The following is a 57,671-nucleotide window of genomic DNA, read 5'->3' as shown; positions in this document are numbered from 1 at the left end:
GCCATTCTTTTTTTCACCATCAAACCGAGTTTGATAAAAAATCAACTTTTTTCTAAAGCAGCACCTTTTTTCGCTTCCTAAGCTTGATGCTCAAACGCACATCAAAAAAATCAAATAATAAATATAAGGCACAACAATGGCAGATTTATCGCGCGCAACCGCTTTGCTTCAACAATTAGGCCCAGTAATGGAGCCGGACGCTATTCGCCTGCACGGCGAAGACTTGTGGGAAGTAGAAACTTCCGCTTTGACCATTTTTCTGCAATACGTCGAAGCAGAAGACAGGTTTACCCTTTACGCAGAGCTAACCATACCGGCCAGTAGCGACCGCACGGCCGTTTTAGAACTCTTGTTAGCAAATAACAGCCAGTTTATGGCCACAGGTGGCGTAAGAATGGCGCTGTCAGAGCCACAAGGTGACGCCATTATGATGGTGGATTTAGCGTTGGAAAAGCTCGACGTACAACAGCTACAGGCGGTGCTGCAAAACTTCATAGAAAAGCATGCTTACTGGAAACTCGCTATCGGCAGTGTGCAACAAGAAGCTGAAGAAACCATTACTAGCAATGAGCATATCGCGGCCGAAATGTTTCGGGTTTAAGGAGAATAATCATGCCAAGTTCAATTACGCTGACTAATACGACCACGCTAGAAGACATCAAACAGTTTGCCGATAATTTTCAAGATGCCAACCACCAAGCGCGAACCCAAGACAAGGTTACCCAACCAACCATCACGGTATACGAGAAAGTAGGCCAAGAGCCAAAATTTAAATCTCAAGGCACCATCAATCAACGTATTGATAATGGCCGTGATGCCATGCTGAAACTAATTAAAAGTAAATTAGACAATCCAGTACACAGACAGATGATCGAGCAAGTGTTTAATAACGTCAAAGGTGACGGGGTCCCAAAAGGCTCAATGACAGGCAACAACCTATCAATGGTTATTGGTGAAGCCATCATGTTTAAAAATAACGAAGCCATTGAAGATTTTTTACCTGGCAGCAATAACTTCAGCACGCTGAATGGCGCGTATGGCTTAACTGACTCACAGAAAGAGTCGATTCAACAAGACATGTTTAGCATTATTGAACGCTCGCCATATACCCACCAAAATGTACTGGACCAAAACGAGTTAACCCAGTTGGCACAAATGGCCGTCGATAACTTTATTGCCAAACGTGATGCCGCCAATGACACGATTAATAACTTCTTCAGTGGCACCAATGGCGAAGGCATGAGTGGCCTCACGGGCTACGACATGCTGTCTAAAGATGACATCGCCGGCGTTGAAAAAGAAGTCAGAGCTGCGCTAACCAGCGCAGAACGGTTTGGCCTTGATGAGCTGACTCCAGACGAAGTCAAACAAATGGTTAAAGATAAGTTAGACACCCTGAAAGACAACTTACAAACCACTACCACTCACCTTAACAACTATTTTAGTAATACAGGCAGCCCAAACTTTAGTGAGCTAGAAGGAACCGACAACTTTAATTCCGAATTGAAAACTTGGCTTAAAGACAGCGTCATGTCTGACTTTGACATCAAAGCCGGCGCCCTCAGCCAAGAGCAAATTGGCGAACTTATCGAACAAAAGGTGGCTACCTTTAACGGCCACCTTTCAACCAACCTCACTATTTTAGACGCGAATGCGGCAAAGCTGATTGTTGATAATACCAGCATGGTAGAGCATCAAAACTACACGGTGACGCAGCAGGATAAAATTGACAAGCTGTTTCCCCAAGATGTCGATGAAGTGGAGTGTCCAGTGTCAGATATTGACAGTGATGACCTCAACAGCAGCCACCTGACGCCAAAATTTTCAATGACAATGGAAAATGGCAAAACCTTAGCCATGACAGAGCCCTTTGAAATTAAGCCTGGGCGCACCGGTTGTTTGGCCTACATAGAAGGGGAATCAGGCAAATATGAGCTGCACGGCTTCTATTTAAGTAACTCTCGTGGTGAATGGCAAAGCCCGTCGCACTTTGGTGACAGCACTAACCTGACTTTCTTAGGCAAAGGGGTTGGCGGCGGTAAATCTTCTACCGTGCTACCAATGAGCGTGCAAAAAGAAATGCACGCTATTTTAAATAGCATGCCGCCTCGTCAAATTGAGGGTGACTCACAACAAATTAAGTACGGCGGAAAAGATGACATGAACAATGACAAAGAGGTCACCCTTTCCCGCGGTGGTCAAATGTTTTTTGGCTCTTTGCAGTTCTTAGATAACAGCGAGTTTACCAGCCAAGTAGATACCGACCATACTGGCAAGCCCATCATCCCAAATGAAGAAAGTATCCTAGAAAACATCAATAAGTTTGACCGAGGGGACGTGGGCTTAAACCACAATATTGACTCTATCAAAGAGCAACTCGCCCTCGTGAGCGTACCCGATGGTCTAGAGCCTAACTTCCATGATCTGATTGAACGCTACCCTGTTACCTTGTCATCAGAATACCCACAAGGAGGGGAAGCATTTATATTCCAAGGGGACACAGCGACAGTAAACGATCAAGATGTATGCCTGAAATACATGTTTATTCGTGATAACGAGACCGGCGGAGTTTTCTTAGCAGGCATTGAAAATACCTTAGCGGATATCAACTCATTTGGCGTAAGAAACTCGAGCTTCAATATTGGCATACTCGGAACCGGCTTGGTTGAATATGAAACCATGTTGCCAGAGCCGTTCAAAGATAACCCCGACATCGCGCAATCAGGTCGTCGTGGTTTTAGCCCTGAAATGCTGCAATTGATGATGATGGGCGGAGATTTAAACAGCATCGATTCAAATGAGTCCGAGCAAGATTCAAACTCCAGCTCAGACACGTATAAACGTGTTGAACAACTGCATGAAAACATGCCTTTAATTGAACAAGCCAGTATCGCCATTGGCTTGTTTTTCGACGACTAACCTTTAATACACGGCAGCCAAAAATAAGCCCCGACGCTCAGACGTTGTGGCTTATTTTGGCTATGCAAACACCGCAATAATGGCAAGGCTTTATTATTGACGCCATGATTATTACCAGCATACTTGTTCAAACCTTTACTCCCTCCATAAATCAAGCAGTATAAAACTCTAATGGTTTCTGTTTTCCATCCTATTACACCTTCAAAACAGTCAATATCGCTTTGCTCAAAAACATAAAAGTCGGCATTATCACTTATCAATGAAACATCAGAAAAGAGCAAAGTTTGAGTCAGGCGCCCCATTTATTCATCGTTGAAGATGACCCCAAATTAAACCAGATGTTATCGGCGTATTTTGCGCAGCAAGGCTTTAAGGTAAGCCGTTTTGATGACGGCTTACAGGCAGAGCAAGCCATTATTAAGGAGCAACCAAGCGCCGTGCTGCTTGATCTTATGCTGCCAGGACAAGATGGCCTGACACTTTGCAGACAGATACGGCCACATTACTGCGGTAAGGTATTAATGCTCACTGCCAGTGACGATGATTTTGACCACGTGGCCGCCTTAGAGATAGGCGCCGATGATTTTGTCAACAAACCCATCAAGCCACGAGTATTATTAGCCAGAGTCAGAGCATTACTTAGAAGGCAAGACACAGTGGTCACTGAGCAGCTAGAATTTGGCCAGTTAAAACTAATGAAGAATCGCCGTTTATGCCAGCTGGCGGGACAAACCATCAACCTGACAAACAGTGAGTTCAGTTTACTTTGGCTGCTGGCTCATTCCGCTGATACCGTGTTATCAAGGGAGCAGCTAACTCAGCACTTGCGAGGGGTTGAATATGATGGCTTAGATCGCACAATAGACAATAAGATTGTCACCCTGCGAAAGAAGCTGGCAGACAATGCGGCGACTCCCCAAAGAATCATTACAGTGCGTGGACAAGGTTATTTGTTTGTCCCAGACAGCTGGAATTAAATCCTCTTTTGAGGGCAAACAAGGTCATCATGTCACGCTTTTTTATTGAATCTTTTATTGGTTTATTACTGTTTTTTGCAGCTTCAGTAGTAGCGTACGAAAGCCTTATTTTTGGTCATCAGGATAACTACGACCAACAAGTCATTAATGCCGAAACCCAAGCCACGCTGAAATTGTTCAATCATTTAGCAGCGCACCTGCCAACATCGCAAGTTGAGCTTCTGCTGCAAGATTATTGTAAACAAAGAGGCACCCAATTAAGCCGGTTTAGCGCATTGGATTACCCAGATTTCGCGCCTATTACGTACTTCGAATTGCAACAAGCAAAATACTATATTGCTGACCTAGATAATTTTTGGTTTGTATTGGATCACAGCGAGGCTTTTTATTATGTCAGCTTTGATGAGCAAGCATTATTGTACCAGCAGTTACATGACGCAGAAGACTTACTCTGGCTGTTTTGGTTAATGGGTTTCGCCGCTTATTGTTTATTACTCGCCTGGTTTCTAAATCGCCGCTACCGGGCTTTAGCTAAAGCCAGTGCCGCCTTTGGCAACGGCGACTTTAGTGCGCGTGTTTCAGAGTCGAGCCATTTAAGGCTGGGAAGTCTTAATCGCAGTTTTAATGCCATGGCAGACAAGATAAGCGCCCTTATCAACAACAATAAACAGCTCACCCACGCGTTAGCGCACGACCTTCGCACCCCTATTTTTAGGATCCAATGGCAAGCTGATATTTTATCAGTACAGACCCAAAGTGAAATCACCAAGCAAACCTTAAACAGTATCATCGAAGACACCGAAGAGCTCAGCCAAATGGTAGATGAAATGCTCTATTACAGTAAATTAGAACGCGAAGACCTGACATTAACGTATCAAAGTATACTCCTTGAGCCATGGCTGGGCAGCCTGCTAGCAAATTTACAAGCCACAGATGCCGTCACCCTGAAGTATCACTTACCCGACAACCTTAAAGCCGAGTTTGATCCTCGGCTCATCAAACGTGCACTGAACAATTTGCTCAGCAATGCTATTAAGTACTGCCAACATCAAGCGGTCTTAGAAGTAAAAATCATGGCTCAAAATGTCGATTTTTGGGTATATGACGATGGCCCAGGCATTGATGCCGAGCACTTTACGCATCTTTTTAAACCTTTCTATCGTGTAGATTCTGATCGTAACAAAACCACTGGCGGTTACGGCTTAGGCCTAGCAATAGTGAAACAAATAGCCTGCCGTCATCAAGGCAGTGTCGGCGTGCAGCAAGGTCCTCTTGGAGGCGTCAGTTTTTGTTTATCCATTCCGCTAAAAGCAGCCCATTAGTTCCATTACAAACTGCCGACAAAAGCTGACACAGTCACGATATTAAGTTTCTGCCCTGAGTTTCATAATGCCGTCATCTCACATCATGACAGGAACACATAATGAAACTGCCCTATGTTGCCGCTCTCAGCCTACTGACCCTAACCGCATGTAATAGCGGTTCAGATAGTGTCGCAACCAAACCAACGAGCCCGAGCCCAACACCAACACTAGCACCAACCACAGAGCCAACCCCGACAACCGAGCCGGGCCCGCAAATTGTCAGCCGCTATATATCCCAGTGCGATCCAGCATTATTAGAAGCAAATGACATGACAGCACAAGACACCGCTGTATTTAGCGTTTTAGAAGGTGAAACCGTTGCTCAAATTGAAGGGGTGATTTGTGATGGCAGCTTAGAGGCTGGCCAAACCTTGTTCTCTCAGCACAGCCAGTTACAGCGGTTACAATTTTTAGACGTCAGCGGCTCCATTGATGATGAGACCAATCTGAAATTGGCCAAACTGGTCCATACCCAAAAAATACATACTCATGTATCTAACTTACGCAATAAGAAGGACGCGCAAGGCCAAGTATTGCGTGGAGGAGTTGCATCAGGTGGCACAGATTTGTTCCTCGCAGGCCAAAGCCGTAGTGCAGATAAAGACGCTTTTATCGGAGTGCATTCATGGAGTGACGGTGAGCGAGAAGGCAAAGAACTACCAAGAGACCATGAAGCCCACCAGCCTTATATCCAATACTACCAAAAAATAGGCTTAAGTAAGGCCAGTGAGTTTTACTTTTTCACCTTGCATCAGGCCAGCACACAAGAAATGCATTACTTAACTCCCGCAGAGCTAAAGCAGTTTTCATTGCTTACCGAATGATGGTTTTTAATGGCCGCGCAGCAAAAACCATCCGTTATTTGCCACCTCAGCAAACTGCTTAGCGACACAAATTTATGACTTATTTTCAAGAGAACGCCCTTATGAATCGTACCATTCGAACAACCTGCACCAGCTTATTGCTTGTTATCCTTAGCGCTTGCCAAGACTCTGGGGGCAGCAATGCAATCAAACCGAGCAAGCCCACCGCCCCCACTACAAAGCCAACGGGATCATCTTTGGTTACGCCGGCACAGGCGCCCAACACTGAGCTTACTCAGGCGATCGATAAAGACTTTCTAAAGCAGCTTCGACAAGCAAAGGATTTTTTCAAGCAAAGCCAAATTTGGCCAAGTTACCAATACGGCCAAACCTCGCAATTGTATGTCCGTGTTGATGGCAACAATGAGCCACAAACAGCCATCATGCTCAACCCTCAATCGCACCTTAAACAAGGACAGCAAATCGGTGCCAATGAAAATTACGGTTTAACCGCACTGCACTTAGAGCATGAAATGCATCAAGCAAATGACAAACTGCGAGCCAGTAATGGCGGTAACGATACCTTTGAATTTTATTATTCGGTGGATGGCCATAACTATTATTTGCAAAGGTACAAGCCAAGCTCGGTGAATGTCACTCATCCTGATTTTACCGCAGATATTGCTTTAGCTGTTCATGAGATATTTCATAACCATCAAGCCGCTGAATTTAAAACAAGCCCACACACCCAGCAATTACCATTTGAGCAGCTGAACCAATACCCAAACAGCTTGCAATTTCGCACCCTGCAACTAGCTCAATTGGCCATTTTGCAGGGTTTGCCTGATAAAACCATGACAGCCGAAGAAGCTAAAAAGCAGCTGCAAGAATATTGGTTAATGGCTCATGAGCAAATTAAGTTAGAGCAAGCCGCCACAGGTAAAACCAAGCAACAAACCTGGGTTTATCGCCACGGCATGAGTCAAGAGCGCTACGAAGGCAGTGCTCAATACATAGATGTGATGTTGTCTCGCGCCATTTTACCTGTTTATGCCAAGCATAAATTTATTAGCTTTGATCCACTGCAAATGGATAACGAGCAAGGCGGTTATTCAAGGTTCAACAATGCAGAGCAATCAACTCAATACTTTGCTTTTAATATTTTCTACGATACGGGCTCAAGCGCCATCTGGCTGCTCAATCAAGCAGGGTTTGACTTAGCTAATATTGAGCAAGGTGAAACGCCTTATGACATGGTCGGCCGTCTTTTGCCAATGAGCCCAGATGAACAGCAAACACTGTTACAGGAATTACAGTCCAGCACTCATTGGCAAGCAGTCGCGGCAGCAGCGGCAAGGTATCAACAATTATAAGCCCATTCTGGTGCCAGTCATTGCGAAATTAACCACCAATAAGATGAAGGCATTTATCTGCTTAGGGCTGGCAGCCAACAGCTACAGGTAAATGCCTAAGAACTTAGGACAACCCTATATATTACCTATGGTAATAGACCCTATACCAACACAGCATGAGATTAACGCCTATATTGTAGCTATGATGACAGACATAAAAGTCATCTTATAAACAACTTAACGGATAAACACTGCAATGCAAAAAACACTTGCCCCTTGGGCTATATTCGCTAGCCTTATCTCGCTTCCAGCTACTGGCGCGGGTCTATCTTTAAGTCAGATGGGTACCGCCGAAAGCTTAGCCACCGCGGGTGTAACAGGCGTCGTCAACAATCGAGATAGCTCGGCGGTGGTTACCAACCCGGCCGGTTTAACCGGTATCGATGATTACAGCTACCATGTAGGCCTGCAGTACCTTGATTTATCGCAGCACTTCGAAGGCGATCAGCTTTACGCTTCTGCCGACAGCACTTCCAATCAATTGTTGCCTCATCTTTCTTACGCCAAACGTATCAATGACGACTGGGTTGCCGGTATTGCGTTACACGCGCCCGGAGGCCTAGGTTTAGAATACGCCAGTGGCGCGCTAGGCGGCGTGGGTGATTTAACCATTTTAGATGAAAGCGCTATTAGCGCCGTAAACCTTACCGCGTCGGTAGGCTATCAAGTCAATGAGCAACTATCTCTTGGCGCTTCCTTGATTGGCCAATACAGCGACTTTTCTATGACTTTTTTCAAAGGCCACTCCCGAGAACAAGAGGTCAGCGACAGCGATTTTCGATTATCTTTTAGCTTGGGTGCTCAGTATCAAATCGATAAATGGCTATTCGGCTTAACCTATAGTTCGGGTACTGAGCATAAATATGACGACTTAGCGTTCACCACCATTAACGGCGGCGAAATTGTCATTGCAGAAAAAATGCGTACTCCGCGCAGCGTGGTTTTAGGCGCAGAGTATGCGCTTACCCCACAAACTCACCTATCGGCCAAAGTAAACTGGGAACAGTGGAGCCGCTTTGGTGACAGTTTGGACAGAGACTACCAAGATACCTTTGGTATTGGCGCGGCCGTTCGTCACGATTTAGGCAGCTGGACCTTGATGGCAGGCGCTTCTTACGACTCAAGCCCAATCGACAGTGCCAGCCAGCGCACCATCGACTTAGCACTGGATGAAGCGTGGCGCATAGGTGTCGGTGCGGAAACCCAAGTGTGGGGTGACAAAACGCTGGGGATAGCTTACCAATACTCAGACCTAGGCGAAGCTAAAATCGATGGCGTAGCCCAAGGCAGCTTCACGAAAAACCGCCTGCACTTTATTACCGCTTCACTAAAATACTAATAAACACTTTATCTTAAAGCTGTTACCTTAAAGCTGGGGCTCACATTGGGCCCCGTTTTTTTGCGCCGAGATAAGGTAATTGGCAGCGCCGTCTTTGCCCCTTTTAGCCATTACTGGCGCTTCTCTTGCCAACGGCAAAATGCTTTGTTCGTTTTTGCCCTTAAAATGGGCTACGCTAGCCTATATTAGGGATCAACTAGCACCTGATAAGGCTCATTTTCTATGAGAGCGTATGTGCCTGAGTCTAGCTTAAGCGTCTCAAACCTAGGGCTGCCTTTATCATTAATGGAGTTGACCTCAATCCATAATTCACCAAACTCATCTATCTGCCAGATTCTCCAAAGATACTGAGTTTCAATCAACTTAGCATAAAGCTGCGCAGTGCCCCACAGCAAATCTTGGGGGTCATTAAGGGCTTTTTTCAGGTCATCCGGAAGTGTGTGGATATGAAGTAAATAATCTACCGTTTTTAACATTGCTTATTTCGCATATAACATCTCATTCAATCGCGTATAGTGACGAACTAAGCTTAGTGTGGGAAGAGTAAAAGCAAGGTTTTACTCTGATTAAATGACTGAATTAATTGTCAAGTTCAGCAATTTCTTTACATTTACTATTCACTAAATCGAACATTTCTTTCAGCTCTTTAGAATGAGAGTAAGTTATTTCAAAGACATCCCCTAAAGGTGACTTAGGGTGAAAGTACTTCAAATTAATACACGGATAATAAAAACCGGTCGGAGATACACAATCTCGCTTTATATCGGTAATACACTTCTGCAGCGCACTGATAAAAGTAGTAAGCCCGCCCTCCCAGAATGGAATTGTTATATCACTTTTCTCTATTGTAGAAATATATTTTTCTAATAAAAAAACGACTTCTTTCTTTTTGTTAACTAAATCCGACAATGACTACTCCTAACAATAAACGCCCTGCTATTGAGCCCCAAAAATCATCAGTCAATAATACCCTTACTGCGTTAATAGAGAATTGCCGCCAACTCAAGGTTATGAGAAGCATTGGAAAAATTCGTTGTATAAGGCAGTTTGAAATGACAAGAGTATTGAGGTTGTGGGTGTTCGTTTGAGGGGGCGCATGAATTGTCAGGCCACTTTGGAAAGGTGTCATGGCAAGCTTTAAGCTTCTACCAACGGCACTTGCTTTACCACTTTACAAGGGTTGCCCACGGCAACACTGTTGGCGGGAATATCTTTGACCACCACAGCACCCGCGCCAATCACGCAATTATCGCCAATAGAGACGCCCGGTAAAATCGAGACATTACCGCCTATCCAAACATCATTACCTATGTTAATCGGTCGCCCAAATTCGGTTTCTCGCCGAGCCATTGGCTCAATGGGGTGCCCTGCAGTGGCAATCATCACATGTGGGCCAATCAGCACATGGTGGCCAATGTTCACCTCACAGACGTCAATGATGGTCAAATGATGATTGGCATAAAAGTGATCACCAATATGAATGTTGTAGCCATAATCGCAAAAAAAAACTGGCTCAATATGGGCCTGGCCAGAGATGTTTAAAAGCGATGTCAGCAATGCCATACGCGGGTGTAACTGCGTCGGATCGGCTTGATTAAACAGATGGCAAACAGATTTTGCACGCATTCTGTCGGCAACCAAGGTGTCGTCCCAAGCATCGTAGGCCTTACCCGCTAACATTTTTGCTTTTTCACTTGTCATTGCTTATGGCCCTTTGCTTGTTTACCTGTGCTTTTGTGCTGAGCAGAAAAGGAAATTACTTCCAGCCTTGGCGCCACAGCTCACTGTCTTTTAAACTGTGCCAATCAATCGCTATTTCACGCTTGGTCATAATCGCTTCCATTAAGCAATGTACCACAACGCCTTCTTCATCAAACTCAACTTCTGTGATCATGAAATGTTTTTCTTTTCGCTTGGGGTTAGCCGCGGTCCATTTACTGTGGAGCAGTTTTTTAGGGGTTATTTTATTCATTATTTGGGGGCATCTTCTCGTTGCATCAAGGCTTCATATACTACGTGCCTAAGCAAACTTTTAGTCACTGCATTGGCATTAATCACTTAGCCGCCGAGTAATAATCGCATCGCCAACATCACAAAAATCAACGCAGCCAAACGGTCTAGCCACATTTGCCTGTGCGCCGCAGCCCCTAACCAAGGAGCAAGCAAACCGGCCGAGCATGCAATCGATGAAAAAGTCAGTAAAGCGGCCAACATAAATACCCCTCCCAGCAACAGCGTCTGGCCGCCTGCATGGCCAAAATTCGGAGTGATAAACTGCGGTAAATACGCAAGAAAGAAGAGAGCAACCTTAGGGTTAGTCACGTTCATCACTACACCTCGGATGTATAAAGCTCGTGATGACAAAGGCGGTTGCGCCGGTAAACTCGAAGCACTGCTGCGCCACGCCCCCCAAGCCAAGTAAAGCAAGTAACTGGCGCCAATTAGCTTTAAGACGCTAAAAGCAACAGGCGAAGCTTGCAACAAAGCCGCCACCCCAAGCGCTACTAGTGCAGTATGAAAGCATAAGCCGCTACACAGCCCCAACGTGACCATCAAACCGGCTTTGCGGCCATGATGAGCGCCGTGGGTTAAGACAAAGATATTGTCGGGCCCAGGTGAAAGCGCCAGTAGCACAGAGGTTATAAAAAAAAAGCCGAGGCTTTCCACACCTAACACCTTGTCATTACCTCAAGATAATCATCCTCGCGAGTGACAATGCATACATCATGATTCATGGCTGACCTTGTTAATCTCAAAATCACACTGCTCGCACATGCTGGGCTTGTGCTTGCGCCTTACATTAAAAATGCAGTATAACGGCGCGCTTCGTAACCTCATACAAAGATTTTCACGCGCCGATCACACTTCATCTTTTAACATGAAGAGGATCAAAAGGACTTGGCGGAAGCGCAGGCAAAACAATCTGTGGGCGCTCGCCGGTTAATGAATGTAAAAAAGCGACAATGTCTTGGGTTTGCTCTGGCGTGAGCGTTTGCCCTAATTGCACTTGCGCCATAATCTCTACCGCCTGGCTGAGGTCCCATACTGCACCATCATGAAAATAAGGCGCGGTATGTTCAATATTTCTCAGCGTTGGTACTTTAAATACGTGCTTATCTTGCTCTTTACCCGTCACACTATAACGGCCCAGTGAGGGATTTTCAGTTTGATAAGGCTGCACTAACCCCATTTTTTGGTAACTGTTTGCCCCCACCGCTGGGCCATTATGGCAAGCAGTGCAGCCAACTTGCTTAAAAGTTTGGTAACCTTTCAGCTGCTGTGCACTCAGCTGGGATTTATCCCCTTGTAGCCAAAGATCAAACGGTGAGTTAGGGGTTACTAGCGTTTGTTCAAAACTGGCGATAGCATCGGTGATTTTATCCATATTGATTGCACCTTTGCCGTACACTGCCACAAATTCTTGCTGATACTGCGGAATGCTGCTTAGTGTTGCAACCGCCACACTATGGCTAGACGCCATTTCTTTATCAGCCTCAATCGGACCACCGGCTTGAGCTTGCAAATCTTTGGCTCGACCGTCCCAAAACTGCGCTAAATTGTAACTGGCATTGAATACGGTAGGCGAATTAATTGGCCCTTTTTGCCAGTTATGGCCAATAGATGTAGGCAGGTTATCCGTGCCACTGGTTGCAAGATTATGACAAGAATTGCAAGAAATTATGCCTGATTGCGATAGCCTCGGCTCAAAAAACAGTTTCTTACCCAAGGCTACTTTTGCAGGCTCGGTGACAACTGCCGGTGAAATGATACTAATCGGCTCAGTTGCCCAAGCCTGAGCCAAGGGGAATACCCACAAAGCGCCAAGTGCCCAGCCACGATAATGGCCTATGGACGGTTTAAAGCCCTGCAGCGTGTCACTGCAAAATGTATTAAATGGAGACATTTTTAACTTTTCCTCAAGCAAACAATCAAGATTGAGAAACAGTATGGAAATTGAAAATAACGCCAAGATTACCAATTAATAACAAAATTATCACAATAAGTGTTTGGTTCACATAACTGGATTGACGCTCGCGTTGGAATATCAATCAAAACGGAGTTTGCATAAAGCCCCCTTACTCACCGCCCCGCAGCCGGCCGATAGCAACTAATCCCTCTTGTTGATAGGAACAAGAGCGCAAAAGCCTTCACAAGGTCACAAATAATCATGCCAAAACGGCATCACTTTTAGAGTTAAAACGGGTCATGGGTTATGCTCAAACTAATCCTATATTGATGAAGCAGGCCCGCATGCTAGAAGATTTTACGGCAGTGAATAAATTCGCCAAGTTAAGCGCACTCGTGGTTGATGACTACCCCGTGATGAACAAAGCCGTCACTAGCATGCTCACCAGTTTAGGCTTTGCACAGGTATATCGTGCCAGCCACGGCAAAGAAGCACTGTTATTGCTTGAAGAGCACAGCGTTGATTTAATTGTGTCAGACTGGAACATGCCAAAGATGAATGGCTTTGAGTTATTACAACACGTTCGTGAGTCTTCACAGGCGCACCAAAATGTGCCGTTTATTATGCTTACGGGCAACGTTAATCACGACGACGTCAAACAAGCCATTGCCACTGGCGTCAGTGAATATTTGGTTAAGCCCTTTAATCACAATACCCTCAAAGCCAAAGTAGACAATGCTTTTGCCATGCCAGTGAGGGTCCATAAGCCGGCGCAACAAGTGCCACTTACCGATGCGAAAACTACGACGAACAGCCCAGACGAAGACGTGGCAAGTACACCGGCAGTACCTCAATCAAGCAGTAAGCCGAGTATTTTAATCGTTGACGATCAAGCCAATAACATCACGGTATTGACCGAACTACTGAAACAACAGTACCAACTGAAAGCTTGCTTAACCGGTGCCAAGGCGTTAACTATATGCCAATCAGACAACCCACCGGATCTTATCTTGCTTGATATTATGATGCCTGATATGGATGGCTTAGAGGTTTGTCAGCGGCTACAAGGCGACCCGCAAACTCAATATATCCCCATTATATTTATTACCGCGCTCACTCAAACCAAAGACGTGGTCAAAGGCTTGTCCCTTGGCGCCGTTGATTACATCACTAAACCTATCGAGCCAGAAGTAACGTTGGCGCGAATTGCCACGCACATGAAACTGGTACAACACCGGCTCGATATGGCAGCACAACTTGACACCTTACTGGAAAATGCGCGCCTAAAAGATGAAATAGAACGCATAGTACAACACGACGTTAAGAGCCCACTTTCCGCCATTTACGCCGCCACACAAGCCATCGAACAGAAACAATCTGATTGCCAAATAGAAACCGACATCATCAAAAGCTCCGCTAGCACCATAGAACAAATGATTGAAAACCACATGTTATTGCATCAACTTGAGCAAGGCAGTCCGTTTACCCTTGGCCCACTCAACGCAGTGAAGGTGATCCGCACCGCGCTATTTGGGCTCAAGCAGTTTTGTCAGCAACAGCAGTTACGCATCGTCAGCGATATCAAAAGCGACTTAACCTTTAAAGGCGAACAACGGCTCGCACAAAACATGTTTTACAACCTGATTAACAACGCCGTTCAAGCAGCGCCTAAAGGCAGCCAAGTCACCTTAACCGGACAATGGGTTGATAACCAAGTCGAGTTCAGTATTCACAACTTAGGCGCAATCCCGGCCCAAATACGGGGCAACTTTTTTGATAAATTTACCACTCACGGAAAATCCGGAGGCTCGGGGATCGGTACCTACTCAGCTAAACTGGCGGCTCAAGCCCAGCAAGGCAGCATTGATTTCAGCAGCGACGAACAACAAGGCACTCGCCTCACCGTCCGCTTGCTGTGCCCGTAACCCTAGAAGCAAGCGCCCAGCAAAGATGGGCGTAACCACCTTTCGCTGAATAGGCTGTCATGCTCTTTACCTTTGTTGCAATTGCACCTTTAGTGCCACCATCTTATGTTTGCTTATTTTCACCTTGACCTGTCTACTGCTTTATAGTTTACATTAAGTATCACAATGAAAAATACGGAGCTATGTGTGTATCGTATTTCAGAGCTCGCTGCATTAGTGGGGTTATCAAGAACGGCTTTGCTGTATTACGAAAAGCTGAATTTGATTTCTGGCGACAGGATGGCCAATGGTTACCGAGTCTATACTGACAAAGACCTGCAGCAAGTTCGCCTGATCCAACAGTTGCAAAGTGGTGGACTCACGTTAGCCCAGTGTAAATCTTGCCTCGACAGCAAACTGGATAAATCGGTACTCCAAAGCCGCTATACAGCGCTGGAAAATGAAATTCAGCAAAAGCAGCAGTCGCTGGCGTTATTAGCTTCTCTGCTCGGCAAAAAAAGCAGTAAACCCTGGCATGAAAGCCTGTCGGAAATCGCGCCTGATGCACATCTAGACTGGTTAAAAGTTCAAGGGTATGACGAAAAGCAAGCCCTCAGAATTAAATGGTTATCAAAAGATATGAATGAACATGACAAATATATGCAAGATTTTATGGCTGTTTTCGAAACGCTGGAATCTTGGGGCCCTAACAGTGAACAAGATACGACCAAAGCGTTTAATCTGCTGCCCCACTCTCCGCAACATATTTTGGAAATAGGTTGTGGCAATGGTAATTCCACCATCCTTCTGGCGCGATTATCACAGGCTCATATTAGCGCCACAGACAATGAGCAATCTGCGTTAGATCGCTTACAGGCAAAAATAACGCAGCACAATCTCGGCGGCAGAGTGTCAACAAAGTGTGTCAGTATGACGCAACTTGGTGATGATCCCGAAAAGGTTGACGTTATGTGGGCAGAAGCGTCAGCGTATGTGATGGGGGTAGAAAATGCATTATCGCAGTGGAAGCCACGCTTGCGAGCGAACGGCACCTTAGTATTCAGCGACTTGGTTTGGTTAACCGCCACCCCAAGTGACGATAGTATTGCGCATTGGAAGAGTGATTACCCAGATATGCAAAACGTTGCAACGCGAATGAAGCAAATACAGCAAGCGGGATATCAGCTTGTCGACACATTTACCGTGTCTGAGCAAGCATGGTCAAGCTACTACGAGCCGCTGCAAGAGCGACTCAACGAGCTCGCGCCAAGGATGAAAAACGCACCAGCCTTCATCGATATTCAACATGAAGTGGATCTGTACCGTCGTCGCCTAGGCGAGTTTGGCTACCAGTTTTTTATCGCTCAACGAAGCTAGGAACACCCACCGATAATAACGTATGGCCGTGCACGGATAGCAAAATGGCCATCAACCATGGCACAACTACCTGTGCCATGGTTGATGGCGCGACAAACAGGTTACAAGGCAAAGTAGAGATACGTTATTGAATCTCACCTTCTTCATCTGCGTATTTCTTAGCTACCGCGTCAAACGCATCGGCGATACGTAAAAAACCGTCAACCAACTCAGGTTGAAAGTGACTGCCACGGCCCTCCTCAATAATACTGACCGCTTTGTCATGACTGAATGCCGGTTTATAAACCCGTTTACTGATCAGCGCATCGTACACGTCCGCCACAGCCATAATGCGGGCGGAAAGCGGAATGTCTTCACCCGCGAGCCCTTCTGGATAACCTGAACCATCCCATTTCTCTTGGTGCGAATAAGCTATCTCTTTGGCAAAAATAAGGAAATTATCGGCGTTGTCGATGTGCCTCTCTGCCGCGCAAATCGCGTCGCGCCCATACACGGTATGGTTTTTCATTTCCTCAAATTCTTCATCAGTCAACTTGCCCGGTTTAAGTAAAATGCTGTCGGCAATGCCGACTTTACCAATATCGTGCAGCGGCGCCGATTTATACATAGAAGTGATCACGTCTGGCGTAAGTATGTTTTTGAACATGGGCTGTTGCGCAAGTTCGATGGCCAAGACTTTGACGTAATGCTGGGTGCGACGAATATGGTTACCCGTTTCAGGATCCCGTGACTCGGCCAACGCGCCCATAGCCACCATCGCCACATCTTGCAGCTCGGATAATTGCGCCGTTCGCTGCACCACTTTTTCTTCTAAAATTTCATTTTGTTTTTCAAGTAGCTCCCGCGACGCTTTGAGCATTAAGTGGTTTTTCACCCGCTCTTTTAGAATCGGTGGGCTAATCGGTTTAGTGATATAATCCACCGCCCCCATCGCGAGGCCTTTGGTTTCATCTTCTTCTTGCGACTTTGCCGTTAAAAAAATCACCGGTATGTCTTGAGTTTCAGGGTTCGACTTTAACGTTTGACAAACTTCATAGCCGTCCATATCTGGCATCATGATGTCCAATAAAATTAAATCCGGACGGTGTTTTGCGATGATTTTTAATGCCATTGGTCCATTAAGAGCCGCTTGTACCAGGTAGTCCTCAGATAATACGCCTTTCACCACGTCAATATTGGCTAAAGTATCGTCTACCGCCAATATGGTGGCTTGTTTTACGTCTAACATTGTTTATTTTACTCCTTTCGCGATAGCCAAAATCGTTAGCTTAGTTAATGGTTTAGCAATAATGCCTTAATTAAAGCTTCTCCCGCATCAAAGTCATACTCACTAAGGTGCGTGCGGGCTTTTTCTAAACTCTGGCTAACGCTTTCTGTGACGCCTAAATCCAATAGGTCATCCACGCTATCTACCACCGTTGAGTCAAACATTTCGATTTGCGCGACAATGTGCTGCAACTTGTCTTCTAGCTCTGTTGCAGACAGCGCTTGTGGCTCAACAGCGGAGCTGAAATCTGCCAGCGCCTTGCGTAATTGCTCAAGCAACTGCTCTGCGTGTTCAAAATCATAGCTCATCAAAGCCTTGTTTAAGGTTAACACGGCATTTGCATCAAAATCTGGCAAACCTTCTGGCGGTAATTTCGCCGCCAACTGCTCCAACGTATCACTGGCACCACTGTCAAAAATGCTGATTTGTTGCGCGAGTTGCGCCATCAACTCCGCCGCTTTTCCTTGATCATAATGCCCTGAGGGCGTCGCCTCAGCGTGTAATAATACCTCATCAATGGTGGCTAACATCTTTAATGCCAAGGCTTCACATTGCTGTAACAGCGCCTGTCCTTGCTCACCGAGTACCGTCTCACCTTGTTGCTTCATCTTATTTAATATTTGCTCCAGCTGCTCTGCTGGCGGCACCATAAAACTGGCGCCTATATTGGCGGCGACCCCTTTCAAACTGTGGATCACTATGGTCGCTTGGGTAATGTCTTCGCCGGCCAAGGCATCATTGAAGCGGGCAATGGCATTGCCTTCGCTGTTACGTACTTTTTGCAGCATATTGCGATACGCTTTCTGATTTCCGCCAACACGCGCTAACGCGGCTTCGACATCAAACTCGGGTAAATCTAATGACGTATCGCTTCGCGCTTCTGCAGGACTCGCTTGAACAATAGCTTTGCCCGTAGGCTCAATCCATTGGGCTAACGTGTTAAACACTTCTTGTGGATCTATCGGTTTGGCTAAGTGATCGTTCATGCCCGCTGCCAAGCATTTTTCTTTGTCTCCGCTCATGGCGTTAGCCGTCATCGCAATAATTGGCAAATTCACCAACTCAGGTATTTGTCGCAGTCGCTCGGTGGCGGTGTAACCGTCCATCACCGGCATTTGCACATCCATCAATACGGCGTCGAATGACTCTGAGTCGACCTTATCAAGGGCTTCTTGACCATTCCACGCGGTGCTAACTTCTAGCCCAGCAAGTGTCAGAAGTTCAACCGCAATTTGCTGATTCACTTCGTTGTCTTCTACTAGCAAAATATGCGCGCCCGCAATCTCAGCAACCGAGGAAGTATCAAGCTTGCCACTGCGATGAGCAGGGGCGACAGCACTGCTTTTACCCATCACTTTTAATACTGTATCAAGCAGGGTAGACGCACTCACTGGCTTGGTAATCGAGCTCGCTAACGGAATATGGCTGGCTTGCTTTAACATTTCATCGCGGTCATAAGCGGTGACAATGACAAACTTAGGGATTTGCGTCAGCTCATTGTGCTGCACTATTTGCTGGCCTAATTCAATGCCATCCATTTGCGGCATTTTCCAGTCTGCCAAGACCAATTTAAATGGACGATTGTGCTGCTCAGCAGACACCAGTTTCTCTAGTGCTTCACGGCCAGATGCTGCCACGTCAGGCACAAAACCCAAGCTTTCAGATAAATTAAACAAGATTTCACGTGCTGCTAGGCTGTCATCCACAATCAACACAGGCAAATCGACCAAAGCACTCTCGTGGGCGTTTTGATGCTTACTGCTCGCCGGTGCTAAGCCGAATTCAGCGGTAAAAAAGAAGGTGCTGCCTTCTCCTTGTTCGCTTTCGACCCAGATCTGCCCTTGCATCAGTTCTGTTAAGGTCTTGCTAATCGTTAAGCCCAACCCTGTACCACCATATTTGCGGGTTGTAGAAGCGTCAGCTTGACTGAAAGATTGGAATAGCTTGCTTTGCTGTTCGGGTGTCATTCCTATGCCGGTATCACACACCGAAAATTCTACCTTAATCGAATCACCTTGCTTTTCGAGCAGCTTCGCCCGGACGATGATTTCCCCTTCATGGGTAAACTTGATCGAGTTATTCGCTAGGTTGATCAACACTTGCCCTAAACGCAGTGGGTCCCCCATCAGATCCAACGGCAATTTAGGGTCTATGTCTATCAACAGCTCTAACTCTTTCTGTTGACTGCGGTGGGAGATAATTTGCACTAAATGATCTAGGGTGTCGTTAAGGTTAAACGCAATATTCTCTAGTTCTAACTTACCGGCTTCAATTTTTGAAAAATCCAATATGTCATTGATAATGCCAAGTAACGCATCCGCCGAGTTATGAATTTTATTGATGTAGTCTTCTTGCTTACGGCTCAACTCCGTTTGCAATGCTAAATAGCTCATGCCGATGATGGCGTTCATCGGCGTGCGAATTTCATGACTCATGTTCGCCAAGAAGTCACTTTTTGCTCGAGTGGCCTCTTCCGCATTTTGCTTGGCCGCTTGCAGCTCACGCTCAGCTTCTTTACGGGCGGTAGCATCGCGCACTATGCCAGTAAAGATATGATCGCTTTCAAACATCGCCTCGCCGACAGCTACTTCAATATCAAACTCACCGCGATATTGGTGATAACCAATCAATTCAAATACCGCATGCTCAGAGCTCACTTGCGCCATTTTGTCTTGCAAAAAACGCTGCTGAAACGGCTCGTTCATAAGCTTGCTGATATTTTCGCCGACAATGTCTTCGCTAGGGTAGCCAAATATCAATTCCGCTGCCGGGCTGAACTCTTGAATCGTGCCGTTTTTATCCGTCACAATGATGCCATCTGACGCATTGTCGATAATGGTTCGAATACGCTTCATATTGATGTTTAATTTTTGCGTGCGATCTTTTACCAACACTTCTAACTCTGCGTGCGAGCGGCTTAAAGCCCGGGTGGCCCGGGTACCGACACTCAAAGTGAAAAAAGTACTGCCAAAAAACAGCAGCAAAGAAATAAACAATACAGACCAAATGGCGTATTTGAATGTAACTAACAAGGCCATTGATTCAGCCACATCCACTTCCGCGGCCAGTCCCACGCCTAACACGTCATCCCATAGCCAGCTGCCGACTACTTCAACGCCGCGATAATCTCGATAACCTGACATGTCTGAACCGGATATTTTATTAACGATGCTCTGTGCCATGCGTGTTAACGGCCAATTTGGGTCGGGTGTGCTGTGCTCGGGCTGCTCCAGCAGGTTTACCCCTGGATCGGCAATACGCACGTTGAGTGACGCTCTGCGATCCACAGGTAATAACCCAATATCCCGTAAGTGATGTTCAAACCGTACGTTGGAAAGTAATAAGCCCGATTGATCGATGGCATAGGTTTCACCGCTTTGGCCAATAAAACCGGCAGACAAAATGGATGAAAAAATGCCATCGAACTGTACCCGTTTTGTTAGCACAGCAATCACTTGATTGCGGCTATTACGTATCGGCGCAGCAAAAAACATGGTGGGAGGCTTCAGCTTATCTTGACGGTTTTGCTCGTTGAAATACACGTCTGAGCGGATGGGCGGAATAAATACATTTTCACCGTTAAAGGCGCGCTGCAGTAGCTCTGGTCTTTGCTCTCTTATCAGGTTAATGTCGCCAATATTGGAATCTCGACGGGAGCTAAGGTTCACATAATCAGGGGAAATGATAAAAAAGCCAATATTGCCTACTTCGCCTTCACGGGCTTTAAAAAACTGGCGTATTTGCGACTGTAATGGCGTTTGCAATAACGCTTGCTTGTCTGCTGGTACTACTAATAAAGACTCGACCATTTGCGTCAACTCTTTATTTTTACCCAAATGCTCCAAACGGCCCAGCTCGTTTTTCACCCAAAATGAGAGCCTTTGATGCGTTGACGTTAACAGGGTGTTTAAGCTGTACTCAAGGGCGCTGTACCTTTGCTCTTTGGCGTATTGAATGACGCTAGATGCAGCGACAATAAGAACTATCGATAGCGCCAGCATGCTGACAAAAATCACGCGCTTAAACTTGGCAGAGCCAAATTTTGCCGCCAAGTCTTCATCACTGACACGTATAATGCTTGAACTTATTCCAATCCCTAGCACCAGCATCAATAGCCCTGCGCCTAACGACAGCCACAATACTTGGGTGTAATCATCCTCTGCCGCCACCACTTGCTCTGCTGGGGCTTTGAGCCAATCATTGTTAGCCAGCATTAAATCACTTAACTTAAGTGAGTCGAGCCCTTTTTGCACTATGCTGTGCAGTTGCGGCACTTGCTTGTGGCTAAACATATGTAATGAGGTGGGAAAAGTGACGTCTTCGTCGATGACTCGAATGCCGGTAATATTGTTACGGCCAAGCCAATCTTGCACCACAATTTCAGCGTCCAACAAAGCATCCACTTTGCCATTTAGCACCAAGTTAATCGACTCTTGCACGCCGGAGGTTTCAACAATATTGATATTGGGGTACAAGGCTTTGACTTTTTCGATGGTGGTATAACCTTCAGCAATGGCAATGCTGGCGTTGGCTAAGTCTAGGTTTGATTGAAACTGAGCGTCGTCTTTTACAAAAAATAACTCTCGCACCAAAAAGTAAGGCGTAGAAAAGTTGCCATGGGCTTTACGGTCTTCAAAAATATACGCATCCGGCAATAAATCAATTTCTCCGGCGTAAAACTGCGCCAATAAATCATTCCAACTGCCAGTTACTATCTCTAATTGCAGGCCTGTTTTAGCCACTATCTTATTCATGATAGTGCCAGCTAGCCCGGCCATTTCTTGATTCTCATCTAAAAATAAAATGGGCGGCCAGTGCTCAATACCAATGCGAACCTTGTTGTTTGCTATCCACTGCACCTCTGCTTCGCTTAACTTCAAAGCTTTAGCATGAGCCGAACTTTCAGCTTTCATTGCGCGTTGCTGAATGTTGTCCACCAGCTTTAATAACAACGCCATGTATTCACTTTTAAAGTTGTGGTAGTCCCCGCTATTGATCATTGCCATCGCCCCTTGGCGATCGCCTTGGCGTACTTGCTCAATGGCCGCTTCTTCGGCCGCCACTAATTGGTCATTGACCGCTTCAAGCTGACTGACAAGGGCTTTATCTTCATCAGATTGGCTGGCTAACAACAAATTGATTGCCCGAGTCAGTTTGGGCTCATATTCGTGATAACGCAGCAGCCACTTTTGATCCCCAGTGAAGGCGTAGCTTAGCACCGACGAAGTTAACACTTCATCAATGTACTTCAGCTCACTGGTAAGGTTTTTTAATTCAGCAATATTGATGGGTTTTTCAGAAGGCTTTAGGCCTTGATGAGGCGTATCACTCACAAGGTTCGCGCTCGCCAAGGGAATAACAGAAAACGTACCAAGCAACGCCACGAATAGCCAAGCGCAGAGAGACAAGCAGAGCTTTTGAGGCCAAGTGGCATTAGCAGCGAAGGGGTAAAGCATAAACACATTCGTCCTATGAACTTTCTGAGAGCCGAACTGCAAACACCTTGGTGCTCATTGCGAGCGGGAAAACAGGGCTAACATGCAGAAACAAGTGATTTTAATATAGTGCAGATATGGTGCTTTCGCATGATAGACAATGTGAAAATAAAAAACCAAATGCAAGAGTAAAACCCAGCGCACAGAATCGTCTTTAGGGTCTCGCTCAGTAAGGTAAACGAAAATTAAAAAGATGATAAATAAAGAGAATTTAAGCCAGCATTAAAACTGGCAATATTGGCCAGATAATTATTGAGTTATTAAATATTAACTTATTGACAAATAACGGACGCTGTAAGATGAGGTAATAACGTTCACCGAAAACGGCCCCGCACGGTTTTACGCACTTTTCCCGCCATGGCAATTAAACTGCTTTGGGTTGCGCCATGGCATAAAGCCACCGCTAGCGCGTCTGCTGCATCGGATTGCGGCACTCCGTCAAGCTTTAAGATATGCTGCACCATGTGTTGCACTTGGGCTTTTTCTGCCCCGCCCGTGCCTACTACGGCTTGTTTAATTTGCCGCGCAGAATATTCCGCAACGCTGAGTTCGGCACTGGTTGCCGCGACTATTGCCACGCCTCGGGCTTGCCCAAGTTTCAGGGCTGAATCTGGGTTTTTTGCCATAAACACTTGCTCAATGGCAAACTGCTGCGGCTGATACTGGCTAATGATCTCGCTAATGCCTTGGAATATAGTGTGTAAACGGGGAGCGAGCTCATCGCCTTTAGTGCGAATACAACCGCTGGCAAGGTATTGAAAACGACCGCCAGCGTGTTTGACTAAGCCAAAGCCCGTGGTTCTGGAGCCTGGATCTATGCCTAAAATGATGCTCATTACTTTCCTAAAACGGTGCGCGTTTATCGCAACTTCTGCACGTCCGTGGTAAACCACAAGCCAGATAACCGCATGAGTCGGATCAACAAGTGAATAAAACGGGGAGCCTAAGCTCCCCGTTGAATACTGGATACAAATTACTGCCTGACGACACTCTATTACAAGGTGGCAGCTACTTCATCCGAAATTTCGCCATTATGATACACCTCTTGTACATCGTCATCGTCTTCTAGGGTGTCAATCAGGCGCATAAGCTTAGGCGCAGTGTCTACGTCTAAATCAGCTTTGGTTGAAGGCACCATAGTCACTTCGGCATTTTGAGCGTCAAAACCGGCGCCATCTAAAGCATCTTTAACGGCGCCAAAATCTTCCGGCGTGGTGTAAACGTCTATCGAGCCATCTTCGTGGGTTAACACGTCCTCAGCGCCGCCTTCAAGGGCCGCGTCCATGATGGTTTCTTCATCAACGCTGTCGTCGTAGGAAATCACGCCTTTCTTTTCAAACAAGTACGCCACCGAGCCGTCAGTGCCTAAGTTGCCACCGCTTTTAGTAAAGGCGTGGCGCACACTCGACACGGTACGATTGCGGTTATCTGTCATAGTTTCGACCATGACTGCGGTGCCGCCGGGGCCGTAGCCTTCATAAATAATGGTTTCCAGCTCTTGGCCGTCAAGCTCACCGGCGCCGCGTTTAACCGCACGCTCTACCGTGTCTCTTGTCATGTTATTTGATAAAGCTTTATCTATTGCCGCCCGTAAGCGTGGATTTGAGTCAGGATCAGATCCGCCTTCGCGAGAAGCCACGGTTAACTCTCGAATAAGCTTAGTGAAAATTTTACCGCGCTTGGCGTCTTGCGCCGCTTTACGGTGTTTGATATTGGCCCATTTACTATGACCTGCCATAACTAATCTCCAATTTTATTGGCTAAATCTATGATCACTTGGCGATTGGAAGCTGAGCTAATGCGCTCCACGGCTTGCGAAAAAGGCAGCCAAGCATATTCACTGTGCTCGGTTAATTGAATCTCACACTGTGTTGGCAATTCAAGCAGAAATTGATGTTCTAAATTGATGGAGACATTAGGAGCGTAGCGGTGTCGCCATAGCGGGTTAATCTCATAACGCACTTGGTGTTGAAGGTCGACCAAGTTAAGTTGTTGAGCAATGATATCAATGCCCGTTTCTTCTTTTACTTCTCGAATTGCAGTATCAAAGGGTAATTCATCCCCTTCCAGACTGCCAGTGACCGATTGCCAAAAACTGGCATCGTCCAGCCGGCGCAGCACTAACGCCCGACCAGCATCAGTGACAATCACCACCAATACTGATTCAGGGCGCTTGTATGTCATTACGCTTGTTCTTCTTCCGCTGCAGGCGCTTCAACTTCTAAGCCAAGATCGGCTAATGCCGCAGGGTTAGCTTGGCCAGGTGCATTGGTTAAAGGACACGCTGCTGTCAATGTTTTCGGGAACGCCATAACGTCACGGATAGACGAGGCACCTGTCATTAGCATTACTAAGCGGTCTAAACCAAACGCAAGACCTGCGTGCGGTGGAGCGCCAAACTGAAGCGCTTCAAGCAAGAAGCCAAATTTCTCTTGTGCTTCTTCGTCGCTGATACCCAAAATGCGGAAAATCGCGGCTTGCATGGCTTGGTCGTAAATACGCACTGAACCACCGCCTAGCTCACAACCATTCAACACCATGTCGTACGCATCAGAAATGGCGTTGGCTGGATCGGCTTCTAGTTGCTCTGGAGTTAAACCTGTTGGCGCCGTAAATGGGTGGTGTAATGGTGTTAAACCGCCATTTGGTAACTCTTCAAACATTGGGAAGTCAACTACCCACAAAGGCTTCCACTCGTCACTGGTTAGCTCAAGATCTTCACCTAGCTTCAAGCGCAGCGCGCCCATCGCTTCCGAAACAATCGTGCCTTTGTCTGCGCCAAATAAAATGATGTCACCGTCTTTGGCTTGAGTGCGCTCAAGTAACGCATTTACCACTTCTTCGTTTAAGAATTTGGCAATTGGAGACTGTACGCCTTCAAGGCCTTTCGCAGCTTCATTGACTTTCATCCACGCTAAGCCTTTGGCGCCATAGATGCCAACAAACTTGCCGTATTCGTCGATGTTCTTACGCGATAATGCAGCGCCGCCTGGTACACAAATCACCGCCACGCGGCCTTTTTCATCGTTTGCAGGACCCGAGAAAACTTTAAACTCAACGTCTTTTACCAAGTCTGCCACGTCAATTAGCTCAAGCGGGTTACGTAAATCAGGCTTGTCTGAGCCGTAACGACGCATCGCTTCTGCGTATGTCATGCGCGGGAAGTCACCAAGGTCAACATTCAGCAGGTCTTGGAAGATGCCGCGGATCATCTCTTCTGTTACCGCCATCACTTGGTCAGCCGACATGAAAGAGGTTTCAATATCGATTTGCGTGAATTCAGGCTGACGGTCAGCACGTAAGTCTTCGTCACGGAAACACTTCACGATTTGGTAGTAACGGTCCATACCTGACATCATCAGCAACTGTTTGAACAGCTGTGGTGATTGTGGCAGAGCAAAAAAGTTACCTTTATGTGTACGGCTGGGCACCAAGTAATCGCGGGCACCTTCTGGCGTTGCCGCAGTAAGGATTGGCGTTTCAATATCAAGGAAACCGTTGTCGTCTAAAAAGCGACGAACCGCGCTCGTGATGCGGGCACGGAATTTGATTTTCTCTGCCATTTCTGGACGACGTAAGTCAAGGTAGCGGTATTTTAAACGCTGCTCTTCACTGTTTGTTTGGTGATCGTCAAGTGTCAAAGGCAAAGGTGCAGACTTACTAAGAATTTCAAGTTCAAGACCTAAAATTTCAACGCCACCAGTGGCCATGTCTTTGTTGACTTGGCTTGCTGGACGAGGGCGAACCTTACCCGTAACCTTAACACAAAACTCGTTGCGCAGGCTGCTGGCTAATTCAAACACTTCCGGTAAATCAGGATCGTAAACCACTTGCACTAAGCCTTCACGGTCTCTTAAATCTAGGAAGATAACGCCACCTAAGTCACGACGTTTGTTCACCCAACCAACAAGTTCAACTTGCTGATCAATATTTGTTTCATTTACCTGACCGCAGTACAGAGTGCGCATGTTGTTCAATCCTGTGTTCGCCAGCGGCAAATTGCCGTTGCGGAGTTATTGTCTATTAAGTATAAAAAACCCGTTATTATAGGGAAAAGCAACAACGGGGTAAATCGTGCAAGGCGCTACAGGGAAGAATATTTTACGTATTGGCATGGCAATGTGGGCAGAAAAGTCGTGGTATCCAAGGCTTATTCGCCAATCTTGCTCTGGTGCGAGCTTGCTGCACCATTACAGTCAAGTTTTTAACACGGTAGAAGGAAATACCACTTTCTACGCCTTGCCTCAATTAAGCACGGTGAAGCAATGGTTTGACGACACGCCTGACGACTTCAGATTCAGCCTTAAATTGCCCCAGTCGGTCTCACACCAAAAGCAACTGCACAATGTTAGCGCAGAGCTGAAGCAGTTCTTTGAGCTTTTTGCCCCCCTGCAACACAAACTGGGCCTTATTAAGCTGCAGCTGCCAGCCAGTTTTAGCCCTGCTGAAAGTGATAAACTCTTTGCTTTTTTGAAACAGTTACCCAGTGGGTATGAATATGGCGTAGAAGTGCGTCATCGCGACTTTTTTGCTAAAGGTGAGCCAGAAAAACGCTTCAACCAAACTTTAATCCAGCTTGGTATGAACCGCATTATCATGGACTCTCGGCCCGTTTTTTCGAGCCCCGCCACCACGCCAGTGATGCAGCACGCGCAGCGGCAAAAACCCAATGTGCCAGTGCATGCCATTGCCACGGGTACGTTTCCCATTATTCGTTTCATTGGTGACGTCGATTTAGCTCATTCACTGCGCCAATTTACACCATGGCGTAAAAAAATTGCTCAGTGGATTGATGAGGGGAAGTCGCCATATTTATACATTCACACAGCAGATAACCTGCACGCGCCAGAGTTGGCCCAGCAAATCGCGCAGAGCCTCGGTGAGTCGGCCAGTTGGCTACACTTACCCAAAGTGCAGCACCAACAGCTCGATATGTTTTGAATCAATAAAAATTAGAATACAGTTGCAAAGTGCTTGGCTGTAATGGCGGCTGACGCCAATTATCGTTGAAGTAATATTTGAAATATAACTGAATTTGGTTGGGCTGATAATCATCAGACACCTTCAGTGCTACCTTACCGCCAACAGACCAATGCGGCGATAATTTGTGTTCAACCAAGCCTTCAAAGCCAAAGCCGAAGCCCTTGTCTCGACTGCTTTCGCCGGGAACGCCGTAAGGAGCATCCGTTTGCGTCCAAGAATGAGATACGCTGGCTAACAAACCAATACTGGTCTGGTTGTTTACTTGCTGATAATACGACAAAGGAATGGCCAAAGATGTGTATGCTTGTGGACTGTAATAATCACCATGGCCATACACAAATTCACTGAGGTTTTTATCATAGCCCATGTGAAATAGGTTTAGGCCTATGTTGAGCCGCTGCTGTGATTGATTAATCCATTTGTAATAAGTGCCTGCCATCAAGGCATACCTTTGGTTATCCTCAACGTTGTGACCTTTTAACTGATGCCACTGAGCTACCGACCAAAAGCCGACGTCTCCACCTTGGTCCCAAGACAGCCCAAGGCTGGCGCCAGAACGTAATACGCTGCCCCAATTTAACCTTTGCTGATCAACGTCTACTTTTGCGCCGGCATATGCCAAAGAGCTGCTCGTTTCTGGCCGCTTTGACAAGTCTACGCTCAAACCAAAGTCTTGCAGGTCGACGTCCAGCGTTACTCCCCCCACCCAATCTGTTTGATTAAAGCCAACCGGCGTAGTGCCGAGGTCTACCTGCCAGGTATCTGCTTGCCAGCCAATCGCAAAGGCTTGCCCCGTTTGCTTGATGTTAACTTCTTGCTCAGTGCCAAAATAGGTATTTTCGTCGTAAGTATGGATCAGCTCAGTCCGCAGCAACAAATGGCCATCATATTCGGGCATGGCAATACTGGCTTCAACAGGCAAAGCAAAATTGCGACTGTCTGATTGCTCAAATGAAAAATCCGCTCCAACCTTGAGGTAGCTTTGCTTGCGATGTCGCAGCTGGTCAATATTTCGTACCAAACTATTACTCATCCAATCATCGCCTGCAGATAAGTAACTTTGCTGCGGCGAAACGTGTTGCTGAAATTGCTCGAAATGATGGCGCTGTAAAGCTTGCAAACCATACTCTTGTGCTTGCGACCATTGCGCTTGCTGCATTAAAGCATCATGCACCAGCCACCAATCGTAGGCTTGCGTTTGCGTCAGCACGTTAAATTCCGACAACAATGCCTGTTGTTGGTCGTCTTGACTCATCGCAATCAACTGCGCAAATTGGTATGAAGCCAATCGTCCACGTTGCAAAAACAAGTAGTCGTACTCCCAGGCGGTTTCGCCAGTTTGGTACTGCATAACCGCTAGCTCAAATAATTCTGGCCAAGGCGATTGGCTCGGTTCTGCCTCTAACGTGAGGGGTTTTAAGATATCCCGAGCGGCGCTTAACTCGTTATTTTGCAAGGCTTGTTGCACTCTCATTAACCTGTCTGCGCGATTAATTTTGGTTAAAATAACGTTTTGCTCAGGCCAATTTTGTATAGAAACCCAGTCACTTAACTGTTGCAAACGCGCTGTGTCTGCAAAAGCCCGTGCCAGATCAAGGTAATCATCTACCTGCCAAGGGGCGATGGTCTTTATCTCAAAAGCGCTAAACATCTCTTGTGCGATGTCCGAGCGCTCAATATTGAGCCATTGCTTGGCCACAAACAATGGCATGTCTTCGGCCCATTGATGCAGCAACCTCTCACCTTGTTGCGGGTTTTGTGCAAACGCCAAAGTAATTTGTTGCGCCTTAGCTGCTTGCTGCCAAACCAATAATGAACCATTCATGGCCTCGCTACGTTTGTTAAGGGGCACTTGTTCTAAGATAATTAACGCTTGCTGGGGTTGCTGTTGCTGGTTCAAAAATAAGGCGTAGGCATACTGCATCTCGGGACTAGAGTCTTGCAGTGACCACAATCGCATCTGCTCCTTGGCTAATGCCTGCTCACCTATTTGCACCATCGCTTGGGCTATCTCTCTTTTTTGCCAAGGTGATTGCGGAGGCGTTTTCAACAACTCAGCCACCCGCTGTTCAATTAATGCTGTGTCTCCCTTTGCTTGCGCCGCTGCTAAATCATCCATCAACTGGCGCTGTTGTAGTTGCTGTTTAGGCTCTTGCAATAAGCGTTGCTGAGATGGCGACAAACTAGCGATATATTTCAGGCCGGCGGCTTCTCCTTTCGTTCGCACAACCCATTCCAATTGAGTACTGAGGGCGTAACCAGAATCTGGCTCAGTTGCAATGGCCTTTTGTAACTGAGCCTGAGCCAGCTGCCAGCGAGATTGCGACATATAAAGCTGTGCCAGCTTTATCATGGCATAGGCTTGTTCTGCATCTAATGCCAACGCTTGCTGTAACTTTTGTTCAGCCTGAGAAAATTGCGACTTTTCATTTGCCTGCTCGGCTTGTTCCACCAGCCACCAATATTGGGCGGTCGTGATGAGACTTTCATAACCGGATTGTAAATTGGGGTTATCATCCAAAGACTTCGCCCGCACAAAATACTTATGCGCCTTTTGATACTCTTGATTCCTGAGCCAATATTTACCCATCGCAACGATTATTTCAGGATCATCAGGGCGCGTTGATAACGCTTGAGTGAGTAGCTGAAACACTTGCTCGGAGGAGGCATCTTGGTTAATTAGTTTAATGCCAGCTAATTTGGCGCGGTAGCTTGGGTCTTTTCGCAGCTCAAGCTCTTGCTGCCAACTTTGCTTGGCGTTGTCATACGCTTGCTGATAAACCAATACGCTTGGGTTATAACTGGCAATGATAGCGTGGCTTTGAACCCAGCTGTCTGACATGGGGATATCTTGCAAGGTTCGCAGCCAAATATCGCCTACTCGCTCCCCCAATTTAGGATCCTTAACCAATTGCGAGAAAATTTTCTGCGCCTTAGGGTCGAGCGGGTTTTCACGCCGCAGCATATCCGCATACTGCAGTTGCAGCAAAGGCACATTGGGATAGATTTGATTAAGCGCCACTAAACGCGCTGTTACTTGCGGCCAATATTGCCGGCGCTGCGCCAGTAGACTTAAGTAGTCTAACTCCAGTGATAAATTCGCAAACTCTCCAGCAAACAGTCGCTCTGCAATTTCAAGGGCTTTGTCGTATTGCCCCCCTTTGGTTAACAATTGCAACTGATTATACTGCGCACTTTGACCATGCTTGAGCCGCCAAAGTTGTTCAACCTTTTGTGTTGCAAGGCTATCCGGTGCTTGCGCTTGCAACTGGGCGAGCCACTTTTTAGCTTGTTGAGGTTTATCTTCTAAAAGTAAAAGTCTGGCTCTTGCGGCAGTGGCTTCAATATTATCCGGCTCGATGGCTTCAATCCGCTCTATTGCAGCAATGGCAATATCTTGACGTTGATTTAACTCAGCAATCTCCACTTGGGTCAGTAGCCAAGCAATATCATTACTTTGCGCAATGGCCGCACTCGGCGTTATCGAAAATTGTTCAACCTCAGCCCCGCGGGCTGTGGCGCAAACCAAGCTTAGCGCTAACAGAGTTAAGCAGGCTATTCGCAACCTTGTTGCCATTGCAGTTCAACTTCCCCTTGAAGGTTAAAACGATACCTTTGCTCATACCAAGCCTGACCAAATAAGCTCAGCACATTGTCGTAATAGGCATTGTCTTGCGTGGTCACCAACAAAGTTTGGCTTCTTTGGTACTGCGTTTTAGCATGGGCTGGCTCAGACATAGACACTAATAGCGGTACGGCAGCCGCAGAGAAACCCGCAGGCCCTTCTCCCGTAGTCGCTTGGGTCACTAAATTCACTTCACGAGGCGGAAAGCTTCGCGCTACAATAAACTGAGTAAACCCTTTTAAAGCGTCCAAAAGAGAGGGTTTAAAAGGGTCTTTTGGTGACAACATGCCGGCCCACAAATAAGTGCGAATGGCGTTATAACTGCCAATTCCTGGCGCGGTAGGATTAAAGTCAAAGCGCCCTTGGTGAAGCCAAATCCAATCCGGGCTATAGCCCGTTTCGGCAGTCGCCAATAATAACGCTTCACTGCCTTGGCGTACTTTGGCCCAATCTGAAGCTGGGTATAAATGCTGCATATAACTTAATAGCTGTAAGGGAACATAGCTGGGGTTAAGTTTTATCGCCCCAGTTTTAGCCACAAACCCTTGCTTGCCCGGCAACAAATGGGCGTGTGTTTTACTGACTGAGTACACTTCTTCAGTCAAAATCCGCTGCGCCAACAAAAAACCTAAATTGCTGTAGTAAGCGTTTTGCCACACTCTGCCGGCTTCAAGCAGTGTATAAGCAATCCATAAATCGGAATCTGACGCTGAATTGTCGTCTATCACACCTTGCTCAGGACTCCATAGCCATGCCGGTAGCCGCGCGCTGATATCGCCTTGGGCAAGGTGTTTCTCGGTCCAGCGCCAAAGCTGCGAAAAAGTGTCTTGGTCGTTAGCTATCAACGCAAAAAACAAGCCGTAAGACTGTCCTTCAGAAGTGGTAATTCTTCGCTTATCATAGCCATCCACTACCCGGCCACCGTCTTGAATATAGACTTGCTTAAATTGCAGCCACTGTGGCCATTGGCATGACTCAGCGGCAGTGCTTTGGCCTTGACTGCAAAAACTGACCAACAACAATATGCAAAACGCATATGCCTTACTCATCCTCTTCCCCTTGGGCTAAACGTTTCGCCGCCACTACTCGTAGCGCGCGCCACACTAGCACGGAGAAAACCACCACCAAAAAGACCGCAATCAAAGCAATCAGCACTGGGTGGCCAGAAAAGTGATACCAGATAAGTTGTAATACAGGTAACTCGCCGACAAAGTAAGTATCTTCACTCTCAAAACTGGTCACACTAGCAGGGCGAATAGCCGCTGCTGCGCCAAAAAGAAACTCCCCGGTTGCATTATTGATGGCCTCAGTGATCAGCGACAAGCTATCCCCGTCTTGACCGTTGAGTACCACGACAGTGCGCTGCGAAGAAAATGGCGATTGAAAACTGACCATGCTGGCAAACTGTCCCTGCGCTTGCAGTTCTAATGTTGCTGCGCCCTCACCAGATTGTTTACCGCCTAAACTGCGCTCACCTTGCGCCGATAACAAATGCGCCAAATCTTGTTCAGACCAATCGAATGCTTGCTCAGCTTGCTTGGCAATCACTAACACGTCTTTGTCTGATAACGAGCTAGCCTGCCACTGGTGTTGCAAGCTCATGTGATACGCGGCCAACCCCGTCTCTTTGCCAATGCGCCCCATGACATCAAGCAAAAGCTGCACTTCGTGTTTTGAAGGTGCTTCGGGGAGTAACACGACCGTTTGCGATAAGTCAGCAAAACGCGAGAAGGGGTAAGCAGACTTAGCAAACACGCTGAGGTTTGGCATTTCTAAGTAATGGGCAAACCCTGAAAAATCGATGCTTGAGCTTTCATCCATCACGGCAAAGTTTTCTGCGCCTTGCTTCGGTTGACAAATACCGTCGGTACTGGCGACAAATGAAAAGACAAAACTCAGTGTATTGCGCTCGCCCAAACGAAACCCAGGTAAGGTAGCAGCTTGAGAGCCTGCAACGCCTTGCTCTATCATCGGCAGGCGCACCACATCTGATTTACTCTCGCCGCTGGTATCAAGGGGTATGCCTTTAGAAAAAATGCCATTTACACGCATCGACAAGCGCGATGCACTGTTATCTTGCGCCAAGGGCGAATAGCGGTAATTTAACTGCAGTGGTGTGCCTTTGGCTTGCCATAAAAATAAGTCTGGTGGCAGTCGAAAGTTTAAATCTATCGGCGCGGGATCTACCCCACGAGTTTGTAATTGATAAGGCCCATCGATTAGCTCTGCAAACGTCACAGGCCGTGCAGTATTGATCCAACGCGGGGCGTCATAAGCTGCCCGAGTCGGTATATCTTTGATCGCCGTAATCTCTGCCATTGGGCCTGACATCAATGGATTACCGGCAACTAACCCTAATACAGCTTGAGTCAGGGCTTGTTCGTCTTGCCCCATCACTAATAACAATTTGGCAAATTTATCTTGCGGGTGATTGATAACCTGAATACTGGGACTGTTGATGGTCGGGAAATTAGCTAAAAACGTAGGTCTGTCGCGATTGGTCAAAAACACGATGCTGTGGCGTTCAGGTAAATGATTTTGAAACAAAGGAAATTGTGTGTCTCGCCAGTCAGCTAAACTGCCAAAGTACGACGTCATGATTGCCGCCGCGCGCAAGCCCTGCAGGCCAAAACCAGCAGGCACCACCATAGGTAAATTCAAATCACCAAAGTCTCGGGCGTCAAAAAATGGTGCCGGAAATAAGCTCAGTTCATTTTCTACCGTTGTTTTTTTCACCGTTAAGTTAAGGCGACTCGCTGAACTTATTTCACTCCAAATACTGGGATCATTCGGGTTGGCACAGCTTTGTTCCACACTGCCTATCAGCTCAAATTTTAATTGGTTAAAATTGCTCATAAATCGAGGGTCAAGGTTGATATCGGCTTTAACCGGCGCCCCTGAATCTTCACTTTGAATGGTGACAACACCCATCAACTCGTCGTTTAAAAACACCCTTAAATGCGAAACAACTTCCATCAACGCGGGGGAAGGAATAAAGTCTAATTGCAAACTTGCGCCAGTCACAATTTGATCTAGGCGCGAACCAAATCCAACATAAAGGGTGCTTTCGCTGCCTTGCATTTTGAGCGACCCTGTCTGCCCAAGGTCAGCAAAAGTGTAACTGTGTTGCGCCACCCCAGTACCATCGTTCGAGGTATCAACCAAGACCTCTTCAGAGACACCGGTGCGCAAGTCTGCAGTTTGGGCCTCGCTAGATGGCGAACTGTCTTTTGCTGTTACCGTGGCATCCGCTGAATCATGTTTCAGCGCATTGGTGCTTGGTTCTGGTTGCGCCCATGCCACATGTAAACACAAAACGTACAACAGGCTTATCCTTAGCAACACATTTTTCATTCATCAACCTCTGGTAATTTGAATACGGGGCATATACGACCAACACCATTGCACCAAATTTGATAACTGCAACATAGGCCAGCGGATCACCGCAGGCGAAAAGCGATACAAACTTCGATAACCTGTCACGCCAATCACTAAAACACTGGATAAACTGGCCATGGGTTTATCCACTTCATAAGCTTGCTGCCACACAGACCAAGTATCGGCTCGTGTGAAAGTACTTTGAATATAGTCAATTTCTTTTTCAACTGTCATAGGTAACAGCTTCAAACCTAAAAACTTTTCATTTACGAAGGTCACCTCACAAGCAAACGTGGCCGTCTCTGTCACCTTCTGTAGCACTATGTTGACCTTGTCACCTAAGCCAAAGAGCACCCCATTTGGCTTACTTACTCGCAGGCCACCGAACGAAAAATCTAACATTCTAACGGCATATAAATGGCCCGAGTCCAGTGCGACTGTGGCCGGCAGGTCAACCGCAATGCGGTGACTCGCCCGCACCTGCTTGGTCTCCGCAGCGACCGCCAAGGCACCGCCTAAGATCAACAGATTGTATAAGGTCCAAAATAAATTAATGACGAGACTGCCTACTAAACCTTCTGGTAACGCAAATAAGCGCCAGATGCCCCACACCGCGCCGCTCAAATTAAGAAAAATCAAAATGATAAAGGGCCGGCTAATCGCCCAATCAAAAAAGCTCCCCTCTATCAAGCCGCCTTTGGCAGTTACATTGAAGCTGCCTTTGTGAGGCGCAAACAAAGCGACGGTAGTCGGCACCGCGATATACCAAGCCAGTACAGTTTCATAAATTTCCCCCCAAAAAGAATGTCGGTACTCCCCTTGGATGCGAGAATTGGTAATGTTGGCGTGAAACATGTGCGGCAAGACGTAGAGAAACAGGGCAATCGCCGGGGCATAAATAATATAAGCATCGAGCAATAAAAAGCCCAAGGGCGCCAGTAAGAAAATCAGCCGCGGAATACCCGATAAAAAGTGCAACATGGCATTGGCGTAACACACTCTTTGGTTCCACTTTAAACCTTTACCCAAGATTGGGTTATCGAGCCTAAAGATTTGTGCCATGCCACGGGCCCAGCGGATCCTTTGGCCAATGTGCGCCGACAAACTATCGGTTGCAAGGCCTGCTGATACTGGCTGTTTAAGATAAGCGGAGTGATACCCTAAGCGGTGCATTTTAAGGGCAGTGTGAGCATCTTCCGTGACGGTTTCAACAGCAATGCCACCCACTTCCATTAATGGCGCGCGTTTTAACACCGCGCACGAGCCACAAAAAAATGCCGCATCCCAGGTGTCGTTACCGTCTTGTACTAAGCCATAAAACAAGTTGCCTTCGTTGGGCACATCACGAAAGTTTGAGAGGTTTTTTTCAAACGGATCGGGAGAAAAAAAGTGATGTGGGGTTTGCACTAGGGCCAGCTTTTTATCTTTTAAAAATGCTCCCATAGTGACCTGAAAAAACGCCCGGGTCGGTATATGGTCACAATCAAAAATGGCCACATACTCGCCTTTTGTGTGCTTTAGGGCGTAATTGATATTGCCGGCCTTGGCATGCTCATTGGTGGGACGGCGAAAATAACCCACGTTAAACTGCTTAGCAAAAGCTTCAAAGCTGTCGCGCTTACCGTCGTCCAGAATATAAATATTGAGCTTATCTTTCGGCCAATCAACGCCAAGGGCAGCGACTACTGTGGCCCTGACGACCTCAAGATCTTCATTATAAGTTGGAATAAACAAGTCTATGGATGGCCAAGTGGTGGCATCTTCAGGCAGCGGTACGGGCTTGCGATTGAGCGGCCAAATATTTTGTACATACCCCAGTACAATAATGACCCAAGAGTATGACTCAGCAGCTAATAAGATCAGGCCTAACACTAAGTCTAATTCTTTGTCCCAGTTAATGGTCGAGGTGTAGCGCCACCATATATATCGACAAGACGCGGTTAAGGATAAGACAATTAACAGCATGTTAGGCAAACGCCCGGCAATGCGGTTAATTAACCCGCCTAAAAACATCAAAATCAAGACAAATACCGCTTGAGCTTGCCAAGTAAAAGGCACCGTTAAACACAGCGCAGCCAACAAGGCTAATACCAAGGTTAAGCTGGTATTTATGATGCGGTTTTTTTGTTGCCAACGCTTTGCTTTAGGCACGGGACGCTCAGCCACACGGTCAACCCATTTTACCCCTAGCTGCAAAGGCCAAAAAGCGCCGCGAAGCAGCCAGCTAAAAGTTTGCTTAATAAGCAGCCAATGGCGATACAAGCGCCAATCGGCAATAGAGAAATGAGCATAAAAAAAGCAATTCCACACCGTTTGCAGCAACATTCTCACACCGTCACCAGGGCTAGGTTGACGCCAATTTACTTGGGGATAATCATGTTGCCAATCTTGCTGGTTAAACCACTTTGTCGACGTCACCGAGCGCATTAACAAAAACCACAAAGCAAGTGATAGCGAGGAGTCTGCGCCTTGCGGGGCCTTTGCTAATGCCTGAGGTTGCACCCACATGGCAAGAATATTCATGAGCTTTGGGTTTGCTTACTCGCATTAGCGACTAACCAAGTTGCTAATGCTCTAAAGTCATGACTGGCTTGAGCATTGGGAGAATACTCTACCACTGATGTCATACTGGTTAAGGCTTCTTGTACGGCAATATCGAAATGAATTTTTGTTGAAATAAAGCGTTGCGCAAAAGCGCCTTGGTTTAATAAAAGTAAGTCTTGTTGGATTTGATGAAACACAGAGCATTGATTAGCAACCACAAAGGAATCTGCAAGTTCAGCCTGGTTCGAAGGGCGCCGTAAAAGGCTAAATGACACAGGATCACAGTGGATGACGGTTAAAACAGTGTCTGCGAAGGCTTTGATTTTTGATAGCAGTTTAGCGTTGAACATGGCAGGAAAAGAGAGCACAACAAACTCATATTCACGAGACAGAGCCGTTAGCATTGCCGGCAACACTCGTTGCAACAAAGACTCAATCAAATTTGACCAGGGTAAACGCTCAATGTCACTGGGCAATTGAAACAGATCACCAAAGGGGAAAAAACGCACACCTTGCGGACTGACATAACCGCCTAACATCCAACTTTGCTGGGTCAGCTCAGCATAAACCCAGCCATTTGGATCTGCTTCATTTTGCCCAAACCACATGCCTAAAATATTGCGCGGGTCCAGGTCAACAACGGCGGTAGTGCGGCCGCTTGCATTAAGGGCATAGGTCAAGTTAGCCGCTATGGTCGTAGCGCCAACACCGGAGGTAATGCCTTTTACCAAAACCCTTGTCATTAAATATTAACCGCCTCGAATAATTGCTGCTTGCTCCTGCGCTTGCACTGGGCCACGCTCAATATGATTAATATTGGTTATATTATTGGTAAGTTTCCACTTTTTGGTCAATTTTTCTTGCTTTTCTGCCAAGCCGATTTCTTGGTAAGAGTCACCTTCAAGGCCATAAGCTTGATAAATGTGATGGATGTCTTTAGAAACAGATTTCATCTCACGATTCCCCCAATAACATGAAGGCGCCATGCTAGGGAATTAAAATTGCAGCTACAATATTCTATAACCCGTATAAGTTTCGCAATTCAATGAGTTATTTATCGCATATGAATGACAATTTTGAACACCCTCGGTTGTTTGTTACGCTAACTCAGTCCGACTTGGCCGCCGCTTGGCTACTCGTTAAGGGCTTAGATAGGCCATTATTGGGCTTAAAGCACAACAAAAAAGCGAACCTCGTCAGTGGCTTAACTCAGGCTGAGTTCACTCAACTGTGTTGTGAACAGTGCAACGCGCTAAAGAGTGATTTGAATCACACTTTCTCAAGTACCTATTTACCCTCATCCGAAGACAGCAAGCTGACCTTAAACGCCCTGCTTAATGACATTTCGGCGCTAAACTTATCTCATAAACCACCTTTATTGCTGCTCTGGCGGGCCAACCAAGCACTCAGTTCAGAGCACTGGCAATATATACTGCGTTGGCATCGACGCCACCGTTTTAACCTTCATTTAGTGCTTATTTGTACCAGTCCCAACGAGCAACTGATTAAACTGCAACCTTATTTACAAGCCCTGCGACACTTGGCCGAAGTGCAATTATCTCATTCACAACTGCGAGCATATATCCATCAAGCATTTACACCGTTTGGTTTGCAGCAACATAAAAGCATGACTGCTAACCTCAACGACGAAACCGCAACATGGGAGCCTGAATCTACACTGCCACAGCAAATACTCAGTGAAACCATAGAGCAAGTATTCTATGGCCAAGCCGTAATAAAAAGCGGCGAGCAGGCACCTTCGCATTGGCACTGCTTTGATGACATCGAACAGCTAGAAAAGCTGATAGGACAAAGCCAACAAAGCTGCGCCGTATTCTCATGCGAAAAATTTGAGCAGGTAAAAACCTTAGCCAAATCCATTTATTTATTGCGACAATTTTTTGGCCCAGCCTTGACGATTTTGGTGCGTGAAATTGCGCCTTGTATTCGCTATAACGACCTGTATTTACTGTTACGCTGCGGCGCAAATAATGTGGTGACCTTTAATCAACCTTTTTCTCACCTTGTCGACCAAGTCATTGCCAATAGCCATCAACTGTATGCTAAAGCTCTACCTAAAGGATTTGAGCCACTATTGGCAGCTTACCAAGCAGCCACTCAACAAAGTGGTGCGGTGTCAGAACCAGACTTTTACCGACTGGTGCCACAAGCTATGCAACAACTGCAGACTAACCAACTGGCGTTTGCTCTAATACAACTTGAAGCAAGCCATAAACTGTCTGCTAAAGAATGTGCCAAATACTGCCTGACCCGCAGAAGCGGCGATATCTATTTAGCCAAAGGCCAACGACTGTTGCTGTTTTTAAGTTCCATTCGACAATCTGAAATCGCCATTGCCCTTGCCAATATTTTCCAGATAGACATCAACGAGCTGTTTGCCAATCATCATATTTATTATGACCAGAGCAGTATTATGCAGGCATTGGAGCAAGCCAAACATGACACCCTACAAGTGACTGAAGTGGTAGCTAACGGCCACTTGAGCCCAACCTTACTGACCAACCTTAAAGACGATCGTCACAGCGCCTTTGCCAAAGCCGTGCCCTTTCACCCCAACGAAGGTAGGCATCATGAACATAGATGATTTTACTATTACCGTAATAGTGAGCTTGCTGATTGGTTTTACCATTGGAGTGCTCACATGCCTGTTGCTACCCAGCATATACCGAGTGATTCGACGCAATACCCAGCACCCGAAACACCTTAAAAAAAACCATTTTGAGGACGCTTAATGGCACTTTTCCAAGCTCATCGTGCACATATTGGTTGGTGGAACGTATTTCTACTGTTTAAGTTAGTATTGGCAGTACAAGAGGTTATAGGCTTTGATCCTCTTTATAACTTTGCCTTTGTGGCTTTTTTATTATTGCCGATACCGACTCGCCTTGGCGGCATCATCAAACAAGCTCTGGCGTTAGTTCTGGCAGCTTTGCTATTGCATCACGACTCATTTTTACCGCCCCTTGATCGCTTGTGGCAACAAACCGATCAGCTGATGCAGTTTGACTGGCGCTATTTGCTTGAACTGGCCTCGAGCTTTGTCTCTGTCCCCGCTTTGGTATTAATTGCCACGTTAGCGGTATTTTATGCCTACACCCACCAGTTTATTCGCGTCAGCAGTTTTGTGTTGGTGGCCATGCTCTACCTTTCTTGGCCCGAGTCACCTAAAGAGCACAGCGTGAGCCAACCGCAAACCGCAGCTGGCGAAATCGCCTCAAGCGGGCAAACTCAAGCCCAACCACAAACTGCCGCAGTAGACACTTCAGATGAGGGCTTGAACCAATATCGCAGCGATTTTTTTGCCCAAGAGCAAAGCAAGGTATCGAGCATAAGTTCGCTATCCCTTGATAGCAAACCCAACTTCGACATTTTACTGTTAAATGTCTGCTCGTTGTCTTGGGACGACCTGGCTTTTACTAAACAAAGCCAACACCCTTTATTTTCAGAGTTTGATATTGTCTTTAAAGAGTTCAACGCTGCAACTTCTTACAGCGGCCCCGCCGTACTGCGCTTATTGCGCGCCAGTTGTGGCCAGCAGCCTCACGCCGATTTATTTAGCCCGGTGAGCAGCAAACAATGCCTGTTGTTTGAACAACTGACACGACTTGGCTTTCAACAAGAGTTAATGCTCAACCACAATGGCGAATTTGACGCTTTCACTAGCCATATTCAACAAAACATGGGGAACATTTCGCCTTTAGTCGATATCAAGCAATTAACCCCTTATCAATATGCTTTTGACGGCAGTCCTATCTACCGCGATAAAGACGTCCTTAATGCATGGCTCGACAAAAAAGACAACACGGCCAGCGCCGCTTTATACAACACCATCAGTATTCATGATGGCAATAAAGTGGTTGGCAACAACAAACTGAACCGAATTGAGACCTACCGGCAACAGCAGAAGGTGTTGCTCGATGATCTGTACGCATTTTTTCAACAGTTACAACAAAGCGAGCGCAATATTGTTGTGGTCCTGATTCCTGAGCATGGCGGCGGTGTCAGAGGGGACAAAATGCAAATATCCGGCATGCGCGAAATTCCCACCTTCGCCATCACTCATGTGCCAGTGGGGGTCAAATTCTTTGGCCCAGATGTTGCGGTAACAGGCGGCCCTGTAACAATAGACGCCCCGTCGAGCTACTTGGCGCTCAGTGATTTACTGGCCAATATCATCTCTGAGCCGGTATACAGCCAACCCGGCGTCAGTATGGAAAGCTTAACGCAAGCCCTCGACCACAGTGAAGTGGTGTCAGAAAATAGCGGTACGACCATGTTAAAAGTCATTGGTAACCAGTATTACACCTTTGATAATGATAAGTGGACCTTGTATAAACCTTAACTAGGCATTGTGCTTTATTTGAAGTGAGTGCGGCTGGCTTTTGGTATCAATATGCCAGAGAAGGCTTTGCTTTTATTCATGAGGGCGCTGTAATGTTATGGCGTAGCGTAAAATAGAAATAGAAATAGAAATAGAAAAGATTTAAATCGCGCATACCAAAGATAGGGATACGCGCGATTCATTAGGCTTGAGGCTGAATTACTTGTAGAAAACTTCCACTTCCCCTTTAAGCTTTATCAGCATTGGCTGACCAAAACGGTCTTTGGCTTTTGGCGAAGGAATTTTTACCCAACCTTCGCTGATGCAATACTCTTCGATATCGGTTTTTTCTTTACCATTAAGGCGAATGCCGATGTCATGTTCAAAGCATTCCTCTACATGGTATGGGCTACGAGGGTTACCCGATAAGTGGTCAGGTAAAGCAGGTTTGGCTGTATTGTCGCTCATATTTGTTTCCTAAAAACAGTGAGAATAGCGCTATTGTAGACAAAGCCCGTCGGCCACTCAACCACACCAGGAGCGGTAAGCATAAACCCTTGCCCGCGCTTCACCGCTACTGAGCACATTTAATGGTTTAACCCTGCTCGCTAAAATGAACTTTAGACCAAGGCAAGTAGAATACGGGCCAGCACGACCGCACAAGTAATGTTCGAAAGGCCAGCGGTTTGATCTTCATCGAAGAGCTTTAATAAAAACTTGGCAGCTCAATTTGAAAACCCTGATGGGCTTACCCCGCAATGCCAGTCTTTTGCGTTTTAAACGCTAGTGGATACGTAGCTTTTAGTACACGTGTCAGGGCTAATAGCTCGCGCTTAAAAAACCAAAGAAAATCAATAAAAAAAAATTATTATTATAAAAATTTATTATAATTTTATTTTATCCAATGACCTCCATATACTCTCTTCATCGAAACAAATTACTGCATTTAAAATGAATTGGGAGCAAATTATGAAAATGAATCACGTAGGCATCATGGTAGGCGACATGGACAAAGCGGTAGAGTTCTACACGCAAGCACTAGGCCTAAAAATTGTAATGAACAACACCAAAGTACTGGAAGAGCGCGAGTCTGCCATCGGCCGCATGTGTATCGCCGTATTCGGTGAAGGCTTCAAAGGTTTCAACATTGCTCACCTAGTCACCACCGATGGTATAGGCGTAGAAATGTTTGAAATGAAAGAGCGCCAAGAGCGCCACGAAGTCGATTTCTCTCGCCTTGGTATCTTCCACTTCTGTCTGCAAACCGATGACTTTGAAGGCGTGATGGAAAAAGTCGAGAAATTTGGCGGTAAAGTGCGCATGGACGTTATGCGCTACCACCCAGAAGATGATAGCAAGCCAGCAAAAATGGTTTACCTAGAAGACCCGTTTGGTAACCTGTTTGAACTTTACTCGCACACTTACGAAGAAACGTACGCCACTGACTATGAGTAAGTGCTTACCTGCCTGTAATTAAGGTAGAAAATCGCCCCTCTCTAAAAAGGATTGGTATAAAACCAATCCTTTTTTTTTGCCTTCCATAATAAGATCGAGGCAAAGTAAACAACCTAAAAATAATTGCCCGCAGGGCATTTCATTGCCACGCCCTGCTATCTAAAAATCATACATTCTGCGGCACTACTCGCCAGAGCAACAATGCATACTAAGAATTGAACCCGTCGGTTAACGCAAAAAGTTCGCACAATCACGCTTAAACACTACGATTGTTATGTTGAAAACTAAAATTAAGATTGGAGACGTTTATGAAAATGAATCATGTGGGCCTGATGGTCGGAGACATGGACAAAGCAGTAGAGTTCTACACAAAAGCACTCGGCCTTCGCGTTGTAATGAATAACACTAAAGTCATCGAAGAGCGTGAATCGGCCATCGGCCGTATGTGTATTGCGGTATTTGGTGAGGGCTTTAAGGGTTTCAACATTGCTCACTTAGTCACAACAGATGGCATTGGCGTTGAAATGTTTGAGATGAAAGATCGCCAACAGCGTCACGAAGTCGACTTTTCTCGCATCGGCATTTTTCATTTTTGCCTGCAATTGCCAAAAGAACAGTTCGCTACGGCAATCAAGCGTGTTGAGGAGTATGGCGGTAAAGTGCGTATGGACATCATGCGTTATCACCCCGATGACGAGTTAAAACAAGCACAAATGGTTTACCTCGAAGATCCGTTTGGTAACCTTTTTGAGTTTTACTCACATTCTTACGAAGATACTTACGCATCTGATTACGAGTAACATCCAAGTATTTCTTTAACACTGACATTAAAAACTAAAAAGGCTGACACCGAGTGTCAGCCTTTTTATTTTTTCTTGTCGCTATTCCATGCTTCACCTTATCTTACAGGGGTAAACGAGAATGATGACCGTGTACCGCTTTGTGCACCAAGCCGCCGGTCACTTTTTAACTTGTGACTGTAATTCCGCAGTGATAAGGCAGACATTCTCCTCTGAACCATCCATTGCCAAACGTAGACCAATAAAAATGTACTTAGTATCAAACATGTCAGGGGCCAACTCGGAAGTACCCTTGCCCACTTTATAGAAAGGTTGCGTGTGGTTCATATGCCAATCACGACGTGGGTACCTTTACACTCAGAGCCATCATAAGTGTAAGTGCCGCCCCCCATCAATTGGGAAGATATGTGCTCTTGAGAAACGATTTGCGTCGTAATGTAACACTCACCTGTGTTAGGCAGGGTGAGCGTAAAGCCTTCGCTTACGTCAACAACAACCATAGAGTAAACCACGCCATTGTATGGCGACACGACCCAACGGTCTTCCGCTTTTGCTAGCGTGGTAAAATGAAAGATGCCGTTAATGCCTTCACGCTGAGCCATGTTTTTCATGAAATGCAGCGATTCAGACTCGATAAACTGCTCTGCAGTCATACCGTAATCTTGTGGGTTAATGTCCCAATTGGAAGAATCAATCGGGTTAATCGCATCAAAAGGCTGAGCAATAGCCAACCCCGAGCAACCTGCAAGTAATGTTGCAATCAGTGTCTTGTTCATAAGAGATACCTATTTTCGTAAAAGGATAATCGCATCAGAGATGCAGTAAGAAACTTGAGTCGACAAAGCGACAATCAGTAAAACCTGTTTACTCAACGCTAACGCTGCGAATGCTGTCGATGAAGTCAATAAATGCCATCTCGTTGTTTGGCTTGTAGAAACGCCATACGCCTGTCCAGCCTTCTTGCACATCAACAGAGTGAGCAACGCCAGGGCAATTGAAGGCCACTTCGAATGTGTCACCATTGTCTTTCATGCTCTCGTGTCCGATGTAGAAGTTGTCTTCTACAATCCAACCTGCGGTGTCATACGTGGTGAGCGAGAAGAAGCCACCGCCCACTACGTAAGGTAGGTATTGCGCTTCGTAAGAAGACCGCCGTGACCGACTGCAGTAGCGTACAAGTAAGAAGTGGGATCTGCTTGTTCAATGTCTTTTACAAAAGACATGTGCTCTAAGATTTTCGCTTTACTTGCTACAAACTCTGTCACCAACTTCTGGCGAAGTGCGGTTACCTCTGCTTCTGCGTAACCTTTTGAAGGGTATGGGCGAGCCGAGTTGGCTTCAATGCTAAGCTGTTGTTGACGCTCTGCCGTGTCATCACCTGCAATTTTTGTGCGGGCAAGCATGTGAACATACTCACCGTTAATATCATCCGCCGTGATAGTCAATGATTCACCCCGTGATACCACTTGGTGAGAAAGATGCTGCTCATCCATGATGTGAATGATTTGATAGTGCCCTGACTCAGGTACAGTGAAAGTGGCACCTTTGGATACATCAACGATGGCAATAGAGTAAGCAACGTCTCGATTTGAGCGAATGACTTGTTGGTTATCGATGCTCACAGGCGCGTCATGCATCCAAGTATTAACCCCCAACTTTGCTTGAACACCGGCGAAGTACCAATCAGTTTCAGCTTCAACGTAATTGTCTTTGCTTACTTCAGCTGCAAAAACTGACGCAGGTGCAAGGGACATGAGTGTCAGTAGCAGGGATTTTTTCATAGCAGGTCTCTAATAAGCTTGGATATTGGGTGTCGATATTGGCTATCGAAATGGAATACCAAAAGAGTATGACAAGAAACCAGAGAGCAAAAAATAGACTAGCAATGATATAAAACATCACTGATAGTGATATTGAAATGAGGAAACAAAGCGTATTTTAGCGCGAAATAAAAAAGTAGAGGGTCAGAGCATGAGTGCTCTCACCCTGGGTTTGATGCAGAAAATGTTACTTTAAAGTTATTTATATGCCACTTTTTACATCAAATAAGCGGTTAAGTAGTTTAGTTTTGAGCAATGTCGTTGTTAATTTGCCTAATGGTACTCTCAAAAGTTTCTGGTAGCATCCCCATTCCCGTTGAAAATAAATTTAAGTTTTCAAATTGTAATTCAGTAAATGGATCGCTTGAAGCTAGTAACTGTAAGTAGAGTACTGAAATGAATGATATTTTGGCTGATTCATTCATTGAACGAGCTTTATGAAAAGCATAACTTTCTATGCAGGTATTTTTGTCTACCGCACTATTTGCTTTTTCCACTGTTTTATGTGGAGCTTTATCATCTGCTGACCTAATATACCAATTCGTGATGTCTGATAAACAAGCATCAGAAAACGAGCCGTCTTTTTTCTTAATCAAGCAGAACGTACTGACAAGTAATTTATTATTTTTATTTTTTGTTATAGAGGAATAAACAACAAGAAAAATCCCTCCTAAAATGAGGGAAATCCAGAAGAAAAAGCTATGTATAATAGCAGTGGTCGTCATGCTTGCCTCTACTGGGAAGTCTTGTGGTAATTGGCCTGCTCTTTTCAGATCGTTTATTCCTCTGCCGTAAATATCACGATAGTAGTCAGACTGAATGCTATCAGTAAGAGCATAGTTATCCGTCACCGCACCTAAACCAAAAATACCAAATATGAAGACCCCGCTCGTCTTTACTGCAACAATTTTTTGTTTTCCATCAATCTTAACTATGTGCCCAGTGGAATATAATTGCTCTCCGGCCGTGAAAATTAACGGTATACCGCCTGCAAATGCCGAGGGACTTGATAAAAATAGTAATATAGCAATAACAGGCTTAAAAAGTTGTCTCATTTTTGCACTTCCTTGATTATTTCCTCTATTTTACCCCCCCCTTTAATTATTAAAAGTATTAATAATTCAATACTTTTAATAATTTTAACAATTAAATAGCTATTCAAGTGTCCCTTTAAGCTCACCTGACTACACCAAATCCAGTAAACGATCGAAGACAGTGCAGGGGGAGCCAAAGGATCTTTGCCCTATATAGCGAAAGATTCAACAACTCTGAAAGTCTTTGGGAAGGCAGTGAACAAATATGATGTTGAAAAGCGCAGAACTTGGCGCAAACTGCATCTTGCAGTTGATGTCGATACTCCTGAAGTGATTAGTGCATAAATAAGCCTCGTCAGCGTTAGTGATAATGAAATTTACCTGACATTTTGAAAACGCTTCGCAGGAAATTTCAAACTGTATCAGGAGAAGGTGCTTACGACATCGCAAAGTATCATAACGTAATACTAAACAAGGATTGCAAGCCTTGTATATTTCTTAGAAAAAATGCAGGCTACAGGGAAAGTGGCGCCACGAAATGAAGCGGTTGATGTACTTAAACGCGATGCTCTACCTCAGTGAAAAACTGATTCAAGCTACCACGACCGTGCAATCTTTGAGGCAACAATGTCTCGATATAAAGGGCTTGCTAACGACACATTGAGCTTGAGGTGTTACAACGCTCAAGTTGGTGAGGCATCAGAAATGTTACAACGATGAGTAAGCTCCTAGGGTTAGTTGTATCTGTTCGAGACAGGCCGATAGACTGCACGGGGTAGCGATGTTTTTTCCTTATTTCACCAACAAGTCCGCTTTAATACTAACGTTTTTAATAGCGGGGAGAGGCCCCGCTATAATGTTTCAGACCATTAAAGAAGGAATAATTGATGGAATTACAACCACCTTTATTACTCCTTCGAATCATTGGTCAAATCAGTAGGAGCTAAAGCCAACCTCTTGTCTATGAGGCTTATGCTTTTGCCAGCGCTTGTTCCACGTCGGCGATGATGTCGTCGATATTTTCAATGCCGACGGAAATACGCACTAACTCTTCGCTGACGCCCGCGGCGGCGAGTTCTTGGCCGTTAAGTTGGCGGTGCGTGGTTGATGCAGGGTGACAAGCCAGCGACTTGGCATCGCCAATGTTGACCAAGCGTAAAATCATCTCTAATGCGTCGATAAATCTGGCGCCGGCCTCTGCGCCACCTTTAATGCCAAAGCTTAAAATGCCTGACGCTTTACCGCCGCAGATTTTCTGACAACTGGCTTGGTAAGGGCTGCTTGGCAGCGCGGCGTAATTTACCCAGTCTACTTTTTCATGGTCAAGTAGATATGCCGCCAGTTTTTCGGCGTTTTCACAGTGGCGCTCCATCCGCAGGCCAAGTGTTTCAAGCCCCTGCATAATTTGAAACGCATTCATCGGTGAAATGGCCGCGCCGGTATTTCGCAGTGGCACCACGCGACAACGGCCAATAAATGCCGCCGCCCCTAATGCTTCGGTATAAACCACGCCGTGGTAAGACGGATCTGGCTCGTTAAAGACTTTAAAGCGCTCTTTATTTGCTACCCAATCAAACTTGCCTGAGTCAACAATAATGCCGCCAATAGAGGTACCATGGCCACCGATGTATTTTGTTAATGAGTGCACCACTATGTCTGCGCCATGTTCAAACGGACGACACAAGAAAGGCGTCGCTACCGTGTTATCCACTATCACAGGCACACCATGACGGTGGCCAATTTCAGCCAATTTAGCAATGTCGACAACATTGCCCGCTGGGTTACCAATAGACTCACAGAAAATGGCACGGGTATTTTCATCTATGGCTTGTTCAAAGCCATCGTAGTCATCGTGAGACACCATTCGACATTCAATGCCTTGCTTAGGCAATGAATGGGCAAATAAATTATAAGTGCCACCATACAACTGGCTGGTACTAACGATGTTAGTACCCACTTCGCACAAGCATTGAATTGCGTAAGTAATTGCAGACATGCCAGAGGCCACAGCTAACGCGGCAATACCACCTTCCATCGCCGCTACTCGCTGCTCTAATACGTCGGTGGTTGGGTTCATGATACGGGTATAAATGTTGCCAGGAACTTTTAAATCAAACAAATCAGCGCCATGCTGAGTATCGTCGAAAGTGAACGAGGTGGTTTGATAAATAGGCACCGCCGCCGCTTTGGTGGTCGCTTCCGATTCATAGCCGTGGTGCAACGCAATGGATTCAAGTTTCATGTTGGGTCCTTGTAATGACTTAGAGCAATAAAAACGCAAATAACATAGCAAGGTTGTAGCCCATGTCTTTGCCCTAGAACAGGCTATAACAATAAATACGTAAGGTATTTCACAAAAGGCGGCTGATTGATTAAAATACGCGCCCTGTTGGGTTGGAGAGCCAAATGAAAAATAAAGACACATTATTTGCCGCACCGGTGGCGCAAATGGGTAATTTCAGTTTTGATGAAAACGTTGCTGAAGTATTCCCTGACATGATTAAGCGCTCTGTGCCAGGTTATTCCAATATCATTTCCGCTATCGGCATGATCACCGCACGCTTTGCCAAAGAAAATACCCGCTTATACGATTTAGGCTGCTCCCTCGGCGCTGCGACCCTAGAAATGCGCCGAAATGTCTCTTTAGCAGGGTGTGAAATCATCGCCGTGGACAACTCAAGCGCCATGGTTGAACGTTGTCAACTACACCTTGACGCCTACAAAGGCGAGGTGCCCGTCAAGGTACAATGCGCCGACATTTGCGACATCAAAATAGAAAATGCCAGCTTAGTGGTACTTAACTTTACCTTGCAATTTGTGCCCAAAGCCGAACGTCACGCTTTAATTAAAAAAATATACCAAGGCCTCGTGCCCGGCGGTGTTCTGGTGTTGTCTGAGAAGTTTCATTTTGATAATGACGTCACTCATAACGTGCTATTTGAATTACACCATGACTTTAAACGCGCCAACGGTTACAGCGAACTTGAAATCAGCCAGAAGCGCAGCGCGCTCGAAGACGTCATGGTGCCTGATACCGTCGAACAAAATAAACAACGTTTACAACAGGCGGGCTTTGAACACGTGGAACTTTGGTTTCAGTGCTTTAACTTTGGCTCTATGGTTGCCATTAAATAACCCCTCGCCACTCTTGCCACATTTAGGTTCAATAATTACATGATCGACTTTTCTAATTTTTACCACAAGATTGCCAAAAACAATTTAAGCCACTGGCTCACCACCTTACCCGCGCAATTGGCGAAATGGGAAAAAGACAACCTTAGGGGCGAGTTTCCGAGCTGGCAAAAGGTGTTAAAAAAGTTTCCGGATGCGCCCACGGATCACCTCGATATTCAATCCCAAGTGTCGGTGGGCAAAGAAGGTGAACTGCCACCGGGCGAGCAAGCCAAGTTAGGTAACCTGCTGCAAAAGTTTCACCCTTGGCGCAAAGGCCCCTACACGGTACATGGCATACATATCGACACCGAATGGCGCTCTGACTTTAAGTGGGACAGGTTATTGCCTCATATTAGCCCTCTCAAATATCGCTACGTGCTAGATGTGGGCTGCGGTAATGGCTACCACATGTGGCGCATGCTGGGAGAAGGCGCGGAGTTTGTGGTGGGCATAGACCCATCGCAGCTGTTTTTATGCCAATTTGAAGCGATTCGTCATTTCGCAAACCAAAATCAAGACATTCATTTATTGCCTTTAGGCATACAAGAGCTGCCTGAGCTCAAAGCATTTGATACCGTTTTTTCAATGGGCGTTTTGTATCACCGTAAATCCCCCATCGACCACATTCAGCAATTAAAGGCGCAACTAGTACCTGGCGGCGAGCTCGTGCTTGAAACCATTGTCATTGAAGGCGGTGAAACTGACGTGCTAGTGCCCAAAGATCGTTACGCAAAAATGCGCAACATTTGGTTTATTCCAAGCGCAGCCGCCTTAAAGCTGTGGGTCGAAAAGTGCGATTTCGAAGACGTGCGCATTGTCGATATTTCAGAAACCACGAAAGACGAGCAAAGACAAACGCAATGGATGCGCAACGAGTCGCTGGACGACTTTTTAGACCCACAAGATCCAAACTTGACGGTAGAAGGTTACCCCGCTCCCAAAAGAGTGGTGATAATTGCCCGAAACCCAGAAAAGCGATTAAGCTAAAAGAAGTAAAAATAAATTGGCGTTAACTTGTCATAACGCCGTAAATCGCTTAATTTCAAATAATAACAGTAATAATAAAACGATAACTTAGACTCCCTGAAGGAATTTGCTATGCCATGGAAAACCCTACTGCTTAGTTCAGCTTTACTGCTGTCCGCATGTGCCACCAATAATCCAGAACCTACCGTTACCCCTGAAATGCTCACTCAGGAGCTATCCCAAACCGAGCAAAACATCATCACTCAATGCACAGAGATGAATGGGGTACTGCTTGAACAAAACAAACGGCTGCAAGACCTTGAGCATGCTGTCGTGCGTGCCAGTAATAAAAAAGTCGTAGTAGCACCTGTCGCTGCACCCAAGTGTCCTAAGCCAAAAGTGAATGCCAACATCGACGGTAAAACGATTGTTGGTGACGAAGAGTGGGTATTAATTACGCCGCCGAAAGTGAAGTTACTTGCCCGTGTTGATACTGGCGCAGCCGTTTCTTCTATTCACGCTACTGACATTGTTGAATTTGAACGTGACGGTGACAAATGGGTGAAATTTAACATCGCTCATGCCGACGGCAGCGATCCTGTATTAGTTGAAAGCAAAGTGATCCGCACTGCTGAGGTAAAAAAAGCCAGTGCAGAAGAGTTTGATAAACGCCCTGTGGTTCGTTTAAACATTAAATTGGGCCCGCTGAGTGAAGAAGCCGAATTTAACCTAAAAGATCGTGGCCACATGACTTACCCCGTTCTACTAGGCCGTGAGTTCTTAAAAGACATCACTCTAGTGGACACAGGTAAAAAGCAAATTCACACCGAATACAAACCTAAAAAATAATAATAAAAGGTAAATAAGTATGGCTTCAAAAACGCCCTTTTATATCTTGGTCGGCATATTGATTGTTGTTGGTCTTGCGTTAACTATTCAACGTCACGTGGCATATGAAGTGCCATGGACACCCGGGGTAAAACGCACCGTTTGGTCGGTTGATGCAAAAGTAGAGTTTAATGCCAATGGTGAAAGTGTCAAAGCTTCACTGGCTACGCCAATGAGTCAGCCAGGCTTTACGGTGCTGCACCAAAACGCAGCTTCACCGGGTTATGGCTTAAACTTTATTGAACAAAATAATACGCCACGCGCTGAATGGTCCATCCGTGAGGCGAATGGTGGCCAAGAACTGTTTTACAAAGTGCAGCTGTTGGAAGATGAAAACTTGGAACTGGCCGCCTTGGGCGTACCGCCACAGTTAGACATTCCAGAATTTAAAGAACCCTACTCCATCGCCGCTTCACAAATGACAGAAAAAGTCACCGCGCGAAGCGCAGACGCTTTTTCATATACCCGTGAACTGCTGAAAGAGTTTGACCGCAAAGACTTATCGCAAAACGCAGAGCTATTGCTTGAAGGCAACAGTAATCAAGCGCACTTAATTGTAAGATTACTCAACTTAGCCGAGATTGAAGCACGTTTAGTGGGCGGTTTAACCTTAGAAGATGGTCGTCGTCGTCAACACTTACAACCTTACATTCAGGTTTTCCAAAATAGCGATTGGTTATTGTTTGACCCGCGAACCGGCAAAGAAGCCGACCGCACTAACTTGTTGTTATGGGAACAGTCTGGCACCTCACTTCTGGATTTGGTCGGCGGCTCAGACTCTGTGGTCACCTTCTCGATGATCAAACAAGATCAACCGGCAATGATGGCGGTGAAAGAGAAGATTAACAGTCAAGATTTACTGAACTTCTCTATTCAAAGCTTACCGATTGAAGAGCAAGCATTGTTTAAAGGTATCTTACTGATCCCATTTGGCGTATTGGTGGTCGTGCTGATGCGCGTCATCGTGGGCCTGAAAACATCGGGAACCTTTATGCCTGTGTTAATCGCCATGGCGTTTATTCAAACCAGCCTACTGACCGGCTTAATTGGATTTTTGGTCGTTGTCGGCACGGGCCTAGTAATCCGTTCCTACCTCTCTCGGTTAAACCTCTTATTGGTGTCGCGAATATCCGCCGTCATCATCATGGTTATTCTGATGATAGGGTTATTCTCCGTGGTGTCTTACAAAGTCGGCTTAAGTGAAGGCCTTAAAATCACCTTCTTCCCGATGATCATCCTCAGTTGGACCATTGAGCGTATGTCGGTACTGTGGGAAGAAGAAGGCCCTAAAGAAGTCATGTTACAAGGCGGTGGCAGCTTGATTGTGGCTATCTTGGCTTACATTGCGATGAACAACGAGTACGTGCGCCACTTAACGTTTAACTTCTTGGGCCTACAGCTCATTATCATGGCGTTAGTACTGATGCTAGGTAACTATACAGGTTACCGTTTACTTGAATTGCGTCGCTTTAAGCCTTTGGCGGAGGACTAAAATATGTTTGGTTTTCTTGCCAGTCCTAAAACCCTTAGGGGGAAAGGCATCATGGGAATGAACCAACGTAACGGCCGTTATATTGGCCGTTACAACCCAAGACGCTTGTACCCGTTAGTGGATAATAAACTTAAAACCAAAATTATTGCTCAAGAAGCTAACGTTACCACGCCTGGCCTCATCGGCGTGATTGGCTCTCAGGTTGAGGTCAAAGGCGTCGTTGATATGGTAAAAGATCAACCCGGCTTTGTGATTAAACCGGCTAAAGGCAGCGGTGGAAAAGGTATTTTGGTTATTACCAAGGTTGAAAATGGCCGTTTCTATAAGCCCAGCGGCGAAGAAGCGACGGTAGAAGACTTAGAGCGTCATGTTTCTAATATCTTAGCCGGACTGTTCAGCTTAGGCGGCGCGCAAGACGTAGCCGTAGCAGAAGCCTTGATAAAGTTTGATAATGCTTTTGATGGCTTTAGCTTTGAAGGTGTCCCAGACGTGCGTGTGATAGTGTTCAAAGGCTTTCCGGTCATGGCCATGATGCGTTTGTCTACCGCCGCCTCAGACGGTAAAGCGAACTTACACCAAGGCGCGGTGGGCGTTGGCATAGACATAGGCACAGGCAAAGCTATTCGCGCCGTGCAATTTGACTTGCCGGTCGAGTTTCACCCTGATACTCAAAAAGAGCTTAAAACCCTCGCAGTTCCAGGTTGGGACAGGTTGATGCACTTGGCTTCAAGTTGTTTTGAAATGTCTGGCATGGGCTACTTGGGTACTGACATGGTGTTAGACAAAGAAGAAGGGCCAATGTTATTAGAACTTAACGCTCGACCTGGTTTAGCCATTCAGATTGCTAACGGCGAAGGCATTTTGCCTCGCTTGCAACAAATTGAGCAATTAGGCGATGAACACGGCATGGATGTAGCCGCGCGTGTTGCCTACTCATACAAGCACTTTTCTCGCAATGTGTAACACACCTTAGCCAATATAAATTACCCCGAAAGCCGCTTGTAGCGGCTTTTTTATTGTATCAATACGGTAAAGACTTCAGAACAATTACTCTGCAACAAGACGGGCATTGCCTTTCTAAACGAGACCAGTATTCGGCTCCAACCCATCCGCCTCTGCCACAATCGACCATCCACTACTACGTCATAGCAGCCGATGCAATCTGTAATAAACAGCTCAACTTTGTGAGTGACCGGTTCACACGAGTCAAAGTCGGCGATTTCAATGACTCGACGAAGCTCAGATAGCTCTCGAGGTTTTTCATAATCTTGAGCTGGCGTAGATTCTCAATTCGCCCGATTGCTGTATAATTAAATTACATTTTTTTGATGTTTATTTGTGCGGCGATACATAGGCACCTCCTACCTTACATGGTCGAGCAACCTTATAAAGTCGCGCTAATAAACTTTTAATAAAAAAATATTTTTAATCATACACTTAGAGGTATAAATGGAGTTCGTACAGAAAAAAGGTTCAACTAAGCATACATTCATCTTCAAAGACGACTTTTTTAACTTTGCTTATAAAGAAAAAAGCGGTAGTGGAGATATCGATTTTAACTATGGCGACTTACCTGAAAAATCATCGGTTAAAATTGAAGAAAATGAATGGTTAAGAAACGTTGGTTATTTGTGGTGTGGGCTAGGCGTTGCTTTTTCAGTATATGATAGCTACAACCTAGCAGCATTAACAATAAATTCTTTCTGGATAGTTACTGGCGCACTTTGTGTTCTATGGGCATTTTTCACTAAGGTTACTTACACAGTGTTTCAAACTGAACGTGGGAATATATATGTCATGAAAGATAAAAAGCATGATGCAGTTGTTGATGAACTTACAGCTCGGCGAAAAAAACAACTACTTTCTTGGTATGGCGACATTAATCCAAATAATGAACTAGAAAGTGAAATAGATAAATTTAAATGGCTTGTAAAACAGAATGTGATGACTGATGAGGAGGCAAATATTAAGATTGCTGAAGTGAAATTTAACCATACAAATCACAATAACGCATCCGTTCAGCTTCTGAACTAATTGCCTAACAATCCGTTACAGTGCGACAAAATACAGTTGGCTATCTTCGCTGTGCTCAAGTTTAGTCAACAGAGTTTTACACCTTAACAGGAGCGTTATGCCTCTAGGAGAGATATGCTTGTTCCATCGACTTACGAGCGTATAGCAGATTACCCTGATTTGATAGTTCTGCTTGAATGGCCATTCTATTTTGAAATTTGTAAGCCATATCTTTTATCTAAAGAATGGCCTATCTCCATTTCGAAAGAGCTTATCGATCTGGTAGAAGATGGCTCTGGAGGTGCATATACAAGTCATTTAAACGGAAAATTAACAGTTGGCCGTCGTTTCACGATTTTAGTCAACCATTAACTTACGCTTATTGAGATGTTAGCACTAAAAATATGAAAGAATTTACTGGAAAGGAAAAGTTAATCGAAAGTCTTGAGGCGGTTCTTGTTAAGAATGGCGATATTAATGCCACTCTCAACGAATTTCGAGCTTTGTATTCAGGTATAGATCTTGGCTGTTCGCTAGTTAAGCCATTTTTAATAGCGCTAATTGAAACTGAAAGTTTAAGGTACAGCATTTTTTATCAGAGTGGCTCAAAACTGTCTAAGAATGCTATTGAAATATCGCATATGGATTATTGTGCATATCTTTGGAAGGATGAAGGTGGGTGGTGCTTAGACGACGACTTCTATAAGCCCAGGGATATAGCTAAGGAGTTAGCTGATGCCCCTTTGTTAAAAATGATTCCGGAGAACGTTAAAGATCTTGAAAAACTACTGGTAAAAGGGATGTGGGTATTTAGTCACAACTTACCAAAATACGATGGAAGTGCACCAGATGATATTGGAGAGGTGCTATCTTGGGATAGTTCAAATATTTTAACAGGAACAAAACTTGAGAATATTTCGGTTATTTCTCGATCTGAGTGGAGTCGCCTGACAAACAATGAGAATCATTGGTTTGAGTAAAAGAGCTAACAAGCGTAGGCTGGCGGATCAATTTTTCGCTCATTCCTCGCTACAAATTGCCGGCAGCTACCAGCGTTAACTGCTCGTTCAAACATGGAAGTATTGTGAAAGTAATCAAAAGCAAAAATTTCAAATCTGATCGCGCTTGGGGCGCGCAAGACATCGCTAATATGAATGGTATTACGACGCGCTTACATTGGACAGATAAACCTTACGAATGGCATATTAATGACGACGAAGAAGTATTTGTAGTCTTAGATGGTGTCGTAGAAATGTTGTTCAAAGATAGAGGTGTTGAGAAATCGGTCGTTTTGGAAACAGGAGACATCTTTTATGCGTCTATTGGAACTGAGCATGTTGCTCACCCTCGAGGCGAAACCAGAATATTGGTTGTCGAATCGGAGGGAAGCGTTTAACAAGGTTTTCGAGCCGGACTCGTGACACAGCTTGCTCAGTTCTACTTCGTTTCATGTTTTAGCAAGCTTTTACTCGCCATTTAAAGTGACGATATTCGCTAAGGAGAGATCGTGAATGAACCAATAGAATCCGACAAATTCTTGAATAGGCCAGAAACCGACGCCAAAGCATTGGTAGATTACTTCAACCTTGAATTTGGCCTTTATCAATTCGATGAAAGCGAAGGTCCACTTAAAAATACTTTTAAAGAAGAGGATTTTAAATTCATCGGGTTTTTTATTAGTCAATCAGGGCAAGAAAGAATGTACTTCTCTGTAGAAGGCAAAGACAATCTGTTTGCTATTTCTGTCCCATTGACTAATGGCCAGGCAATGTTATCAATGACAGATGAAACATATGCAGACCTTAAAGAGTTCACCTTTGATGAGTAATTGGCAAGCGTATAACAATTTTATCGAAGAGTAGCTAATGTTAAAAAAGGATTATTTACACTATGAAAAACTTGTATTTAGTATTAGCCATTTTAGGTGGCATAATTCCATATTTATTCTTTTTTCAATTCTTTCAGATTGAAGGACTAAATATTCCTTTTTTTATTGCGTCATTATTTGAAAATGGTGCTGCTGCAGGTTTCAGTGCAGATCTGTTGATTAGTTCCTTCGTATTTTGGTTTTTCATGTTTAATGACTCCAAAAAACCTACCAATCCAAAACCATACCTATTTATTATAATAAACCTTACTATAGGGTTAAGCTGTGCATTACCTGCTTATTTATATGCAAAGGAAAGAGTCAAAAATAACTAGGCGTTGTTACCTAAATCAGATTGAACTAACTGAGTCTTCGCGGATCTGAGCAATATCGAGATCAGGTGGGTTACCGAACATGGGCAAATCGAAAGGCAAGATTACCAATTGGAACAGGGCAAGATCGTGAACGTTTTTTGAGCAGTCTATACAGTTCAATTTGACGCCCAGGCACTATCGTGATCTTATAC

The 57,671-nt window shown here is 45.6% G+C and carries 51 protein-coding genes; 25 read left to right on the top strand and 26 right to left on the bottom strand.

Translation table 11 applies throughout. The features are described from left to right. Positions 1–136 precede the first annotated feature (136 nt). Positions 137–601 carry a type III secretion system chaperone gene (locus D1Z90_RS08010; protein WP_119910238.1) on the top strand — a complete coding sequence of 155 codons (465 nt, stop codon included), beginning with the start codon at positions 137–139 and terminating at the stop codon, positions 599–601. An 11-nt stretch (positions 602–612) separates the two neighbouring features. Then, on the top strand, positions 613–2,919 hold the full coding sequence (locus tag D1Z90_RS08005; RefSeq protein ID WP_119910237.1) for a hypothetical protein: 2,307 nt from the start codon (positions 613–615) through the stop codon (positions 2,917–2,919). On the opposite strand, the gene D1Z90_RS08000 is transcribed toward D1Z90_RS08005, so the two are convergent. Continuing rightward, on the bottom strand, positions 2,916–3,221 hold the full coding sequence (locus tag D1Z90_RS08000) for a hypothetical protein (RefSeq protein WP_147378742.1): 306 nt from the start codon (positions 3,219–3,221) through the stop codon (positions 2,916–2,918). The genes D1Z90_RS08005 and D1Z90_RS08000 overlap by 4 nt on opposite strands. Here D1Z90_RS08000 and D1Z90_RS07995 point away from each other — a divergent pair. The 5 genes from D1Z90_RS07995 to D1Z90_RS07975 all read left to right on the top strand — a co-directional run bounded on the left by D1Z90_RS07995 (position 3,204) and on the right by D1Z90_RS07975 (position 8,814). Then, positions 3,204–3,896 carry a response regulator gene (locus D1Z90_RS07995; RefSeq protein WP_119910235.1) on the top strand — a complete coding sequence of 231 codons (693 nt, stop codon included), beginning with the start codon at positions 3,204–3,206 and terminating at the stop codon, positions 3,894–3,896. The genes D1Z90_RS08000 and D1Z90_RS07995 overlap by 18 nt on opposite strands. A gap of 29 nt (positions 3,897–3,925) precedes the next feature. Beyond that, positions 3,926–5,218 carry an ATP-binding protein gene (locus D1Z90_RS07990; protein WP_119910234.1) on the top strand — a complete coding sequence of 431 codons (1,293 nt, stop codon included), beginning with the start codon at positions 3,926–3,928 and terminating at the stop codon, positions 5,216–5,218. A 101-nt stretch (positions 5,219–5,319) separates the two neighbouring features. Then, entirely contained in the window at positions 5,320–6,084 is a 765-nt protein-coding gene (locus D1Z90_RS07985) for an alpha/beta hydrolase (RefSeq protein ID WP_119910233.1), read from the top strand. A gap of 101 nt (positions 6,085–6,185) precedes the next feature. Further along, complete coding sequence (locus D1Z90_RS07980; RefSeq protein WP_119910232.1) at positions 6,186–7,436, top strand: hypothetical protein; 1,251 nt, start codon at positions 6,186–6,188, stop codon at positions 7,434–7,436. Positions 7,437–7,671: 235 nt separating this feature from the next. After that, the gene (locus tag D1Z90_RS07975; protein ID WP_119910231.1) at positions 7,672–8,814 is read left to right on the top strand and encodes an OmpP1/FadL family transporter; all 1,143 of its coding nucleotides are present in this window, start codon (positions 7,672–7,674) and stop codon (positions 8,812–8,814) included. 185 nt (positions 8,815–8,999) lie between these two features. Here the strand turns inward: D1Z90_RS07975 and D1Z90_RS07970 are convergent, their stop codons facing one another. The 6 genes from D1Z90_RS07970 to D1Z90_RS07945 all read right to left on the bottom strand — a co-directional run bounded on the left by D1Z90_RS07970 (position 9,000) and on the right by D1Z90_RS07945 (position 12,718). After that, the gene (locus D1Z90_RS07970) at positions 9,000–9,290 is read right to left on the bottom strand and encodes a hypothetical protein (protein WP_119910230.1); all 291 of its coding nucleotides are present in this window, start codon (positions 9,288–9,290) and stop codon (positions 9,000–9,002) included. A 103-nt stretch (positions 9,291–9,393) separates the two neighbouring features. Beyond that, positions 9,394–9,723, bottom strand: a complete 330-nt coding sequence (locus D1Z90_RS07965) for a hypothetical protein (protein WP_119910229.1) — start codon at positions 9,721–9,723, stop codon at positions 9,394–9,396. Between the two features lie 228 nt (positions 9,724–9,951). After that, the gene (locus tag D1Z90_RS07960) at positions 9,952–10,515 is read right to left on the bottom strand and encodes a sugar O-acetyltransferase (RefSeq protein ID WP_119910228.1); all 564 of its coding nucleotides are present in this window, start codon (positions 10,513–10,515) and stop codon (positions 9,952–9,954) included. A 55-nt stretch (positions 10,516–10,570) separates the two neighbouring features. Then, the gene (locus D1Z90_RS07955; RefSeq protein ID WP_119910227.1) at positions 10,571–10,786 is read right to left on the bottom strand and encodes a TIGR02450 family Trp-rich protein; all 216 of its coding nucleotides are present in this window, start codon (positions 10,784–10,786) and stop codon (positions 10,571–10,573) included. A gap of 86 nt (positions 10,787–10,872) precedes the next feature. Then, the gene (locus D1Z90_RS07950) at positions 10,873–11,481 is read right to left on the bottom strand and encodes a LysE family translocator (RefSeq protein WP_232525219.1); all 609 of its coding nucleotides are present in this window, start codon (positions 11,479–11,481) and stop codon (positions 10,873–10,875) included. Between the two features lie 199 nt (positions 11,482–11,680). Beyond that, positions 11,681–12,718 (bottom strand): cytochrome-c peroxidase, encoded by a 1,038-nt coding sequence (locus D1Z90_RS07945; RefSeq protein WP_119910225.1) that lies wholly within the window; start codon positions 12,716–12,718, stop codon positions 11,681–11,683. A 347-nt stretch (positions 12,719–13,065) separates the two neighbouring features. Between D1Z90_RS07945 and D1Z90_RS07940 the strand changes: the two genes are divergently transcribed. Next, positions 13,066–14,646 (top strand): ATP-binding response regulator, encoded by a 1,581-nt coding sequence (locus D1Z90_RS07940; protein ID WP_158587083.1) that lies wholly within the window; start codon positions 13,066–13,068, stop codon positions 14,644–14,646. Positions 14,647–14,832: 186 nt separating this feature from the next. Continuing rightward, positions 14,833–16,002, top strand: a complete 1,170-nt coding sequence (locus D1Z90_RS07935) for a MerR family transcriptional regulator (protein ID WP_198419076.1) — start codon at positions 14,833–14,835, stop codon at positions 16,000–16,002. A 124-nt stretch (positions 16,003–16,126) separates the two neighbouring features. Here D1Z90_RS07935 and D1Z90_RS07930 read toward each other — a convergent pair whose 3' ends face one another. The 6 genes from D1Z90_RS07930 to aspS all read right to left on the bottom strand — a co-directional run bounded on the left by D1Z90_RS07930 (position 16,127) and on the right by aspS (position 26,732). Then, complete coding sequence (locus D1Z90_RS07930) at positions 16,127–17,230, bottom strand: response regulator (RefSeq protein WP_119910222.1); 1,104 nt, start codon at positions 17,228–17,230, stop codon at positions 16,127–16,129. Between the two features lie 44 nt (positions 17,231–17,274). After that, on the bottom strand, positions 17,275–22,725 hold the full coding sequence (locus D1Z90_RS07925) for a response regulator (protein WP_119910221.1): 5,451 nt from the start codon (positions 22,723–22,725) through the stop codon (positions 17,275–17,277). A 353-nt stretch (positions 22,726–23,078) separates the two neighbouring features. Continuing rightward, positions 23,079–23,600, bottom strand: coding sequence for a crossover junction endodeoxyribonuclease RuvC (gene ruvC / locus D1Z90_RS07920; protein WP_119910220.1), 522 nt, complete (start codon positions 23,598–23,600; stop codon positions 23,079–23,081). 158 nt (positions 23,601–23,758) lie between these two features. Then, the gene (locus tag D1Z90_RS07915; RefSeq protein WP_119910219.1) at positions 23,759–24,502 is read right to left on the bottom strand and encodes a YebC/PmpR family DNA-binding transcriptional regulator; all 744 of its coding nucleotides are present in this window, start codon (positions 24,500–24,502) and stop codon (positions 23,759–23,761) included. Between the two features lie 2 nt (positions 24,503–24,504). Beyond that, complete coding sequence (nudB, locus tag D1Z90_RS07910) at positions 24,505–24,948, bottom strand: dihydroneopterin triphosphate diphosphatase (RefSeq protein ID WP_119910218.1); 444 nt, start codon at positions 24,946–24,948, stop codon at positions 24,505–24,507. Then, the gene (gene aspS / locus D1Z90_RS07905; protein WP_119910217.1) at positions 24,948–26,732 is read right to left on the bottom strand and encodes an aspartate--tRNA ligase; all 1,785 of its coding nucleotides are present in this window, start codon (positions 26,730–26,732) and stop codon (positions 24,948–24,950) included. Before aspS ends, nudB begins: the two co-directional genes overlap by 1 nt. A gap of 106 nt (positions 26,733–26,838) precedes the next feature. On the opposite strand from aspS, the gene D1Z90_RS07900 reads away from it, so the two are divergent. Continuing rightward, positions 26,839–27,705 carry a DUF72 domain-containing protein gene (locus D1Z90_RS07900; RefSeq protein WP_147378741.1) on the top strand — a complete coding sequence of 289 codons (867 nt, stop codon included), beginning with the start codon at positions 26,839–26,841 and terminating at the stop codon, positions 27,703–27,705. 1 nt (position 27,706) lies between these two features. Here the strand turns inward: D1Z90_RS07900 and D1Z90_RS07895 are convergent, their stop codons facing one another. Genes D1Z90_RS07895 through D1Z90_RS07870 form a run of 6 tightly spaced genes read right to left on the bottom strand, consistent with a single transcriptional unit; the run spans position 27,707 to position 38,247 of the window. Next, entirely contained in the window at positions 27,707–31,324 is a 3,618-nt protein-coding gene (locus D1Z90_RS07895) for a cellulose synthase subunit BcsC-related outer membrane protein (RefSeq protein WP_119910215.1), read from the bottom strand. After that, positions 31,303–32,421, bottom strand: a complete 1,119-nt coding sequence (gene bcsZ, locus D1Z90_RS07890) for a cellulose synthase complex periplasmic endoglucanase BcsZ (RefSeq protein WP_119910214.1) — start codon at positions 32,419–32,421, stop codon at positions 31,303–31,305. The genes D1Z90_RS07895 and bcsZ overlap by 22 nt, the downstream gene beginning before the upstream one ends. Then, positions 32,414–34,726, bottom strand: a complete 2,313-nt coding sequence (bcsB, locus tag D1Z90_RS07885) for a cellulose biosynthesis cyclic di-GMP-binding regulatory protein BcsB (protein ID WP_119910213.1) — start codon at positions 34,724–34,726, stop codon at positions 32,414–32,416. Before bcsB ends, bcsZ begins: the two co-directional genes overlap by 8 nt. 3 nt (positions 34,727–34,729) lie before the next feature. Further along, positions 34,730–37,273, bottom strand: a complete 2,544-nt coding sequence (gene bcsA / locus D1Z90_RS07880; protein WP_119910212.1) for a UDP-forming cellulose synthase catalytic subunit — start codon at positions 37,271–37,273, stop codon at positions 34,730–34,732. Next, a complete protein-coding gene (gene bcsQ / locus D1Z90_RS07875; RefSeq protein WP_119910211.1) occupies positions 37,270–38,037 on the bottom strand; it encodes a cellulose biosynthesis protein BcsQ in 768 nt (255 codons plus the stop codon). Before bcsQ ends, bcsA begins: the two co-directional genes overlap by 4 nt. Positions 38,038–38,043: 6 nt before the next feature. Beyond that, entirely contained in the window at positions 38,044–38,247 is a 204-nt protein-coding gene (locus tag D1Z90_RS07870; protein WP_119910210.1) for a hypothetical protein, read from the bottom strand. Positions 38,248–38,357: 110 nt separating this feature from the next. On the opposite strand from D1Z90_RS07870, the gene D1Z90_RS07865 reads away from it, so the two are divergent. Further along, a complete protein-coding gene (locus D1Z90_RS07865; RefSeq protein ID WP_158587082.1) occupies positions 38,358–39,899 on the top strand; it encodes a BcsE family c-di-GMP-binding protein in 1,542 nt (513 codons plus the stop codon). Between the two features lie 147 nt (positions 39,900–40,046). Continuing rightward, a complete protein-coding gene (gene bcsG / locus D1Z90_RS07860; protein ID WP_119910208.1) occupies positions 40,047–41,657 on the top strand; it encodes a cellulose biosynthesis protein BcsG in 1,611 nt (536 codons plus the stop codon). A 198-nt stretch (positions 41,658–41,855) separates the two neighbouring features. On the opposite strand, the gene D1Z90_RS07855 is transcribed toward bcsG, so the two are convergent. Further along, positions 41,856–42,104, bottom strand: coding sequence for a DUF3297 family protein (locus D1Z90_RS07855; protein ID WP_119910207.1), 249 nt, complete (start codon positions 42,102–42,104; stop codon positions 41,856–41,858). Positions 42,105–42,605: 501 nt separating this feature from the next. On the opposite strand from D1Z90_RS07855, the gene D1Z90_RS07850 reads away from it, so the two are divergent. Both D1Z90_RS07850 and D1Z90_RS07845 read left to right on the top strand, forming a co-directional pair. Beyond that, the gene (locus tag D1Z90_RS07850; protein ID WP_119910206.1) at positions 42,606–43,091 is read left to right on the top strand and encodes a VOC family protein; all 486 of its coding nucleotides are present in this window, start codon (positions 42,606–42,608) and stop codon (positions 43,089–43,091) included. 308 nt (positions 43,092–43,399) lie between these two features. Beyond that, complete coding sequence (locus D1Z90_RS07845) at positions 43,400–43,891, top strand: VOC family protein (protein WP_119910205.1); 492 nt, start codon at positions 43,400–43,402, stop codon at positions 43,889–43,891. 159 nt (positions 43,892–44,050) lie between these two features. Here D1Z90_RS07845 and D1Z90_RS21285 read toward each other — a convergent pair whose 3' ends face one another. The 6 genes from D1Z90_RS21285 to D1Z90_RS07825 all read right to left on the bottom strand — a co-directional run bounded on the left by D1Z90_RS21285 (position 44,051) and on the right by D1Z90_RS07825 (position 48,987). After that, on the bottom strand, positions 44,051–44,218 hold the full coding sequence (locus D1Z90_RS21285) for a hypothetical protein (RefSeq protein ID WP_158587081.1): 168 nt from the start codon (positions 44,216–44,218) through the stop codon (positions 44,051–44,053). Further along, entirely contained in the window at positions 44,215–44,667 is a 453-nt protein-coding gene (locus tag D1Z90_RS07840) for a DUF1254 domain-containing protein (protein WP_119910204.1), read from the bottom strand. The genes D1Z90_RS21285 and D1Z90_RS07840 overlap by 4 nt, the downstream gene beginning before the upstream one ends. Positions 44,668–44,755: 88 nt before the next feature. Next, entirely contained in the window at positions 44,756–44,923 is a 168-nt protein-coding gene (locus tag D1Z90_RS21505) for a hypothetical protein (RefSeq protein WP_198419075.1), read from the bottom strand. Between the two features lie 83 nt (positions 44,924–45,006). Beyond that, a complete protein-coding gene (locus D1Z90_RS07835) occupies positions 45,007–45,672 on the bottom strand; it encodes a DUF1254 domain-containing protein (protein WP_198419074.1) in 666 nt (221 codons plus the stop codon). A gap of 281 nt (positions 45,673–45,953) precedes the next feature. Continuing rightward, positions 45,954–46,766, bottom strand: coding sequence for a hypothetical protein (locus D1Z90_RS07830; RefSeq protein WP_119910203.1), 813 nt, complete (start codon positions 46,764–46,766; stop codon positions 45,954–45,956). Between the two features lie 949 nt (positions 46,767–47,715). Continuing rightward, positions 47,716–48,987, bottom strand: coding sequence for an O-acetylhomoserine aminocarboxypropyltransferase/cysteine synthase family protein (locus D1Z90_RS07825; RefSeq protein WP_119910202.1), 1,272 nt, complete (start codon positions 48,985–48,987; stop codon positions 47,716–47,718). Positions 48,988–49,151: 164 nt separating this feature from the next. Here D1Z90_RS07825 and cmoA point away from each other — a divergent pair, with 164 nt between their 5' ends. From cmoA to D1Z90_RS07770, 11 genes are all read left to right on the top strand, one after another. Next, positions 49,152–49,880, top strand: a complete 729-nt coding sequence (cmoA, locus tag D1Z90_RS07820; RefSeq protein WP_119910201.1) for a carboxy-S-adenosyl-L-methionine synthase CmoA — start codon at positions 49,152–49,154, stop codon at positions 49,878–49,880. A gap of 39 nt (positions 49,881–49,919) precedes the next feature. Beyond that, a complete protein-coding gene (gene cmoB / locus D1Z90_RS07815; protein WP_119910200.1) occupies positions 49,920–50,906 on the top strand; it encodes a tRNA 5-methoxyuridine(34)/uridine 5-oxyacetic acid(34) synthase CmoB in 987 nt (328 codons plus the stop codon). A 111-nt stretch (positions 50,907–51,017) separates the two neighbouring features. Beyond that, a complete protein-coding gene (locus tag D1Z90_RS07810) occupies positions 51,018–51,734 on the top strand; it encodes an ATP-dependent zinc protease family protein (RefSeq protein WP_119910199.1) in 717 nt (238 codons plus the stop codon). A 19-nt stretch (positions 51,735–51,753) separates the two neighbouring features. Beyond that, positions 51,754–53,265 (top strand): inactive transglutaminase family protein, encoded by a 1,512-nt coding sequence (locus D1Z90_RS07805; protein WP_119910198.1) that lies wholly within the window; start codon positions 51,754–51,756, stop codon positions 53,263–53,265. 3 nt (positions 53,266–53,268) lie between these two features. Next, positions 53,269–54,228 carry an alpha-L-glutamate ligase-like protein gene (locus tag D1Z90_RS07800; RefSeq protein ID WP_119910197.1) on the top strand — a complete coding sequence of 320 codons (960 nt, stop codon included), beginning with the start codon at positions 53,269–53,271 and terminating at the stop codon, positions 54,226–54,228. A 486-nt stretch (positions 54,229–54,714) separates the two neighbouring features. Next, positions 54,715–55,299: a hypothetical protein gene (locus tag D1Z90_RS07795; RefSeq protein ID WP_119910196.1), complete on the top strand. Its 585-nt coding sequence runs from the start codon at positions 54,715–54,717 to the stop codon at positions 55,297–55,299. A 114-nt stretch (positions 55,300–55,413) separates the two neighbouring features. Then, complete coding sequence (locus tag D1Z90_RS07790) at positions 55,414–55,650, top strand: hypothetical protein (protein WP_119910195.1); 237 nt, start codon at positions 55,414–55,416, stop codon at positions 55,648–55,650. A gap of 32 nt (positions 55,651–55,682) precedes the next feature. Further along, positions 55,683–56,258: a hypothetical protein gene (locus tag D1Z90_RS07785; protein ID WP_119910194.1), complete on the top strand. Its 576-nt coding sequence runs from the start codon at positions 55,683–55,685 to the stop codon at positions 56,256–56,258. A 104-nt stretch (positions 56,259–56,362) separates the two neighbouring features. Beyond that, positions 56,363–56,674: a cupin domain-containing protein gene (locus D1Z90_RS07780; protein ID WP_119910193.1), complete on the top strand. Its 312-nt coding sequence runs from the start codon at positions 56,363–56,365 to the stop codon at positions 56,672–56,674. A gap of 111 nt (positions 56,675–56,785) precedes the next feature. Beyond that, positions 56,786–57,106 carry a hypothetical protein gene (locus D1Z90_RS07775; RefSeq protein ID WP_119910192.1) on the top strand — a complete coding sequence of 107 codons (321 nt, stop codon included), beginning with the start codon at positions 56,786–56,788 and terminating at the stop codon, positions 57,104–57,106. Positions 57,107–57,168: 62 nt separating this feature from the next. Further along, on the top strand, positions 57,169–57,480 hold the full coding sequence (locus D1Z90_RS07770) for a DUF2834 domain-containing protein (protein ID WP_119910191.1): 312 nt from the start codon (positions 57,169–57,171) through the stop codon (positions 57,478–57,480). The last annotated feature ends 191 nt before the right edge of the window (positions 57,481–57,671 follow it).

This window comes from Motilimonas pumila (assembly GCF_003596335.1).
Taxonomy (GTDB): Bacteria; Pseudomonadota; Gammaproteobacteria; order Enterobacterales; family CBDFNC01; genus Motilimonas; species Motilimonas pumila.
This window is presented reverse-complemented; position numbering and strand designations above follow the sequence as displayed.

Excerpts from the sequence above, each read along its gene's own strand:
- D1Z90_RS08010 (WP_119910238.1), top strand. The coding sequence starts at position 137 with ATGGCAGATTTATCGCGCGCAACCGCTTTGCTTCAACAATTAGGCCCA.
- D1Z90_RS08005 (WP_119910237.1), top strand. The coding sequence starts at position 613 with ATGCCAAGTTCAATTACGCTGACTAATACGACCACGCTAGAAGACATC.
- D1Z90_RS08000 (WP_147378742.1), bottom strand. The coding sequence starts at position 3,221 with ATGGGGCGCCTGACTCAAACTTTGCTCTTTTCTGATGTTTCATTGATA.
- D1Z90_RS07990 (WP_119910234.1), top strand. The coding sequence starts at position 3,926 with ATGTCACGCTTTTTTATTGAATCTTTTATTGGTTTATTACTGTTTTTT.
- D1Z90_RS07985 (WP_119910233.1), top strand. The coding sequence starts at position 5,320 with ATGAAACTGCCCTATGTTGCCGCTCTCAGCCTACTGACCCTAACCGCA.
- D1Z90_RS07980 (WP_119910232.1), top strand. The coding sequence starts at position 6,186 with ATGAATCGTACCATTCGAACAACCTGCACCAGCTTATTGCTTGTTATC.
- D1Z90_RS07975 (WP_119910231.1), top strand. The coding sequence starts at position 7,672 with ATGCAAAAAACACTTGCCCCTTGGGCTATATTCGCTAGCCTTATCTCG.
- D1Z90_RS07970 (WP_119910230.1), bottom strand. The coding sequence starts at position 9,290 with ATGTTAAAAACGGTAGATTATTTACTTCATATCCACACACTTCCGGAT.
- D1Z90_RS07960 (WP_119910228.1), bottom strand. The coding sequence starts at position 10,515 with ATGACAAGTGAAAAAGCAAAAATGTTAGCGGGTAAGGCCTACGATGCT.
- D1Z90_RS07955 (WP_119910227.1), bottom strand. The coding sequence starts at position 10,786 with ATGAATAAAATAACCCCTAAAAAACTGCTCCACAGTAAATGGACCGCG.
- D1Z90_RS07945 (WP_119910225.1), bottom strand. The coding sequence starts at position 12,718 with ATGTCTCCATTTAATACATTTTGCAGTGACACGCTGCAGGGCTTTAAA.
- D1Z90_RS07940 (WP_158587083.1), top strand. The coding sequence starts at position 13,066 with ATGCTAGAAGATTTTACGGCAGTGAATAAATTCGCCAAGTTAAGCGCA.
- D1Z90_RS07930 (WP_119910222.1), bottom strand. The coding sequence starts at position 17,230 with ATGTTAGACGTAAAACAAGCCACCATATTGGCGGTAGACGATACTTTA.
- D1Z90_RS07925 (WP_119910221.1), bottom strand. The coding sequence starts at position 22,725 with ATGCTTTACCCCTTCGCTGCTAATGCCACTTGGCCTCAAAAGCTCTGC.
- ruvC (WP_119910220.1), bottom strand. The coding sequence starts at position 23,600 with ATGAGCATCATTTTAGGCATAGATCCAGGCTCCAGAACCACGGGCTTT.
- D1Z90_RS07915 (WP_119910219.1), bottom strand. The coding sequence starts at position 24,502 with ATGGCAGGTCATAGTAAATGGGCCAATATCAAACACCGTAAAGCGGCG.
- nudB (WP_119910218.1), bottom strand. The coding sequence starts at position 24,948 with ATGACATACAAGCGCCCTGAATCAGTATTGGTGGTGATTGTCACTGAT.
- aspS (WP_119910217.1), bottom strand. The coding sequence starts at position 26,732 with ATGCGCACTCTGTACTGCGGTCAGGTAAATGAAACAAATATTGATCAG.
- D1Z90_RS07895 (WP_119910215.1), bottom strand. The coding sequence starts at position 31,324 with ATGGCAACAAGGTTGCGAATAGCCTGCTTAACTCTGTTAGCGCTAAGC.
- bcsZ (WP_119910214.1), bottom strand. The coding sequence starts at position 32,421 with ATGAGTAAGGCATATGCGTTTTGCATATTGTTGTTGGTCAGTTTTTGC.
- bcsB (WP_119910213.1), bottom strand. The coding sequence starts at position 34,726 with ATGAAAAATGTGTTGCTAAGGATAAGCCTGTTGTACGTTTTGTGTTTA.
- bcsA (WP_119910212.1), bottom strand. The coding sequence starts at position 37,273 with ATGAATATTCTTGCCATGTGGGTGCAACCTCAGGCATTAGCAAAGGCC.
- bcsQ (WP_119910211.1), bottom strand. The coding sequence starts at position 38,037 with ATGACAAGGGTTTTGGTAAAAGGCATTACCTCCGGTGTTGGCGCTACG.
- D1Z90_RS07870 (WP_119910210.1), bottom strand. The coding sequence starts at position 38,247 with ATGAAATCTGTTTCTAAAGACATCCATCACATTTATCAAGCTTATGGC.
- D1Z90_RS07865 (WP_158587082.1), top strand. The coding sequence starts at position 38,358 with ATGAATGACAATTTTGAACACCCTCGGTTGTTTGTTACGCTAACTCAG.
- bcsG (WP_119910208.1), top strand. The coding sequence starts at position 40,047 with ATGGCACTTTTCCAAGCTCATCGTGCACATATTGGTTGGTGGAACGTA.
- D1Z90_RS07855 (WP_119910207.1), bottom strand. The coding sequence starts at position 42,104 with ATGAGCGACAATACAGCCAAACCTGCTTTACCTGACCACTTATCGGGT.
- D1Z90_RS07850 (WP_119910206.1), top strand. The coding sequence starts at position 42,606 with ATGAAAATGAATCACGTAGGCATCATGGTAGGCGACATGGACAAAGCG.
- D1Z90_RS07845 (WP_119910205.1), top strand. The coding sequence starts at position 43,400 with ATGAAAATGAATCATGTGGGCCTGATGGTCGGAGACATGGACAAAGCA.
- D1Z90_RS21285 (WP_158587081.1), bottom strand. The coding sequence starts at position 44,218 with ATGAACCACACGCAACCTTTCTATAAAGTGGGCAAGGGTACTTCCGAG.
- D1Z90_RS07840 (WP_119910204.1), bottom strand. The coding sequence starts at position 44,667 with ATGAACAAGACACTGATTGCAACATTACTTGCAGGTTGCTCGGGGTTG.
- D1Z90_RS21505 (WP_198419075.1), bottom strand. The coding sequence starts at position 44,923 with ATGAAAGACAATGGTGACACATTCGAAGTGGCCTTCAATTGCCCTGGC.
- D1Z90_RS07835 (WP_198419074.1), bottom strand. The coding sequence starts at position 45,672 with ATGAAAAAATCCCTGCTACTGACACTCATGTCCCTTGCACCTGCGTCA.
- D1Z90_RS07830 (WP_119910203.1), bottom strand. The coding sequence starts at position 46,766 with ATGAGACAACTTTTTAAGCCTGTTATTGCTATATTACTATTTTTATCA.
- D1Z90_RS07825 (WP_119910202.1), bottom strand. The coding sequence starts at position 48,987 with ATGAAACTTGAATCCATTGCGTTGCACCACGGCTATGAATCGGAAGCG.
- cmoA (WP_119910201.1), top strand. The coding sequence starts at position 49,152 with ATGAAAAATAAAGACACATTATTTGCCGCACCGGTGGCGCAAATGGGT.
- cmoB (WP_119910200.1), top strand. The coding sequence starts at position 49,920 with ATGATCGACTTTTCTAATTTTTACCACAAGATTGCCAAAAACAATTTA.
- D1Z90_RS07810 (WP_119910199.1), top strand. The coding sequence starts at position 51,018 with ATGCCATGGAAAACCCTACTGCTTAGTTCAGCTTTACTGCTGTCCGCA.
- D1Z90_RS07805 (WP_119910198.1), top strand. The coding sequence starts at position 51,754 with ATGGCTTCAAAAACGCCCTTTTATATCTTGGTCGGCATATTGATTGTT.
- D1Z90_RS07800 (WP_119910197.1), top strand. The coding sequence starts at position 53,269 with ATGTTTGGTTTTCTTGCCAGTCCTAAAACCCTTAGGGGGAAAGGCATC.
- D1Z90_RS07795 (WP_119910196.1), top strand. The coding sequence starts at position 54,715 with ATGGAGTTCGTACAGAAAAAAGGTTCAACTAAGCATACATTCATCTTC.
- D1Z90_RS07790 (WP_119910195.1), top strand. The coding sequence starts at position 55,414 with ATGCTTGTTCCATCGACTTACGAGCGTATAGCAGATTACCCTGATTTG.
- D1Z90_RS07785 (WP_119910194.1), top strand. The coding sequence starts at position 55,683 with ATGAAAGAATTTACTGGAAAGGAAAAGTTAATCGAAAGTCTTGAGGCG.
- D1Z90_RS07770 (WP_119910191.1), top strand. The coding sequence starts at position 57,169 with ATGAAAAACTTGTATTTAGTATTAGCCATTTTAGGTGGCATAATTCCA.